The sequence below is a fragment of the Actinomadura sp. WAC 06369 genome (assembly GCF_003947565.1).
Classification (GTDB): Bacteria; Actinomycetota; Actinomycetes; order Streptosporangiales; family Streptosporangiaceae; genus Spirillospora; species Spirillospora rifamycini.
In genome coordinates, this window is the sequence record NZ_QHJN01000048.1 from 1 (window position 1) to 49,522 (window position 49,522).

The following is a 49,522-nucleotide window of genomic DNA, read 5'->3' on the forward strand; positions in this document are numbered from 1 at the left end:
GGACGAGGGGCGCGGAGGAGGGGCGCTCAGAGCACCGCGGCGTCCTTGAGCGCGAGGATCGCCTCCCAGTCGTAGCCGAGTTCCAGAAGCACCTGCTCGGAGTGCTCGGCGTGCTCGGGGGCGCGGGTCAGGTCCGGGACGCGCTCGTCGAACTGCACGGGCGCGCTCATCAGCCGGACCTCGGTGCCGTCGTGGTCGACGGGGACGGCGTAGCCGTTCGCGGCCACCTGGGGGTCGTCGGCCGTCTCCCGCATCGTGCGCAGCACCTCCCACGGGGCCTCGAAGCCCGCGAACCGGCGCCGCCAGTCGGCGAGGCCGCGGGCGGCGAACACGGACTCGAGCTCCGCGACGCACGCGTCGTAGTTCGCGGTCCGGGCCTTCGCGTCGGCGAACCGCTCGTCGTCGACGAGGTCGGGGCGGTCGACATGCCGGCACAGGCCGGGCCACCAGCGGTCCGACTCGATCATCATCAGCGCGATCCAGCGGCCGTCGGACGTCCGGTACCCGCGGGCGATCGGGTTCGCCGACCGGCCCGACTGCACGGGGAACTCGCGTTCGAGGCCCCAGCTGTAGAGGATCGCGCTCGAGTGCTGCCACAGCGCGGTGCCGAGCAGGGAGACGTCCACGAGCGCCCCCTCGCCCGTCCGCTCCCGGCGGAACAGCGCGGCGGCGATCCCGAACGCGAGGTTCATCGCCCCGGCCTTGTCGCCGAACGCGGGCGGCTGCGGCAGCGGGCGGTCGGCGTCCGGCGCGGTCAGCGCGGACGCGATCCCGCCGCGCATCCAGTACGAGGTGAAGTCGTACCCGCCCCGGTCGGCGTCCTCGCCGCGCGGGCCCTGCCCGGTGGCGCGGGCGTACACGATGCGCGGGTTGCGGGCCCGGACCGCGTCCTCGTCGAAGCCGAGCCGCTTCCTCGCGGGGCCCCGGAAGTTCGTCACGAACACGTCCGCGCGGTCGACGAGCTCCATGAGCAGCCCCCGGCCGCGCGGGTCGCGCAGGTTCAGCCCGACGCTGCGCTTGCCCCGGTTGGTCTGCGCGGTGACGATGTTGACCCCGCCGAAGGACGGGACGACGCCGGACGACGCGAGCCCGCGCTGCGGGTCGCCGGCGACCGGGTCCTCGATCTTGATGACGGACGCGCCGAAGTCGGCGAGCACGGCGGCCGCCGCGGGCGCGAACGTCCACTGCGCGACCTCCAGCACCCGGACGCCGTCGAAGACCGGCGCCTGGGGGACCGGCGCCGGGGGGCCCGCCGCCCGCTCGGCCGGGCTCATGCCGGCCGCGCCGCGGCGCGGTGCGCGGGCCGCGCGACCGGGGTGGGCGGAATGGCGTGACCGAATGGCTCTGCCCGCATGGTGGTGTCTCCTCGAAGGGGGTGGCCGCAAGCGGCGCGAGCACGGCGCCGATCGCGGCTTCGTCGGGGCGAACGAAAGTCACCGTAACCAGTAGAAGTGCATATGTCCATAGGTAGAAGCCGCTTCTCCGATAGCAATCCGCCAAGGTGATCAAGCCGCTGGCGCCCGCCGGTGGGTGGTGTCCGGACTAGCGCGTTGACCTGCCCAGGATTATGGAGAAGCTCATTCTCTTGACGCGGTAGTCGCCGCCGCTTATGGTGAGCCCACCCGACCTATCGCCCGCCCGACGCGGCGCCGAGCGCTCGCGGGTGTCTTTTCCGGCCATTTCCCGCACATTCCTCTGCAACCCGAGAACCGCGCACGAGCACTCATACGGAGGCGCCGAATCATGGGCCAACTGGACGGCAAGGTCGCGTTCATCACCGGAGCCGGCCGCGGGCAGGGACGCTCGCACGCGGTGCTGCTCGCCGAGCACGGCGCGGACGTGATCGCCGTCGACATCGGCGCCGACATCCCGACCGTCCCCTACCCGATGGCGACCCCCGACGACCTCGCCGAGACCGCCCGGCTGGTCGAGGCGGCCGGGCGGCGCTGCGTGACCGGACTCGCCGACGTCCGCGACATCCGCGCCCTGGACAAGGCGCTCGAACACGGCATGGCCGAACTCGGCGGCGTCGACATCGTCCTCGCCAACGCGGGCGTCCTGCACAGCGACCGCACCGAGACCACCCTGGAGCAGGCCGCCGCGCGGTGGGACGACGCCGTGGGCGTGATGCTCACCGGCGTGTTCAACACGCTCAAGGTCGTCCAGCGGCCGCTCGTCGACCAGGGGCGGGGCGGCGCGATCGTGATCACCGGGTCGACGGCCGGCCTCAAGGGCATGACGGACGGCTCCGGCGGCATGTCCGGCTACAACGCGGCCAAGCACGGCGTCGTCGGCCTCGCGAAGGGGTTCGCGCGGCTGCTCGGCCCGCACAACGTGCGCGTCAACGTCGTCCACCCCACGGCCGTCGACACCTACATGATCAACAACCCGCACTCGCCGATGACCTCCGCGAGCGGCGCCGCCGCCCTCGCCCGGGTGCTGCCGGTCGACCGCCTCCAGCCGATCGACGTCAGCCGCGCGATCCTGTGGCTGGTGTCGGACGCCGCGTACGCCGTGACCGGCGCGGCGCTCCCCGTCGAAGCCGGCGTGAGCCTCTGATGACCCCCCGCTCCTACGTGGACGGCGCCCGCGCCGGCTCCGGGCCGCCGCTGCGGGTCGAGAACCCCGCCGACCTGTCCGCGGTCGCCGACGTCCCCGCGGCGGAGCCCGCCGACTTCGAACGGGCCGTGCACGCCGCCCGCCGCGCCTTCGACGGCGACTGGTCCCGGACGCCCGCGGCCGAGCGCGCCGCCCTCGTCCTGCGGTTCCTGGACGCCCTCGAAGCGCGCCGCGCGCCCCTCGAGGACACGATCGTCGCCGAGACCGGCGCGCTCGCCGCGTCCGTCCGCACCCTGCACGTGAGCGGCGCGATCGCGCAGGCCCGCGACGCCGTCCGGCTGCACGCGGCGCTGCCCGCCGAGGAGCACAACCCGGTCCCGCTGGACGCGCTCGTCACCGGCGGCCGCGTCGCCGCGAGCGTCCTGGCCTGGGAGCCGCTCGGCGTCGTCGCCGCGATCCCCGCCTACAACGTGCCGCTGTTCCTCGCCCTGTGGAAGACCGTCCCGGCGCTCCTCGCGGGCAACACCGTCGTGCTGCGGCCGAGCCCGCTCGCGCCCCTCGCCGTGCTCGCGGTCGGCGAGGCCGCCCACGAGGCCGGGTTCCCGCCCGGCACGGTGAACGTGCTGGCCGAGCCGGGCAGCGCGGGCGCCGAACTGCTCACGACGATGCCGCAGGTCGACGCCGTGTCGTTCACCGGCTCGGCCGCCGTCGGCGCGGCGATCGCCGCGCAGGCGGCGCCCACCCACAAGCGCGTCATGCTCGAACTCGGCGGCAAGTCCGCCGCGATCTACCTGCCGGACGCCGTCGACCGCGCCGCCGCCGGGATCACGACCGTCATGCGGGCGATGGCGGGCCAGGGCTGCGCCCTGCAGACCCGCGTGCTCGTCCCCGAACACCTGAAGAAGCGGGTCCTGGACGACGCCGCCGACGCCGTCGCCGCGCTCCGCCTCGGCGACCCCCGCGACCCGTCCACCGAGGTCGGCCCCCTCGTCAGCGCCGCGCAGACCGCCCGCTGCGCCGAGCACGTCGCGGCCGCGCGAGCACACGGCGGACGCGTCGTCGCGGGCGGCCGGGCCCGGCCCGACCTCGGCGGCCACTTCTTCGAGCCCACGGTCGTCGACCTCGCCGACACCGCCAACCCCCTCGCCCAGGAGGAGACGTTCGGCCCGGTCGTCTCCGTGCTCGGCTACCGCGACCCCGACCACGCCGTCGCCCTCGCCAACGACACCGTCTACGGGCTGTCCGGGGCGGTGTACGGGCCCGCGGACGAGGCGCTCGCCCTCGCCCGGCGGGTCCGCGCCGGGACCGTGTTCGTCAACGGCGGCTACATCGGCGCGTTCGCGTCCTCCGGCGGCCGCCGGCACAGCGGCGACTGGCGCGAGCGCGGCCGCGAGGGCATCCGGGCCTACCAGCAGGCCAAACACGTCACGGCCGTGAGCGCCTGACCCCCCCACGGGAGAAACCAGATGCTAGACGAGATCGCCCGGCTCGACCCGATCAAGATCCGCACCCTCTTCGACACCGGCGGCGAGTACCGGCGCTCCCGGTCCGGCGGCGACTTCGCCGTCGACTTCCACGCCGGGCTGCGCCGCGCCCGCGAGACCGGGCCCGTCCACGAGGGGACGGTCGAGCAGGTGCTCGGCCTGCCGCACCCGGCGCCCGTCGCCGGACGGGCGCGGCCCGCGGCGGTCTTCTCGGTGTTCGACTACGCCACCGCGAACGCCGTGTTCCGCGACCCCGACACGTTCGGCTCCGAGGCGATGCAGAGCACGTTCGACACGTTCGGGCGCAACATCCTCGGCATGGGCGGCGCCGAGCACGCCCGCCACCGCGCGGTCGTCCAGCCGTCCTTCAACCGCAACATGATGCGGTGGTGGGCCGACCGCTGGATCGACGGCATCACCCGCACCCTGCTCGACCGGATCGAGCCGCGCGGCTCCGCCGACCTCAACCTCGAGTTCTGCGCCCTGCTGCCGCTGCTGACCATCACCGGCAGCTTCGGCGTCGGCATGGACGACACGCTGCGGCTCCGCGAGCTGATCGAGCAGATGATCGGCGCCACCGTCGAGCGGGACGACCGGATCGCCGCCGCCGCCGAGGCGGGGGACATCCTCGGGCCGGTCATCGCCGACCGCCGCACCGCGCCCCGCGACGACCTCATCAGCAGGCTGCTCAACGAGACGATCCGCGACGAGGACGGCACCCGGCGCGGCCTCACCGACGCCGAGATCCTCGCGTTCGCCCGGCTGATCCTCACCGCCGGGTCCGGGACGACCTGGCGGCAGCTCGGCATCACGCTGTGGGCGCTGCTGAACGCCCCCGACCAGCTCGACGCCGTCCGCCGCGACCGCGCGCTCGTCCGCAACGCCATCGAGGAGTCGCTGCGCTGGGAGGTCACCGACCCGACCTTCTACCGCACCGCGACCCGCGACACCGAACTCGCCGGCGTCCCCGTACCCGCGGGGTCCCGCGTCGCGCTCTGCCTCACCGCCGCCAACCACGACCCGGACCGGTGGGACGACCCCGAGCGGTTCGACGTGCACCGCCCGCTCCGCCCCCACCTGTCGTTCGCCGGCGGACCCCACGTGTGCCTCGGCATGCACCTCGCCCGCGCCGAGATGGCCGTCGCGCTCAACGCGATCCTCGACCGCCTGCCGAACCTGCGCTGGGCCCCGGACGCCGCCCGTCCCGTCCTCATGGGCCTGCACTGGCGCGGCCCGAGCGACCTCCCGGTGGTGTTCGGATGACCGACCGCGCCGACACCGACCCCACCGACACCGACCGCACTGAAGCCGCCGCCATCTGGGTCACGCCGGAGACGTGCGCGGGCACCGGCATGTGCGGCTTCTACGCGCCGGACACCTTCGGGCTGGACGACGACGGCAGAGTGACGATCCTGGACGAACGGGGCGACCCGCCGGCCGACGTCCGCAACGCCGCCGAGGCGTGCCCCACCCGCTCGATCCGTCTCCGACCGTAGGAGCCGCCATGCGAACGATCCCCAGCGAACTCGCCGAACGGTACGAGGCGGAGGGATGGTGGACGCGCGACACGATCGGCGACCTCCTCCGGCGCGGCCTCGACGCCGCGCCGGACACGGTGTTCCGCGTGCACTCGTCCGTCCGGCCCTGGTCCGGGACCTTCGCCGACGTCGAGCACCTCGCCCGCCGCCTCGCCGGCGGCCTCCGCGACCGCGGCGTCGGCCCCGGCGACGCCGTCGCGTTCCAGCTCCCGAACTGGATGGAGGCCGCCGCGGCCTTCTGGGCGTCCTCCTTCCTCGGCGCCGTCGTCGTGCCGATCGTCCACATCTACGGCCCCAAGGAGGTCGGCTACATCCTGGACGCGGTGCGGCCGAAGGCGTTCGTCACCGCCGAGCGGTTCGGCCGGATGGAGTTCGACCCCGCCGTCAGCGCGTCCGTCCCGCACGTCGGCGTCGTCGGCCGCGACTTCGACGACCTGCTCGGCGACCCGTTCCCCGGCGTCGCCCCCGTCGACCCGGCGGGCCCCGCGCTGATCACGTTCACCTCCGGCACCACCCGCGACCCCAAGGGCGTCGTGCACAGCCACCAGACCCTCGGCTGCGAGGCCCGCCAGCTCTCCGACCGCTACCCGCCCGAGATGGCCCGGCAGCTCACCTCCGCCCCCGTCGGCCACTTCATCGGCATGGTGAACGCCTTCCTCGTCCCCGTGCTGGACGGCACCCCGATCCACCTCGCCGACGCCTGGGACGCCGGCCGCGTCCTCGCGCTCATGGACAGCGACGACCTCATCGTCGGCGGCGGCGTCCCGTACTACATCACGAGCCTGCTCGACCACCCCGACTTCGCCGACCGGCACCTCCGCCGCATGAAGTACGCGGGCCTCGGCGGCGCGCCCGTCGCCACCGCCGTCACGTCCCGCCTCACCGACCTCGGCATCACCGTCTACCGCTCGTACGGCAGCACCGAGCACCCCTCCATGACCGCGTCCCTGCACACCGCGCCCCGGGACAAGCGGCTGCACACCGACGGCAAGGCCCTGCCCGGCGTCGAGCTGCGCCTCTCCGACGACGGCGAGATCCTCAGCCGCGGCCCCGACCTGTGCCTCGGCTACACCGACGAAGCCCTCACCGAGCGGGCCTTCGACGCCGACGGCTGGTACCGCACGGGCGACATCGCGGTCATGGACGACGACGGCTACATCACCATCACCGACCGCAAGTCCGACATCATCATCCGCGGCGGCGAGAACATCAGCGCCCTCGAGGTCGAGGAGGCGCTGCTCGCGCTCCCGTCCGTCGCCGAGGCCGCCGTCGTCGCCGCGCCGGACGCGCGCCTCGGCGAGCACGCGGCCGCGTTCGTCCGGCTCAAGGACGGGCCCGCCCCCACCCTCGACGACGTGCGCGGCCACCTCCACCGGACGGGCCTCGCCCGGCAGAAGTGGCCCGAGGAACTGCACGTCGTCGACGACTTCCCCCGCACCGCCAGCGGCAAGGTGCAGAAGTACGTGCTGCGGAACGAGGTCAGGGCTCGATGAGGCCGACGCGGATGGCGTAGCGCAGCAGCTCCAGCCGGTCCTTCATGCCGAGCTTCGTCAGGATGTTGGCGCGGTGCCGCTCCACCGTCTTCACGCTGATCACCAGGATGCCCGCGATCTCCTTCGAGGAGTGCCCCTCGGCGACGAGCTTCAGCACCTCCTCCTCCCGCGGCGTCAGCACGTCGTCGGACCGTCCCGTCCGGGCCCGGTCGAGGTACGTGCGGATCAGCGTGCCGACCGCGCCCGCGTACAGGAACGGCTCGCCGCGCATCGCCGCCCGGCACGCCGCGATCAGGTCCCGGTCCGCGAGCGTCTTCAGCACGTACCCGGCCGCGCCCGCCTTCAGCGCCTCGAACAGGTACTGCTCGTTGTCGTGCATGGTCAGGATGAGCACCCGCAGCCCGGGGAACGCGCGGGTCAGCTCGCGGGTCGCCTGCAGCCCCGTCATCCGCGGCATCGCCACGTCCAGGACGGCCAGGTCGGCCTCGACCCCGCCGCGCAGCAGGGCGATCGCCTCCGCGCCGTCCCCGGCCTCGGCGACGACCCGCAGGTCCGGCTCGCCGTCCAGGATCAGCCGCACCCCGCGGCGCACCAGCGCGTGGTCGTCGGCCAGCAGGATGCGGATCACGGCAGCCCCTCCGGAACGTGCCGGCGCGCCGGCACGAACAGCGTCACCCGGGTGCCGCCGCCCGGCGCCGCGTCCAGCGTCAGGGTGCCGCCGACCAGCAGCGCGCGCTCCCGCATCCCGCGGATGCCCGCGCCCTCCCGGGCGTGGCCGAGCCCCTTGCCGTCGTCCTCCACCCGCAGCAGCACCCCGCCCGGCTCGCCCGCCGGGGCCAGGCTCAGCTCGACCGCCGACGCGTCCGAGTGCCGCGCGGCGTTCGTCAGCGACTCCTGCGCGATCCGGTACAGCACCAGCTCCACGTCCGGGGCCAGCGCGGGCAGGTCCGGGTGGAGGTTCCGCTCCACGCGCAGGACGGTGTGGGCGTCGAACTGCGACACCAGCGCGGCGAGCGCGCTCGCCAGCCCCAGATCCTCCAGCACGTCCGGACGCAGCCGGCGGGCGATCCGCCGCACCTCCTCCAGGCTGTCCCGCATCGTCTCCTGCGCCACCCGCATCTCCTCCCGCAACTCCGCCGGCGCCTGACCCGTCAGCCGCTTCAGGTCCAGCAGCAGCGCCGTCAGGCTCTGACCGATCTCGTCGTGCAACTCCCGCGCGATGCGGCGCCGCTCGTCCTCCTGCGCCAGCAGCACCCGCGCGGTGCTCGTGCCCCGCTCGTCCTCCAGCCGCTCCAGCATCCGGTTGAACGCGTCGATCAGCGTCGCCACCTCGCCGCTGCCGGTCACCGCCAGCCGCTGCCCCGGACGCAGCAGGTCCACGGTCTCCATCAGCCGGATCAGCTGCCCCAGCGGAGCGAGCCCCCAGCGCAGCAGCGCCGCGTTCGCGACCAGCATCGACGCCAGCCCCGCGGCGAGCACCAGCGCCTCCGTCAGCCGGATCGGCACCGACACCGTCCACGGACCGACCATCAGCAGGACCGTCGCCACCGTCCCCACCAGGGTGTTCAACCAGAAAACACGCCAGAACAGCCGCATCCGCACCCCCTCCGCTTCCCATTGTCGGCGCCCGCGGCCCCGCCCGTCCGCCTACACCCTCCGCCGTCCGTAAATGGGTGCCGCCCCCGATGGTGACACCCGCGACGGCCGCCCAAGGTGGAAGGGAGACGGCCATGAAAGACGGCAGTGAGGAGGACATTGATGCTGCTGGACAGGACGGACCTGCCCAGGACGGGCACCTCGTTCACGTTCACCACCTCCGCCGGGCAGCGCGCCGGCGTGGTCGCGCACCGCGACGGCCGCCGCGACCTCGTCCTGCACGGCCCCGACGGGGTGGAGCGGACGATCGCCCTCACCGACATCGAATCCCGGACCGTCGCCGAACTCCTCGGCGCCTCCGCCGTCGCCGACCGCGTCCCGCACCTCGAGCTCGCGCACCTGGAAGCCGTCCACATCCCCGTGCCCGCCTCGTCGCCCTACGGCGGCCGCCGCCTCGCGGACCTCCGCACCAAGGCCAGCGTCGTCGCGATCCTCCGCGACGGCCGCACGATCGACGCGCCGTCCGGCGACGTCCGGCTGCGCCACGGGGACGCCCTCGTCGCCGTCGGCGCCGAAGCCGCGATCCGCGAGCTGCGCAGATCGCTCGACCACTGAGGGGAGGAACCTTGGCCCGCGACAGCACCGTCCCGCAGGTGCACCTGCCGCTCACCGGCTGGACCGTCCGCCTGGACGACGCGCACCTCGTGGTGAACCCGGGGGGCTCTCCGCTCACCCACCACGTGCTCGCCCAGCCGATCCTCGGCGCGCACCGCGTCCGGCTGGCCCGCCCGTTCGGCCCGTCCGCCGTCGACACGGTCACCGTCGCCTACGGGACCGCGCCCGGCACCGTCGTCCTGGCCCGGCACCGCCCGTGGCGCCCCGCCCGCCTCCACGAGGTCCGGCCGGTGATGCTCGCCGACCGGGTCTGGGTGGTCGAGCAGCCGGGGCGCTACGACGAGGTCCGGGTGGGGGACGCCGTCCGGCTGCTGTGACTCAGCGGGTCGCCCGCCCCTGGCACCGCACGCAGTACCGCGCGTACGGCAGGATCTCCAGCCGTCCCGCGGGGATGTCCTGCGCGCATCCCTCGCACCTGCCGTACGCCCCCTCGTCGACACGGCGCAGCGCCCCGTCGATCTCCGCGAGGCTCTGCCGCAGGTTCTCCGCCCGCGAGTAGTCCGCCGCCTCGACCTCCTCGAGCGGCGTCCGGTCGATCTCCTCCTCCAACGCGACGAGCTGGGCCTCGCGCTTGCGCCGCTCCTCCTCCAGCCGCCGCCGCACCTCGCGCGTCGCCGAGCCGTCCGACACCTCGTTCGTCGTCATGTGCCATTCCTTCCGATGGTGAGCGGAGCACGTCCATTCACCATCGGCGATCGGAACCCCCGGCGACATCGGTGCTGACACCCATTTCCGGCGGGCGCCGGCCCCCGGACGTCCGGGCGGTGGCGGCGACCGCCACCCGGTCGCCGCCGCCCGCGTCGCGCAGCACGGCCCGCGCGAGACCGCGCCACAGGTCCGCGGTGGCGACGACGGGCCCGACGCGGGCCGCCGCCAGGTAGCGCAGCGCGAGCGACTCCACCGCGGCGCCGGGCGCCAGGGACAGCACGGCCTCCTCCGCGGCGAGGGCCAGCAGCCCGCCGTGGACGGTGTTCGAGGAGTTGAGGCCCTCCTCGGACCGGGGCAGGACCACCGTGCCCGGCTCCCGGCGCACGCATCCCGCCCGCTCGGCCAGCGGCGCCTCCAACCGTCCCGCCGGCGCCGGAGCGTCGACGCCCAGCCGCTCCGGCAGCCGGACCGCCGGATCGGGCGCGGCCATGAACGAGGCGGCGCCGAAGCCGAGCGGCGCGCCGCCGGCGGCGAACTCGGCCTCCGCGACGAACACCGACCGTCCGGCCTTCACGACCCGGGCGACGCCGCGCACCTCGCCCGCGGCGGGCGCCGGACCGTACAGGTGGACGTCGAGCTCGATGGTGACCGGGACGCGCGGGGCCATGGTGCGCGCGGCGAGCAGCCCGGTCAGGTGGTCCGTCCACGCCGCCAGGACGGACGTCCGCAGGCGCGCGGTCCCCGGCGCGTGCAGGTGCGGCGTGACCGCCCCGGTGCCGTGCAGTTCCCCGCCGTGCGACCGCACCGCGAGGCCGAACTCCGTCAGGATCCGGCTCCGGCCCTCCCAGGCCGCCTCCGCCCGTCCCATGCGCCCTCCATGACATCATGATTCCCCCACTGGAGAATCATGTTCTCACGTGGGCGTCGGACCCGCGCACCGGCTCGGCGGCCCAGCTGGCCAGCAGCCGCAGCCCCTCCTCGGACTCGCTGCCGGGCTCGCCGCCGTAGACGACGAGCGTCAGGTTGTCGGCGGGCAGGTCCAGCGACTCGTACGTGAGGTGCAGCTCCCCGACGACCGGATGGTGGAACGGCTTCGCGCCGATGTGGTGCTGCCGCACGTCGTGGCGGGCCCAGCGGGCCCGGAAGTCGTCGCTGCGCGTGGACAGCTCGCCCACCAGCTCCGTCAGCTCCCTGTCGAAGGGGTCCCGGCCGGCCTCCGCCTGCAGCAGCGCCACGGTGTCGTCCGCCGCGCGGTCCCAGTCGCCCCAGAAGTCGCGGGAACGTGCGTCGAGGAAGATGAACCGCGCATGGTTCGGGACGGCCCCCCGCGCGGCTTCGATCATGGGCGCGTAGAGCGCGCGCCCCAGCGCGTTCGCGGCGAGGATGTCGCCCCGGCCGTTCATGACGACGGCCGGGTCCGCCATGCCGTCCAGCATCCGCCGCACCGTCGGCCGGACCCGCTGCGGCGCCGACCGCCGCCGGCGGCGCGGCCCCGGACCGGCGGCCCGGGCCAGGTCGTCCAGATGCGTGCGCTCCTCGTCGTTGAGCCGCAGCGCCCGCGCCAGGGCGTCCAGCACATGGTCGGAGACCCCGGACAGGTCCCCGCGCTCCAGCCGGGAGTAGTACTCCACGCTCACCCCGGCCAGCTGCGCGACCTCCGCCCGCCGTAGACCCGGCACCCGGCGGGCGCCGTACGAGGGCAGCCCAGCCTCCTGCGGGGTGATCCGGCCCCGCCGGGAGGTCAGGAACTCACGGACTTGGCTGCGCTGGTCCACGCCCCCAGGCTAAGCGCCCGGTTTCGCCGCAGGGGTGCCCTGCCAGTACACCTGTCAGCAGTACCTTCCCCCAGTCCGCCCCAAAGCGTTCCATTGGGAGCGACCCCGAAAGAGACAGAAGGAGCTTCACCTTGCGCGTTCACGCCTATGCTGCACCGGCCGCCGGACGGCCGCTGGCCCCGACGACCATCGAGCGGCGTGACGTCGGCCCGAACGACGTGCTCATCAAGATCGAGTACGCAGGCATCTGCCACTCCGACATCCACACCGTCAACGGCGACTGGGGCGCCCAGCCGTTCCCCGTCGTCCCCGGCCACGAGATCGTCGGCACCGTCGCCGCGACCGGCGCCGACGTCACCCGGCACACGACCGGGGACCGCGCCGGCGTCGGCTGCATGGTCGGCTCCTGCGGCGAGTGCGCCAACTGCCGCAACGGCGACGAGCAGTACTGCGTCGAAGGCATGATCCCCACCTACGCGGGCACCGACCGGGACGGCACCACCACCCAGGGCGGCTACAGCACGCACGTCGTCGTCGACGCCGACTACGTCCTCGCGGTCCCCGACGGCCTCGACCCGGCCGCCGCGGCCCCCCTCCTGTGCGCCGGCATCACCACCTACTCGCCGCTGCGCCGCCGGGGAGCCGGCCCGGGCCGCCGCGTCGCCGTCGTCGGCCTCGGCGGCCTCGGCCACATGGCCGTCAAGCTCGCCCACGCGATGGGCGCCGAGGTCACCGTCCTCTCCCAGTCGCTGAAGAAGCGCGAGGACGGCCTCCGCCTGGGCGCCGACCACTACCACGCCACCGCCGACCCCGACACCTTCAAGCAGCTCCGGAACAGGTTCGACCTCATCATCAACACCGTCAGCGCCCCCATCGACGTCGACGCCCACCTCCGGCTCCTCGCCGTCGACGGCGCCCTCGTCAACGTCGGCGCCCCCGCGAAGCGGCTGGACCTCAACGTGTTCAGCCTCCTCAACGGCCGCCGCTCCTACGCCGGATCGATGATCGGCGGCATCGCCGAGACCCAGGAGATGCTCGACTTCTGCGCCGAACACAACATCGGCGCCGACATCGAACTCATCTCCGCGGACTACATCAACCAGGCGTACGAACGCGTCCTCGCCTCGGACGTCCGCTACCGCTTCGTCATCGACGTCGCCACCCTCGGCTGACCCGAAGGTCCGGTCCCCGCCCGGGGACCGGACCTCCCGGCAGCCGGGTGCGGCCTCCTGCCGCGTCACTCCGCCGTGGAGCCGCCGCCCGCCACGATGTCGTCGGAGAGCGGCAGCACCACGGCGGCGATCTCGGCGATCGTCCCCTCCGGCACGCCCGCCTCCGCCAGCGCGGCCACCAGATGCTCGGCGACCCGGTCGAAGTGCTCCCGCTCGATCCCGAGCCCGCGGTGGACGTCCTTCATCGTCCTGCCGCCGTACACCATCGGCCCGCCGAGCGCCTGCCCGAAGAACTCGACCTGGCGCCCCTTCACCTTGTTGAGGTTCGTCCCGACGAAGAACACCGCCAGCACGTCGTCGGCGAGGATCCGCTCGTACAGCGAGTCCACGACCGCCGTCAGCCCCTCCTCGCCGCCGATCGACTCATAGATGCCCATCCGCCCTCCCAGCGTCCAGACGTCCGCGCCCCACCGTTATTGGCACCTCGCCAATAGCGCCCACACTACGACGATCACCCCACCCCCGCCAGCCCGCATTCCTCCGACGTGCCACGATCGAGCAAAGCGAGGAGGGCGGCACGGTTTGGAAGTGTTCGCAGTGTGGGCGACCGTCGGGCTCTGTGCATGGGGCGTAGTCGCCGGCCACCTATGGCTCGCGCGCCGTCACTACCCATGGCTGGTGCGCACAGCAGGACCGGGCATCCCTCAAGCCGTCGTTGTCACGCTGGCGGTCCACACGACGGGCATGCTCCTCTTCGTGGCCGTCGCAACCTCGCTCCACCATCTGGACGCGCGGTCTGTACCGACCTGGCTCGCCGCCTGCCTGTTCGTGTTGGCCGGCATGGCTTACGCACCCCTGGCAGGACTGGCTTTCCCGAACCGCAACCCCCCGTACTACGAGCACATCCGACGGCCTCTGAAAGAAGCGGGTGCAACGCCCGGACAAGAGCGCGCGGTCACTTGGGTGAGCGCACCACTGGCACTGCTCGGCACCGGAGTCCTCATGACGAGCTCGGTAATCCTGCTCGCATCATGACGCCAGCCGGCAAACCACCGACCAAGCACGATGCAAAGGCATCAAGAAACTGAGCAACAGTCACGGTGGTGTCGACCATCCGGCGGATGCCGGAGAAGGCGGTACGCGACCAGGCATCCATCACCTGGTCGGCTGCGGCGGTGAGGAGGACTCGGCCCGCCGCAGCCGCGCCGAGTTCGCCCGCCACCCATGGCGGTGACCGTGATCGCGATGGTCGTCGGCGGCACCGACATGGCACGAATGGTGACGCCGCGGCTCAAGTCCATTGGTCCGGACGACGTCAGCCCCAGGACCGATGCCCTCGTGTTCCTGGAGGCGCCGGACGGTGCGACCGCCCACCGATCATCTGAACCAAGTGATCACAACCGCGCCCGCCGCCGACACGACGGCCGCTGTGAGAGCGGCATCCTGAGCCAGTCGAAACGTGACAAGCGAGTGGCAAACGATCCGTGGAAGGGGTGCCCAAGATCGTCCTGCAGGGCTTTGACCTGGGGAAAGATTGGAGCGGGCGACGGGAATCGAACCCGCGTAGCCAGTTTGGAAGCGGCACTTGAACACTTCCCAGAGATCACGCCTGACCCACTAAACTGCAGGTCAGAGGCTGTTTCGCATGCCATCATGTCCTCGCCGATGTCGCTCGGATTTCCATGATCCAGTGACAAATGAGTGACAGATGATCTTGCTCGGGGGGCTCATGGGTTTCACACACAAACGCAAGGGACCGAACGGCGCCCGGTACCAAGCGCTCTACGACGACGCCCGAGGCATCCGCCAGACGGCCGGCACCTTCGCCACCCGCAAGGAAGCCGACCGAGCCTGGCAACGAGCCGAGACACGCATCGCCGAAGGCAAAGCAGGCGACCCCCGCCGAGCCCGCCAAACCTTCCGCACCTACGTCGAAGAGCGCTGGTTCCCGAACCACCGCATCGAGGCATCAACCCATCAGGACTACGCCTACGCCCTCGCCGCCCACGTCATGCCGTACTTCGGCGACATGAAGCTGCGGGACATCACCTCAGAGACCGTCCGCGAGTGGATCACGCACCTCAAGAAGCGGGGCGCCTCGGCCTACAGCATCAAGTACTGCAAGACGGCGATCCTCAACGCCATCTTCACCACCGCTGTCAACGACGGCATCCTCGTCTACCACCCCAGCCGCGGCGTGAAGACCGACCCCATCCCCGAAAAGCCGCGTCAGATCATCACCGCCGAGCAGTTCGCCCGCATCTACGAGGCACTCCTAACCCCGGACGCCAAGCTCCTCGTCGAGACCGACATCGAAAGCGGCCTCCGCTGGGGCGAACTCACAGAACTACGCGTCAAGGACCTCGACTTCGCCACCGGCATCCTCACCGTCAGCCGCGCAGTCGTCCAACTCGTCCGCAAGCACCACCCCGAAGGCCGCCGATTCCTGGTCAACGACCACCCCAAGGGCAAGCGCTACCGCCGCCTCAAGCTAAGCCCCCAGATCGTCGCCAAGCTCAAGGCCCACGCGGAAGCGAACAAACCTGACCCCGGACGACCTCTTCTTCAGCCGCCGCCCCAAGCCGCCCAAGCTCGAACTCGTAGACCCCGAGTCCCTCACCTTCGAAGCCTTCAACGGCCGCACCTACACCCACGGCACGATCACGGCCTACAACCTTGGCAAGTGCAAGTGCGACCACTGCCGAGCCGCTACGCCGCATACCGCGCCAAGCGCCGCGCCCAGGGCAAGGACAACCCCCGCAACCCCCGCAACCCCCGCGTGGACGACGACGACCCGCACATCCCCGCCTCCTGGTTCCGCAACCACTGCTGGCACCCGGCCCGAGAGGCAGCCGACCTTGGATGGTCACCCCGCATCCACGACCTCCGCCACGCCCACGCGTCCTGGCTCCTCGCCGGAGGCGCAGACCTCCAGGTCGTCAAGGAGCGCCTCGGCCACCGCAAGATCTCCACAACCGAGCGCTACCTCCACACCCTCCCCACCGCCGACGAAACCGCCCTGGAAGCCCTAAACAAGATCCGAGCCCCTCAGAACTTTCCAGAAGCGGCCCCGGACCTCGAAGCCCAACTGGAGGAGGCCCAAGCCAAGATCGCCAAACTCCAGGCAGTCGTAGCCGATCAGCTGGTCGCCCGCCACACAGACGAAAGGCCGAACCTGCGCTCCGTGTAGCGCCGATCGGATCCCCGGTGGCCAAGGCTCGCGTCTATCTCATGGCGGACGACGACGACCGCGAACGCATCCGTGCCATTCAGGACGAGACGACCTCCAAGGTCAAGGTCCAGCGATGGTGCGGAGCCGCTTACAACCTCGGGGGAGGCGCACCGAAGGTACTCTGCCTACTAAGCACTCGTACGACCCGAGCGGAGGCACCAGGAGCCATGCCTGCGATGACTCTCCCATTGCCGTCCGGTGACACCTGGACTCGGGCGGACTACGAGGCGCTACCCGAAGACCTTCCAGTACGCGTGAGCCTCATCCACGGAGAACTCGTCGTGAGTCCACGGCCCCGCCCGATCCACCAGCGCATCGCGCGGCGTCTGGCGACCCAGATCGAAGACGCAGCCCCCGACGCCTGGCAGGTCGACACGGACGTGGACGTGCTGTTGGACGACGACGAGACGGAGCCAGTCGAGATCGCCCCCGACATCGTCGTGTACTCGGCCGAACACGACCCATACGAACGCCCCATCCACGCGGAGTCCGTCACCCTCGTCGCCGAGGTGGTGTCACCGTCGACCAAGCGCAAGGACCGCCGGATGCAGCCGGCCCTCTACGCAGGAGCCGGGATCCGGCACTACTGGCGAGTGGAAACCGACCAGACCGCCCCCGCGTTCGCGGTCTATACCTACGAGCTGGACGACGCGACCGGGGGATACGTAGCGACCGGCGTCCACCACGACCGCATCACCGCAACGCAGCCATTCGACCTGGACATCGACCTCAAAGCCGTCCACGGACGCTGACACCAACCGAACCGACACCCGACATACAAATGGTCTCCAGAGTGGCTCCGGGCAGGCCATGCCCAGCGACTGATGCGGACGCAGGATGTTGTATCCGACCACCCAGCCCGCCCCCGTCGTCGGGGCCGCGGACAGGTCGTCGAACGGCACCGCGTCATTGAGCAGCCCACGCTGCAACGTCCGGTGGAACCGCTCGACCTTCCCGGTCGTGGGCGGTGGGCGAGGCTGGCCGATCCCGCCGCGCCGAACCACTCGCCCGCCCAAGCGTTGAAACCTTGCCCAAAACACAGCACCTAAGCCCACGGACGCCCGAGAAGATCGCCTGTCTACTCGAATTAATAGTGATGTCGACCGTCTTCACGGAAGTGAATCTCATGCTATGGCGCCTGCTCATCACCAATCGTTCTAAATGATTCGAACATTGACCTGACTCGCTTAAGGGCCATCCCTAGGGCGAGTAGAATTTGCACTGCCAGGAAAACGATGATGCAGCTAAACCAAGTATTTATGGGTTTGCTTGTATCGGCAAACATGGCGATCCCGCCAAGAAGTGCACTCAGGCCCAGCCCCAACAGCACTGCATATGAGGCGTTGGCCCTAAGTTCATCAGCGACTTGGGCGACGCTGGGCCCGGTAAGTATATTCGCGCCCTTATCTATTGCGCGCATTGTTAGGTCGAACAGTAGGACAAATACATTGAAAGTGAGACCCGTGAGGATGGCGATCGCGCTGAGCACTTCGGGTACATGTTGAACGCCGCTGCCTGTTGCATAGACAATGATCGAACAAACTGCGGGTATGCCAAGAAATTGCAGAAGCCCCCAGAAGTCCATCTTTTGACTTCCTTGGGCATCATGCTTATATAGGGTTGCATAGTGGTCCAAAATGATCGCCACTACTGAAAACTTACTTCGCCTAGCTCGCCGGCGCAGGGTCATCGACCTCATCCCTCCAAGGAGCTGGCAGGATCGTGGATAGTGCATCTGGAGTCCACGTGCCAGCATCCCACGAGGCACCGACAGGAATGCCGAGCACTCGGGCGAGGGCGACCACGCTCTCCCTCACCTCTCGGTAGAAGGTCTCGTCATCGGGCCGTGCAACCCCAGGCAGGTCGTAGATAAAACTGGGAACCTTGTCTGAGGTGATAGTCAGAGTCGTCTGCCTGTGGCCGGAATCGAATCCGATACTAAGTTCACTGAAGTCATGCCCACCTATGGTGAGGAGTCGATTACGCGCTGCATCGTCGTCTTTAAATCTAGATACGAGGTTGGTTACTATGCCGCTGATCGACTTATCCGGCGTTATCTTCATCTCAAGTCGTCCTGCGCTTCGGGATGCATCGGGGAATGCAACTGCTTCCGCGATGTCGATCGGAAGGCCGCTGCGACGAAGTGTAATAGCCTTAACGGCAGCCTTCTCCAGGTATTCTTGAAGGGCGCGCTCGTCCACAACCGCATCAAAGTCCACTATGAGGCGAAGGTTTTCTTTGACGACTTGCTTTATGGCGGTCGTAAGTAGAGTTTTGGAGCTATGGTGTCCTTGGACTTCGACAACAAGAAGTCCTCTGTCTGAGTTCCTGGGGGCCACAATAAGCCCTCGAAACTCGTTGGACTCGATATGATCCGTCGTTCGAGTAAAGACGGGTTCCGTTGAACCGGCTTCGTAAATTTTGGAGTCAATGCCGCTGCGGCCCGGTTCCATGCGGAACTTTACGGTACGTCCGAGGCCCTCAATGGCCGAGATTCGGACATGCTTACGCTTCTCTGTGCGAGGGTGAGCCTCAATGCCTTTGAGTGCTCCGAAGAGGACTGCGACAGCATCACGTTGCTCGCCCAGGTTTCCCAGTTGCAAAAGCTCAGTCGGAGACCCGAACTTGTGGATCGCAAAGGTGTACACCATGTAGCCATACTTCATACGATCTTCACCTCCAGTCTCGGGGGTCTCAGTTGGCCGCCCCGAGGTGAATCGGACATGCAGTTATAGTTGAAAAGCGAACCCTCAGTGGGCTCGGCTAGGCGGCCGAGGATGTTTGCCGAAGGTTTTACAATTTACACCTGCAATTCGTCGAGTAATACTCCTTTGGCAGATTGTACTTGGACGTGTCTCGGCGCGGATTGTGCGAGCCATCATCAGGGGATTGGGCGTGCGCTTACCAGGGGCTGCGCGCCCCCATGGACCCCTGGTGGACCGAAGTGCTCGTTCGCACGTGGCCGCTCTTGTCGGGGTGAGATCGTTCGTGTGAATGAGTACTTCGGAACGTTTGAGGCTGGTTGATCAGTTTGGGTGGCCGTTAAAGCCAAAGAATGGAAAACGAGCTCGGCAAGGCACTGCTTGGTCAATGCCCCTACTGATCTCCACGCTTCGATTGATGGCGACGAAGATTACAGTCTGGACGATGTTTTGCACGAGCCTTTCGTGTGAGTCCGGTCCCTTCTATTCCCCCCGGCGTCACTGTTACCTCTACGGTACTTGGCCTGTGTACTCTGCGAGTCTGTCATGGTGGACGATCATGGCCTCATATGGCCATCTATAAGGTCGAAGGCGTACAACCCAGGCCAAGCCGGGACTTGCTTCGCTTCCCGCCGGGCGAATTGTCCGGATTGCCTGGTATGCGTCGCGAGAGTGGTAGCGAGCGAGATGCGCCTTGCTCGCGCAGGTCAGCGAGCTGCGGTCGTGCAACTCGCGTGCAATTAAGGAGGGTGATCAAGGGGCGTGAGCGGTCACTCACGGGCAGGCGAACGGGATAGGTCAGACCCAGTAGCAGGCGTGATCGGTCTGCTTCCCAAGCTGACAGCGCGGTATGGGGCCTTCTGATCGGACGGCAACCGTAGTTGGCTCGAGAACCAGGTTGGCCCGTGGGCATATAGTCAGTAGCCCGTCCGTTGGGCTATGGGGCAGGAAGCCGGTTCGATGCCGGCCGAGGCTGTCTCGCTCGGATCTCTGGCCTTGATCTCACTTGCAGTCCTCGGCAACTGGCTCATGGACAGGATCAAGAGCAGGCAGGGTGAAGAGGGAGGTACCGCGATGGAGGATCGTGCTGAACTTCTCCAGGTGGTCGTGAGCAATCTCGCGGAAAGGTTCCTCCTGCCCGTAGCCGAGTGGACGGGCGCATGATTTTGATGGCAACGATGGCCACCAACCATTATTACAGGCGTACGTCAGGCGCCGTCCGACCTTGGCAGACGTTGCGAATGCAGGGTAATCGCTACCTCTGAAAAGCGGAGGGTCGGGTGCTGGTGCATCTGGCCCTCACACCACGATGGGTGATCGAAAGGCTTATGAGTCCTGCGCTGTCATGCCGGGCGCGTCCCTCCGGTCATGGCGCATCGCTTACATCAACAGGAAGCAACCCCTGTGGTTTCGCACCAGACGACCTTGCCGCCGCTCTGGGGGAAGTAGTAGTTCCAGCGTTCGGCGAGGGTGCTGACCAGGAGGAGGCCTCGGCCGCCCTCCGCGTCTGGTCCTGCTTCCTTGGCGACGGGGGGACGCGGGTCGCCGTCCCACACCTCGATCAGTAGGCGGGTGAGGTCTGTGGCCAACCGCAGGTGGATGGGGGAGACGTCGACGATCGCCATGTAGCCATACACCTCGACGTCGACGCCGGCGGCCTTGTAGGCGTTGGTCGTGAGCTCGCTGACCAAGAGTTGAGCGGTATTCGCGAGGTGGTCGAGTGCCCAACCGGCAAGGAGCATGGCGGTGTCACGCCGGGCGAGCCGCGGGGCGCTCGGCAGGCAGACGAACTCCGTCTCGTCGCGCAGGGGCCAGCGTGATCCGAGGTCGCCGGACATGTTGTTGCCTCCGTCTTGCTCCGGCGGAGCACTGAGTGTGACAGGCTGCTGATCACTATCCGTGTCCGCGTGACTTGAAATTGGTGACCACCAAACCCTTGGGACTGGTCGGAGCCCAGAGCATGGACCCGGCATTGATGAGGCATGTTGGGGGCACCTCTTGGCTTGACCAGGCGATACGGCCTGACGAACCTTTCAATGGATGGTCAGTGAGGGGGTGGCTGATGGCGTTGAAGAGGCGGCGTCTCGCTGAGCGGCGTCGGGCGGTCGGGTACAGCCAGGAGCGGCTTGCTGACCGGCTGGGTGTAGAGCGTTCGACCGTTGGACGATGGGAGCGCGCCGAGACCGATCCGTTGCCGTACATCCGGCCCATGCTCGCTGCCGTGCTTGGTGTCTCTCTGCAGGAGTTGGACGGCCTGCTCGGTGGCGGAGACTCAGACCAGGTGGAGCGCCCGCAGCGTCTGGAACAGGCGTTTGGTGATCCGACCGGAGCTGATCTTGTTGATGTGGCGCACCTGCGAGAACGGATTCAGACGCTCGTTGCCGAATACGATCGGACGCCTTCGGTGCTCCTTCTGACGGCGGCTGGCCAGCGTCATGGCCAGGTCACCTATCTCCGGCGTAACGCTGCGGCGCGGTTGGTGCGGCACGAGTTGGCGGTGGTCGAAGCTGAGTCCGCGACTCTTATGGGGCAACTCGTTTGGGACGTGTCGCAGCGCCGTGACCACGTGACGGCATCGCGCTACTTCGATGACGCGATTGCTGCTGCACGTTACGTCCGGGACGGCTTCGGTGAGGCTCATGCACAGCTCCGCAAGAGTTACATCGCGCTCTACGGGACGCGGACACCGAGTAACGGACTCGCGTTGGCGAAGGCGGCGGCTCGTTCAGCCGCTCCGCATAGCCGGGCGCTGGCGGGGATCGCACTGATGCACGTCGGTGAGGCGCTCGCGATGCTCCAGGACGAACGTGGCTGCGATGAGTCCCTTGCTGTCGCTCGTGAGCACTTCGCCGACGTGGACGACGATGACCCGGCCGCCGAGTACTTCACGCCGGGAGACTTCGCTCGGATGACAGGCTCTTGCCATCTCTTTCTTGGGGGGATGCGCTGCGCGGTCGATGACCTGAGATCCGCTGCCGAGGGAGAGAAGAAGGCGGATGCCATCGTCCTCGGCAACCTCAGCCTTGCCTGCCTGCGCCTGCGTCGGCTGGAAGAGGCCATGGAAGCACTTCACCGCGCTATCGGCGTGGTGGAGGAGACGCGTGGCGGTGGCGGGTTGAATCTCGTGTTCGCCGTCGGTCGGGAACTACGGCCCTGGCGGCGGGAGCCGGTGGTCGAGGAGGCTGCCGATCGGCTGTTCGCCTTGATGTCGGTGGTGTAGAGGCGTACGACTTCGATCATGGGTCTCGATCAAGCCAAGCGGGAAGCTCGCGACTACGTCTGGGATCTCCTGGAACGAGAGGAGGCCGTCCGGCGGCGTGGCGTGCACGGCCACATCCCTGACTTCGTCGGGTCGGAAGCCGCAGCGGATCGGTTGGCCGAGCTGCCTGCATGGGCGGTGGCTGAGGTCCTGAAGTCCAACCCCGATCGAGCGCAGCTACCTGTCCGGACTCGCGCCCTGGAGGGGGTCAGGCTCGTCTACATGGCTGTGCCTCGGCTTGCAGAGGAGTTGCCCTTCTACGAGCTCGACCCCGCTGACTTGGCTGTCTCTGCGTCGAAGGCGGCCACTGGGACCGTCGCCAAAGACATCGCGCCGAGGGTTGGTCTGGAGCAGATGCGGCCGATCGACATGGTGCTGTGTGGGACTGTGGCCGTTGATCGGGAGGGGAGGCGCCTCGGCAAGGGGGCGGGCTACTCCGACATCGAGTTCGCTCTGGCCCAGGAGGCCGGGCTTATCAGCGCCGACACGGTCATCGTCACGACCGTCCATCAGCTTCAGGTTGTGGACGACGTGCTGCCCGAGGACGAACACGACTTCCGCGTGGACTACATCGTCACGCCTGAGGAGACCATCGCCTGTCCCGGAGGCCATCGCCCCGAGAGGCTGATCTGGAAGAGCCTCACATCAGCGAGGATCGCGGCGATTCCAGTGCTTTCTGCTCGTGCTGGAAAATAAGGGCGTGGCATGATGAGTGCACAGAGTGGCAGGCGCTGATAGTCGACGGCTTTCCTCGTTTTTCTGGGCGATGTAGGCCGCTGTGCTGGCGTCTTCGTTGAGGGAAAGACGGGCTGCAAGATAGCTGGTAGAGCGCTACCTATTGTGGATAACTTCCGCTGGCGGGACCACAATGTTCGGCGTGGACCGGGCGCGGTCCGGGTTGGCGAGGCTGGTGGAGGTGCGGTACGTCAGCGAGCGGGGGAACGGGCAGGTCGGAGCCGTTGCAGCGGCGTCCACGGCTTGATGGTGGGAAGCGTCGAGCCAAGGAACTGAGAATTCGTGTCAGTGACGAGAAGTATCAGGAAATTCGCGAAGCGGCCGCCGATGCTGGGATGGCATGCAGTGCTTTCGTGGTCAAGACTGTTCGGACGGCGATTCGGGAGAGACGTCCGCTTGATGGAGCGCTCGTTGCTCTCCACGGGGAGTTGAGGAACGCCAGCCGACAGGTGAACGCGGTCGGTGTCAATCTCAACCAGTTGGCGCGATACGCCAATGCGCGTGGGGACATCCCGAACTCGTTGCCTGTCCGCCGGGGAAACCGGTTTGGCAGTGCTCGCTGCGGACTGCCCCTGCTGACCGGGTGCTGTCGGACGACGAGTGGGCGGAAGCCGCTGAGGAACTGATGCATCAGACCGGGATCGCGCCACGGGATGACCCGGACGCGTGCAGGTGGATCGCCGTCCGGCACGCCGATGACCACGTCCATGTTGTTGCCATGCTCGCCCGTGAAGACGGTCGAAGGCCGGACGTCACGCGGGACTACCTCAAGGTTCGGAAGGCGTGTCGGGTGTTGGAGGAGCGTTGGGGACTCCACCGGACGGCGCCGGCGGATCGGACGGCGGCGCCGAGGCCGACGAGGCCGGAGATTGAGCGCGCACGGCGGGCCGGTGGGAGGGAGCCGACGCGTTGCGCGTTGCGGCGTCGGGTGGCGGCCGTTGCGGCTTCAGCGGGTGGCGAGGAGGCGTTCTTCGCCGGGCTGCGTGAGCGTGGACTTCTGGTGAGGTTGCGCTTCAGCGTCCGGACGCCGGGGAGATCACCGGGTTCGCCGTCGCGGATCCGAGCTACACGAATGCCGCTTCGGCTCCGATCTACTTCTCCGGGGGCAAGCTCGCTGCCGAGCTCACGTTGCCGAAGCTGCGGCATCGGTGGGGCGCCGCGAGCGTGGACGTGCCGTCTGCTCGCAGGGCGGCGCGGATGCGGCGGTCCGGCGTCGGTTTCGACGAACGGAACCAGGCTTACCGGGAGGCCGCCCGAGCGGCGGCAACGGCTGCCCGGCACATGCGCCAGACCAGTGACCCGCGCGTGCGTGCCGACATCGCTGCGGCGGCGTCCGACGTTCTGCACGTGGCGGCGGACATCACGGAGAACCGTGAGCTTGCCGAAATCGCGGACGTCTACGGGCGCGCGGCGCGAGAGCCGTTCGGGCGTCCGACGGTGGCCACCCGGCCCGGCAATGGTCTGAGGGTTGCTGCACGGCTCGTCGCCGCCGTCAACATCGGTACAGGAGATCAGCGCGACCGGCGGCGAGCCTCACGGTGGAGCTGTTGTTCCTGGTCGCCAATCTGCTGGACGTCGTGGACGAGCTTGCTGCTCACCGCGAAGCGCAGGGACGAACGGTCCAGGCCCAGGCGGCGAGAAGGGCGGGCGATCGGCTTCGCGTTGTGGGGCGGGGTGCCTCGGCGGCGCAGGTGCGTCCGACGCCGCCCAACGTCGCCGAGGTGCAGGCTGCCGGACGCCTTGCAGCCGAGTCCTTCCCGGTGCCGCTGGCTGACGGGCTGCGGCATATCGCGGCGAGGCCGTCGCGCCCCATCCCTCAGCAGTCCCAGACTCGCCGTGGTCCCAAGCTGTGACCAGGCGTGGGTAGACGCGCCGCTGTGTGCGGGGTGATGGGGTAAAGATCACTGTGCAGGCACAATGACAGAGCGTAAGTAAGGTCAAAGAGCGTCAAGCAACTGCGACTGGCGCTCCGGAAGAGAGGACGAGCGATGACTGCACCTGACCCTGCCCGAGATGCAGGAAGACGAAGCCGCAAGGAGCGTGCACATGACCCATGACGGCAACCGCCGGGAATCTCTCGTCCCGGACGACGCCGCGACCGAGCAGGCCGCCGACGACCTGTGCGAGGCCGCCAGGACCCTCAACCATGTCACCGCGGAGTCGGCGGGGCTGGCCGGGCCGGCGACCGTCTACGGGGTGATGGGGGCCATCGCCACTGTCGCCTCCAAATTCGACCAGACCCTTCAGCAGCTCGACCGGTTCCTCTCGTGCGAACATCGAGAGCACCGGCTCGCTCACGATCACGGCGCCTTGGGGGAGGTGATGGACGCCTACGGTCGTGCGACTCTTCACGCCCGTCATCTGACCTCGGGGCTCAGTGAAGCAGCCCGGTAAGCCCAGGAAGCGATCAACTACATGCACGGGATCACGCCGTCGGAGGACGCTGGGCCGCCCGTATCGCGTGAGGTGGCGCCGGAGCCGGGCGCCGCACCGGGGGTGACGCGTCGGTGTCGGGGCGCGCGTCTGAAGCGGTTCCACGGGCGCGGGAAGGGGGTCTGAGCGCATGGAACTGATGAGCCGCGAGGAGCTCCTTGCCCTGCGACCACGACGAACGTCGAGACGGCGGCACGGGCGCTGGGGCTGGGACGTACGCGCGCCTACGAGCTGGCGCGGCTGGGGGAGTTCCCCTGCAAGGTGATCCGCATCGGGGTCAGTTACCGCGTGGTGACGGCTGATCTGCGGCGCCTGCTCGGTATCGAGCTGGGCTGACTACCCGTCCGATGATCGAAGGTCCGGTTCCCGTGCGGAGCCGGACCTTCGGCGTGGAGGGCGTGTGCTCCCTGGCGGTGTCGATCTTTGCCGGGAGGGGGGGCGGCTGTGATCACGGAGGGTTGGAAATGAACCAGGATGCCGCTCTGGTGTGCTCGATCCCAGTGACAAAAGGGTGACAAATGATCTGGGTAGCGTTGATCGCCAGCCCGTAGAGGGCCTCTGACCTGGGGGAACGTGGAGCGGGCGACGGGAATCGAACCCGCGTAGCCAGTTTGGAAGACTGGGGCTCTACCATTGAGCTACGCCCGCGGGGCGCCGGGAGGGCCTGGGCGGTCCTTGTGCGCCATCCGTAGCGTACAGGGTTTCGGGTGCGGTCGTGGTCGCCGGGCGGCGGGCGGGGGCGATCGGCACTAGACTTCGGGCTGCACCCGCGCTCGTGCGTCGGGGTGCGGGCTGTAGCGCAGCTTGGTAGCGCACTGGCTTTGGGTGCCAGGGGTCGTGGGTTCGAATCCCGCCAGCCCGACCATCGGTAGGTTCGTGACCTCGTGGGCATATCCCCCGGACGTACGTCCGGAGGGGGAGACATGAGGGCGGTTCAGTATCGCGAGGTGGGCGGTGCGCCCGAGGTCGTGGGCGTGGCGGATCCGGAGCCGGGGCCCGGGCAGGTGCTGCTGAAGGTGTCGGCGGCCGGGGTGTGCCACTCGGATCTCGAGGTGATGAGCTGGACGGCCGAGCAGTTGACGTTCCCGTTGCCGTTGACGCTCGGGCACGAGGGGGCCGGGACGGTCGAGGCGGTCGGCGACGGGGTGCGCGGGGTCACGATCGGGGAGTCGGTCGCGGTGTACGGCCCGTGGGGGTGCGGGGTGTGCGTGATGTGCGCGCGGGGCAAGGAGAACCTCTGCGTGCGTGCGGACGAGCTGGGGATCCTGCCGCCGGGGCTGGGGGAGCCCGGGGCGATCGCCGAGTACCTCGTGGTCGATGACGTGCGGCATCTCGTGTCGTTGGGCGATCTGGACCCGGTGACGAACGTGCCGCTGACGGACGCGGGGCTGACGCCGTACCACGCGATCAAGGGGGCGCTGCCGAGGCTGGTGCCGGGCAGTGCGGCGGTCGTGATCGGGACGGGCGGGCTCGGGCATGTGGCGATCCAGCTGCTGCGGGCGCTGACGCCCGCGACGGTGATCGCGCTGGACGTGTCGGAGGAGAAGCTGGAGCTGGCGCGGACGGTCGGGGCGCACGAGACGGTGCTGTCGGACGAGCGCGCGGCGGAGCGGGTCCGCGGGATGACGGGCGGGGCGCAGGCGGTGTTCGACTTCGTGGGGGCGCCGCCGACGGTGGCGACCGCCACGTCGGTGGCGGCCGCCGAGGCCGATGTCGTGATCGTGGGGATCGGCGGGGGCGTCGCGCAGGTGGGGTTCGGGGCGATCGCCTTCGACGCCTCGGTGCGGGCCCCCTACTGGGGGTCGCGGAGCGAGCTGATCGAGGTCCTGGAGCTGGCCAGGGCCGGGGTCGTCGACGTCCATGTGGAGACGTACTCGCTGGACGAGGCGCCGAAGGCGTACGAGCGGCTGCGCGCCGGGAAGGTGAACGGGCGGGCCGTCATCCTGCCGAACGGCTGAGCAGGGCGCGGGCGTCGGCGGTCGCGAGCTCCATCGCGTGGGGCAGGCGGTCGGCGTCGCGGCCGCCCGCGTGCGCGACGGGGCCCTTGCCGCCGGCGCCGCCGCCGACCTCGCGCGCCGCGCGGGCGAGGACGTCGCGGGCGGGCGTGCCGAGGCCGGGGCCGAGCGCCGCGACCATCGTCGCCTTGCCCTTCCGGCGGGTGCCGAGGACGACCGCGTCGGCGTGCGGGAGGAGTCTCGTGGCGACGGCGCGGAGGTCCTCGACGTCGACGATCCGGGTGATGAGGCGGCCGCCCGGGTGGTGCTCGGGGGACGCCGCGAGCGCGGTGACGAGGTCGTCGAGCCGCCGGCGCTGGAGGGCCTTGAGTTCGCGCTGCGCTTCGAGGAGGACCTCGATGCGCCGGGCGAGCCGGTCGGGGGGCGCGTCGAGGAGGTCCGCGAGCTCGGTCAGGACGTGCTGCTCGTGGTCGTAGTGCCGGAGCGCGTCGGCGCCGGTGAGCGCCTCGATGCGGCGGAGCCCGGTGCCGATCGAGGATTCGCCGACGATGCGGACGGGCCCGGCCTGCGCGCCGTGGGCGACGTGGGTGCCGCCGCAGAGCTCCCGGGACGCGTCGCCGATGTCCACGATGCGGACGGTGTCGTCGTACTTCTCGCCGAACAGGGCGGTCGCGCCGGCCGCTTCGGCCTCGGTGCGGGACGCCTCCCAGACGCGCACCTGCGGGTCGTCGAGGAGGTAGTCGTTGACGAGGGTCTGGACGGGCGTGACGTCGACGGGGGAGAAGTGCGCGAAGTCGAACCGCAGCCTGCCGGGTTCGACGCGCGAGCCGCGCTGGGCCGCGTGGTCGCCGAGGACGCGGCGCAGCATCGCGTGCAGGACGTGCGTCGCGCTGTGCGAGCGGGCCGCGGCGGTGCGGCGGTCGGCGTCGACGACCGCGTGGCCCGGGGTGTCCGGGCGCAGCTCGCCGTCCACGACGCGGACGGTGTGGACGTGCAGGCCGAGCTCGGGGCGGGTGTCCAGCACGCGGAGGGTGCCGGCGGGGGTGCGGATCTCGCCGGTGTCGCCGACCTGGCCGCCGCTTTCGGCGTAGAACGGGCTGCGGTCGAGGACCACTTCGAGTTCGTCGCCCGCGGACGCGCCGGTGCGGTCGACGAGGGACAGGACGCGCGTCTCCGCCTCGGTGGCGTCGTGGCCGACGAACTCGGTGCGGCCGTGCTCGGTGAGGACGCGGCGGTAGAGGTCGCGGCGCGCGACCGCGGTGTCCTTGGTGTCCCGGCCGGCGTCGCGGGCGCGGCGGCGGCGCTCCTCGACGAGTTCGCCGAACCTGTCCTCGTCGACGGTGAGGCCCGCGGAGCGCGCCGCGTCGAGGGTGAGGTCGATGGGGAAGCCGTAGGAGTCCTGCAGCTTGAACGCGGTCTCGCCGGAGAGCGTGCCGGACGAGCGGGAGATCGCGGTGTCGAGGAAGCGGGTGCCCTGCCGGAGCGTCTGCTCGAAGCCCTCCTCCTCGGACGCCACGACGTGCCGGATCAGCTCCGCGTGCGACGCGAGTTCCGGCCACGTCCCGCCGAGGTTGTCGACGACGCTCGCGGTGAGGGGCGGCAGCGCGTCGTCGATGCCGAGGCGGCGGGCGTGCAGGATCGCGCGGCGCATCAGCCGGCGCAGGACGTGCCCGCGCCCGTCGGGGGACGGCAGGACGCCGTCGGCGATGAGGAACGCGATGGAGCGGGCGTGCTCGGCGACGATGCGGAAGGACACGGGTTCGTCGGCGTAGTCGCGGTCCGCGCGTTCCCGGACGAGGCGGAGGGTGGGGCCGACGAGGTCGGTCTCGCACACGCCGTCCGCGCCTTGCAGGATCGCGGCGAGGCGGTCGAGGCCGAGCCCGGTGTCGATGTTCTTCGCGGGCAGTTCGCCGAGGATCGGGTAGCCCTCCTTGGCGGGTCCTTCGCCGCGGAGGTTATGCATGAAGACGAGGTTCCACAGCTCCTGGTAGCGCTCCCCGTCCACGGCGGGTCCGCCCTCGCGGCCGTAGCGGGGGCCGCGGTCGTAGTGCAGTTCCGAGGACGGGCCGCAGGGGCCGGGAATGCCCATCGACCAGTAGTTGTCCTTCATTCCGAGCCGCTGGATGCGGTCGGACGGGACGCCGATGCGGCGCCACAGCCGGACGGATTCGTCGTCGTCCAGATAGACCGTGACCCAGAGCCGGTCGGGGTCGAGACCGAAGTGCCCGGTGAGCAGCTCCCACGACCAGGAGATCGCCTCCTGCTTGAAGTAGTCGCCGAAGGAGAAATTGCCGAGCATCTCGAAGAACGTGGTGTGCCGCGCGGTGCGGCCGACGTTCTCGATGTCGGAGGTGCGGACGCATTTCTGCACGGTCATCGCCCGGGGGTGGCCGGGCGTCGACTCGCCGAGGAAGTACGGCTTGAACTGGTTCATCCCCGCGTTCGCCAGCAGCAGCGTCGGATCGGACGGGACGAGCGGGCTGGACGGGACGGCGCGGTGGTCGCGCTCGCGGAAGAAGTCGAGAAAGGTCGTGCGGATGTCAGAAGAGCGCATGGAACGGCCTCACGAGGTCGATGGGACAACGGCGCACACCGCCGAGCCGGGCCGGGCACGACTGCTCGTTCCCCAGCTCGGCGCGGCTAGCTCGCCGCCCCACCTCGTGAAAGGCCATCGGACTTCCTGACTCGCGGACGTTCTTCGCACCGTAGCGCACGGAAAGCGCGATCGGCACGTTCTTTTAACGTCTACGGTGGCGGGCGTGTACGACTATGTGGGTCCGGCCGAGTTGTTCGACAGGGCCGTTCCGGGCAGGGTCGGCGAACCGGTCGGATCGCCGGCGGACGTCGAGGGGCTGGACGACGAGCCCCGCACCTACGTCGTCGATCTGGACGGCGTCCTGCGGATCGCGCCCCGGCGCAGCGAGCACGTGTCGTGCGCGGGCGGGCGTCCGGTCCTGGCGGCGGGCGAGATCGCGTTCGGGGACGGCCGGGTGGCGGAGGTGACGAACCAGTCGACGGGCTACTGCCCGGGGCCGGAGTCGTGGCCGGCGGTCGCGGGCGCCCTCGACCGCGCGGGGATCGGCCGTCCGGACGGCTTCACGCACGTGTTCGTCTTCCGCCGCTGCCCGTCCTGCGCGGAGCTCAACGTGGTGAAGGACGGGCATTTCGTGTGCGTCTTCTGCGACGCCGACCTCCCGGCGCGCTGACCCGTCCGGCTACCCGGGGCCGTCCGCGAGGACGCGGGGGAGCGCGTCGAGGCCGGTGATGCGGACGACGCCCGCGTGGTCGGGCGCGGGGCCGTCCGAGCGGTCGAGCCAGATGCCGGTCAGCCCGGCGGCCGCGGCGCCCCGCGCGTCGGTGGCCAGGCGGTCGCCGACGTAGGCGACGGCGCCGGGCGCCAGCCCGAGCCCGGCGCAGGCGGTGTGGAAGATCTCCGCGGCGGGCTTGGCGCAGCCGGCCTCGCTGGACGCGGTGAGGTGCGGCAGCAGCTCCGCGAGCCCGGTCCGCGCGAGCTTCGCGCGCTGCTGCCGGACGTCCCCGTTCGTGATCACGCCGAGCGGCAGGCCGCGCGCCGCGAGCGCCGCCAGGGCGCCGGGGGCGTCCGGGTACGCCCGCCACGCGGCCTCGTAGCGGACGGTGTAGGCGGCGAACCACGCGTCGGCCCGCGCGTCGTCCCAGGTGCCGAGGCCCAGCTCGTCCGCCAGCGCGGTGATGCGGGCGCGGCGCTGCCCGGTGAAGTCGAGCTCGCCCGCGAGGTACCGCTCCACCGCCGCCTCGCCGAGCTCGTTCCAGCGGGGGACGAGCCACGCGGCGTCGACGTCGGGGAACGCCCCGGCGATCGCCGCCGCGGCGGAGCCGTCGTGGTCGACGAGCGTCCCGTCGAGGTCGAACAGCACCGCTTCGATGTCGCGCACGGTACGCACCCTAGACGGCCCGCCCCGAAAACCCGGGTGAATCGGCCCAAAGGCTCTGGGACCATCCGGAGCGTGGATTTCGCCGGGGATTTCGAGACGCACGTGACCGTTCACGGGGATGCCCGCGCCGTCGCGGACTGGGCGGCGGCGCGCGGCGTGAAGTTCGCCCACATCGTGCTGGAGCGCGGCCGGGTCGCGTCGCAGCCGATGCTGACGCTGACCTGTTCGGGGACCCTGGACGACGCGCGGGCCCAGGCGGCGCGCACCGCGCTCGACCTGCGGGCGGACGGCTTCGCGGCGGCCCGCGTGAAGATCGAGGCGGCGCCGTGGAACGCGGGCGTCCCCGCCGCCGACGACGAGGCCCTCGACCCCGCGCGCTACTTCGAGCACCACGTGAAGCTCCTCCTCGCCCCGGACGCCGGCGCCGCGCCGGGGCTCGCGGAGGTCGTCGGCCCGCACGCGGCGCACGTGTCGCGCAACGCCCGCCGCGTCCGGACGGACGGACGCGCGGAGCGGTTCGTCACCCAGCGCTGCCGGCGGGTCGGGGCGCGCACGGCGGGCGCCCGCCTGGACGCCCTGACCGGCGCGCTGCGGGCCCGCGGGTTCGAGATCGTCGAGGTGGAGCGCGAGTTCGTCGTGTTCGACGGCGACGAGTCCCTGGACGACGGCTGGATCGAGGAGCGGCGGTGAGCGGCTACCGCGCGGCGCCGTCGTACGACGAGCCGGTGTTCGGCACCCCGCAGGAGCGGGCCGACTGGCGCGCCGCGCGGTGGGAGGCGCTGGGGCACGTCCTGTCGGCGGTCTCGGAGTCGCCGTGGGCGGACGACCTGGTGCTGCGGGGCAGCGTGCTGCTGCGGGCCTGGTACGGGGACGCCGCGCGCGACCCCGGGGACGTCGACTTCGTGGTGCTCCCGTCCGACCTGCACGCGCGCGACTGGTGGTCCCGGGGCGTTCTGGACGGGGTCGAGCGGCTGGTGACGTACCGGACGGGTTACGAGGAGATCGAGGTGGACGGCACCGCCGCGGAGCGGTCGGAGCTCTGGCCGTACTCGGACTCGCCGGGCGTGCGGCTGTCGATGCGGTGGCGGTCGGACGCGGGGCCGCGCGGGAGGATCCAGGCCGACTTCTCGTTCGGCGAGCCGCTGCCGGCGGAGCCGGACCTCGTGCTGGTGCCGGTGCCGGGCGGGGTGGACGGGCCGCACGAGGTGCCGCTGCGCTGCGCGGCGCCCGGGCTGTCGCTGGCCTGGAAGGTGCGCTGGCTGCTCGCCGACTCCGTGCCCCAGCCCAAGGACCTGTACGACGCGTGGCTGCTCGCGGGCGACGCCCGCCTCGACACCGGCCTCGTCGACGGGCTGGAGCATTTCGACCCGGAGCAAATCAAACTCCTCCGGATCGACGCGAGGCGGTTCGCGGACGCGTGCCCGCAGGCCGACGGGCCGCCCGAGCGGTACGTCCGGGAGCTGGCGGAACGGCTCGCGTGACCGTCCGTCCGCGCCCGTCACCCGGCGCCCGTCACCCGGCGCCCGTCACCCGGCGCCCGTGAGCGGGGGAGCGGGCGCCGGGCGACCGGACGCCGGGAAGGGACGGGCCCCCGACCGGCGTCCGGGGTGGGTCGGGGGCCCGCGTGGCTCGGCCGGCGGGGGCCGGGAGGTCCCCCGCGCCTCGATCAGCCGAGACCGTTCCTCATGGCGGTGATCAGCTCACCTCCCGTGGTGTCGCCGCTCAGCTCCCAGAAGAAGGCCCCGCCGAGGCCCTCGTCCGAGGCCCAGCGCATCTTGCCGTCGATGGTGGAGGGCGTGTCGTAGCTCCACCACTGGCTGCCGCACTTGGCGTACGCGGTCCCGGCGACGGTGCCGGTCGCGGGGCAGCGGCTCTTGAGGACCTTGTAGTCCTCGATGCCCGCCTCGTAGGTGCCGGGCGCGGCGCCGGTGGCGGTGCCGCCCGGCTCGGACTGCGTGACGCCGGTCCAGCCGCGCCCGTAGAAGCCGATGCCGAGCAGCAGCTTGTCCGCGGGGACGCCCATCGCGGTGAGCTTCGCCATGGTGTCGGCGGAGTTGAAGCCCTGCTGCGGGATGCCGGGGTAGGACGTCAGCGGGGAGTGCGGCGCCGTCGGGCCCTGCGCGGCCCACGCCCCGAAGAAGTCGTAGGTCATCGGCAGGTACCAGTCGACGTACTGGGCGGCGCCCGCGTAGTCGGCCTTCTCCAGCTTGCCGCCGTCGCTGGCGTCGGCGGTGATCGCGGCCGTGACCAGGTTGCCGTCGCCGAACCGCCCGCGCAGGGCGCGCATGAGGTTCTCGAACGCCTCGGGCCCGCTGGTGTCGCAGGTGAGGCCGCAGGCGTTCGGGTACTCCCAGTCGATGTCGATGCCGTCGAAGACGTCCGCCCAGCGCGGGTCCTCGACCAGGTTGTAGCAGGACTCGGCGAACGCCTGCGGGTTCTGCGCGGCCTGGCCGAAGCCGCCCGACCAGGTCCAGCCGCCGAAGGACCAGATGACCTTGATGTGCGGGTACATCTTCTTCAGCTTGCGGAGCTGGTTGAAGCTGCCCTTGAGCTCCTGGTCCCAGGTGTCGGCGACGCCGTCCACGCTCTGGTCGGCGGTGTACGCCTTCTCGTAGTCGGCGAACGAGTCGCCGATCGTGCAGCGGCCGTTCTGGACGTTGCCGAACGCGTAGTTGATGTGGGTGAGCTTCTCGGCCGAGCCGCTCGTGTGGATGTTCTTGACGTGGTAGTTGCGCTGGTAGATGCCCCACTGCGCGAAGTAGCCGATGACCTTGTCGCCGCCGGGTCCGGGCTGGCCGCCGCCCGCGTCGGTGGTGACGGACACGGCGTTGGACGCGGCGGACACGTTCCCGGCGGCGTCGCGGGCCTTGACGGTGAACGTGTAGGCGGTCTCGGCGGTGAGGCCGGTGACGGTGGCCTCGGTGCCGGTCACCGTCTGGACCTTGGCGGAGCCGCTGTAGACGTCGTAGCCGGTGACGCCGACGTCGTCGGTGGAGGCGGTCCAGGCCAGCGCGACGGTGGTGGCGGTCTTGCCGGTGGAGCGCAGGCCGCTCGGGGCGGTCGGCGCCGCGGTGTCGCCGCCGGGCCCGCCGGAGCCGTCGCAGGCGGCGCCGTTGACGGTGCAGCCGGTGAACCAGCCGGGTCCGGTGCCGCTGAACCCGAAGGAGACGCCGGCGCCCGCCGCGACGGTGCCGTTCCAGCCCGCGTTGGTGAAGGTGTACCGGTTTCCGGAGACGGTCTTCGTCGCGTTCCAGGTGGCGCCGACGGACGTCCCGGACGGCAGGTCGCCCGTGAGCGTCCAGCCGTCGATCGCGGCGTCCGTCCCGTTGGTGATCGTGCAGCGGCCCTCGAAGCCGGTGCCCCAGTCGGAGGTCTTGGTGCAGGTGGCGGTGACGGTTCCGGCCGACGCCGCCGGGAGCGCCGTGAGGAGTCCGCCGGCCGCCGCGAGGACGGCCGCGCCCGCGAGCGCGATGGCCCGCCGTACGCCCGGTCTTGACATGATTCTCCGTTCGTTCGGCCCCCGAGCAAACAGGAATCCCCGCTCAACTCTTAGGAAACTTTCCTAAGAATTGTGGCGATGGTAACCGGGCGGATCCGGCCGTTCAAGGGCCGGATCGGGGGCCGCGCGGCCCCGCGCGGGCGGTGCGGGCGCTGGTCCGGGCGTCGGCCTGCACACGTACGTACCGGGCGCGCGGCGGAAAAAACTCAGGCCCCGCCGAACCAGCCGGGCACGTCCAGCCGCCACGGGTCGGCGGGCGTGAGGGCGCGGAGGTCGTCCTCCAGGGCGCGGACGCGCTCCGGGCCGAGCCGCCGCGCCCAGTCGGCGCGGACGCGCTCGAACGCCTCCTCGGAGCGCCGCAGGGCGTCGGCGGCCCGCGGCGTGAGCCGGACGGTCTTGCGGCGCGCGTCGCCGGGGTCGGGCACCCGCTCGACGTAGCCGATGCGCTCCAGCGACTCGATCATCTTGCCCGCGGCCTGCTTGGACACGCCGAGCCGGCGGCCCAGCTCGGCGGCCGAGGAGCCGCCGCGCATGATCGCCTGGAAGACGAACCCGTGCGTCGGGCGCAGGTCCGGGTGGCCGTGGGCGGCCAGGTCGGCGTGGACCTCGTCGATGGACGCGCGGAACGCCAGGAACATCCGCAGCGGCAGCTCGAAGCCGGGGGACTCGCTTGACATGAAAGACAACCTCGTTGACTATATAGACAACCTCATTGCCTAACTTAGGGGATGCCCCCATGACTCTCGTCCGCGATGCCGAAGCCCGCCGCACCGAGACCCCGAACGGGACGATGACCACGTTCGCCACCCCCACCCAGGGCGGCACCGCCGGGCTCGCCGTCTGGCGCGTCGACGTCCTCCCCGGGAAGACCGGCCCCCGGCACGCCTTCGACACCGAGCAGATCTGGACGTTCCTGGACGGCGCGGCCACCGTCGACGTCGGCGGCCGCACGGAGCGCGTCGGCCCCGGCGACACGCTCGTCCTGCCCGCCGACGTCGCCCGGCAGATGACCGCCGGCGCGGAGACCGGCTTCACCGCCGTCGTCGCCGCGCCCGCCGGCTGCCTCGTCTACGACCCGGACGCGCTCGTGGACGACACCAAGTGCGACATCGCGCCGCAGGGGGACGAGCGCCTCGTCCCGCCCTGGGCGCGGTGACGGCCGTCCGGCCCGTCCGGACCCGGGGCTAACCGGCGTTCAGGTAGGCCAGGACGGCCAGGACGCGCCGGTTGTCGTCCTCCGACGGGGGCAGCCCGAGCTTGCCGAAGATGCTGTTCGTGTGCTTGCTGACCGCCTTCTCGGTGACGAACATCCGCGCGGCGATCGCCGCGTTCGTCCGTCCCTCGGCCATCAGCCCGAGCACCTCGCGCTCGCGGGGGGTCAGCGCCTGCAGCGGCTCCTCGCGGGCGTGCCGGGTGAGCAGCTGGGCGACGACGTCCGGGTCGAGGGCGGTGCCGCCGTCGGCGACCCGGCGCACCGCCTCGACGAACTGCTTCACGTCCGACACCCGGTCCTTGAGCAGGTAGCCGATGCCGCCGCCGCGGTCGGACAGCAGCTCCCGCGCGTACAGCTGCTCGACGTGCTGCGACAGCACCAGCACCGGCAGGCCGGGGATCTTCCGCCGCGCGTCCAGCGCCGCCTTCAGCCCCTCGTCGGTGAACGTCGGCGGCAGCCGGACGTCCACCACCGCGACGTCCGGCCGGTGCGTCGTCAGCGCCCGCAGCAGCGACGGGCCGTTGTCGACCGCCTCGACCACCTCGAAGCCGAACGCCTCGAGGATCCTGATCAGGCCGTCCCGGAGGAGGGCGAGGTCCTCGGCGATGACAACGCGCACGGCAGCTCCATGGTCACGACGGTCGGGCCTCCGGTCGGGCTCGTCACCGCCATGGTCCCATCGAACGCGGCCAGCCGGCGCTCGATCCCGCGCAGCCCGCTGCCGCCCGCCGGGTCCGCCCCGCCCGTCCCGTCGTCCCCGACGATCACGAGCAGGCGGGCGCCGTCGTGCTCCACCTGCACCCAGGCGCGCCGCGCGGCCGAGTGCTTCACCACGTTGGCGAGGGTCTCGGCGACCGCGAAGTAGGCCGCCGACTCCACCGGGGCGTCGGCGCGGCCGGGCAGCCCGATCCGCACGTCCACCGGCAGCGGCAGGGTCAGCGCCAGCGCCGCCACCGCGCCCTCCAGCCCCCGCTCGGCCAGCACCGGCGGATGGATGCCCCGGACCAGGTCGCGCAGCTCCGTCAGCGCGGTGCCGCCCGCCTCCCGCGCCTCGGCGAGCAGCTTCGCGGCCGTCTCCGGGTCGTGCTTCAGCATCTCCTCCGCCAGCCCGATGTTCATGCTCAGCGCGACCAGCCGCGCCTGCGCGCCGTCGTGCAGGTCGCGCTCGATCCGGCGCAGCTCGGCGGCCGACGCGTCCACCGTCTCCGACCGCGTCTCGGTGAGCCGCTCCACCCGCGCGGCCAGCGCGCCCCGCGTCGGCGCGAGCAGCGACCGGCAGAACAGCGCGTGCCCCTTGAGGAAGGCCGTCCCCGCCGGGACCGACACCGCGACGAGCGCCGCGCCGAGCACGATCGTCCCGGCGAAGCCGAGCGCGCCCCAGTCGTCCAGCATCCAGAACGGGCCCCAGCCGTAGTCGATCACCTGCGCCAGCCACGGCGCGACGAGCACGCCCTCCAGCCCGTACACGGTCAGCCCGCCGCCGAGGACCCCGAGGACGAGCCCGAGCGGGGCGTTCAGCAGCGCCCACAGCAGGTCGCGCCACGTCGCCGGGTCGCCGAGCAGCCACCCCAGCCGCCGCCACGGACCGAGCCGGCCGGACGGCCGGGGCCGGTGGGGCGCCGGGATCCGCACCCCCGACCAGTCCGCCGCCCACAGCCGCTGCTGGTTCGTCACGCCGCGCAGCGCGAGCACCGCGACCGGCGTCAGGAAGACGCCCGCGCCGAGCGGGATGAGCAGGATCGACAGCACCGTCAGGATGAACAGCGGGAGCCCGACCGCGCACGCCACCACGACCTGGACCAGCCCGCGCACGAAGTTGAGGAAGGCGCGCTCGGCGAAACCTCTCCGGCGATCGGCGGGCCGCTCGTGCTCGTTCAACGTTCCTCCAGGCGTCCGAGGGTGCTCTGCGCCCATTTTCGGACCCCGCGCCGCGGACGGCAGTGGGCTCAGGCCCCCGATCCGCGCGGGGCGGGGTGGAGTTATGCCTACCCTCTCCCGGCCGATCCCCGTCCGGACGCCCGACGGGCCCGGCGTCCTTGTGCGGCGCGACTCCGACCGAGCGCGGCGGCCGGCGGCGCGGCGCCCGTCCGGGGGAGGCCGTACGGTGGGCGGGCGGCGCACCGGGAGCCGGGCACGCCGGGGTGACAAGACAAGCGGCCCGGTTCCCTGGACAATGCACTGCGACACCCAGGGGAGAAAGCGAATCGAAGTTGTGACAGCGACCACTGGCCAGACGGCCACCGAGCAGACCGTGACCGAGCAGTCCGCGGGTGCGGACGGCCCGCCGCCGATCACCCGGCGGATCGCCGACGAGATCGGCGTCCGCGAAGGACAGGTGCGGGTCGCGGTGGACCTGCTCGACGGCGGGGCGACCGTCCCGTTCATCGCCCGCTACCGCAAGGAGGCGACCGGCGCGCTCGACGACGCGCAGCTGCGGGCCCTGGAGGAGCGCCTGCGCTACCTCCGCGAGCTGGACGAACGGCGCGGCGCGATCCTGGAGTCGATCGAGTCGCAGGGCAAGCTGACCGGCGAGCTGCGCGCCCGCATCATGGCGGCCGAGTCGAAGGCGCGGCTGGAGGACATCTACCTCCCGTACAAGCCGAAGCGGCGCACCAAGGCGCAGATCGCCCGCGAGGCGGGCCTCGAACCGCTCGCCGACCTGCTGCTGGACGACCCGGACCGCGACCCGCGGGACGAGGCCGGGGCCTACGTCGACGCGGAGAAGGGCGTCGCCGACGCGGCCGCGGCGCTGGAGGGCGCCCGCGCGATCCTCGTCGAGCGCTTCGCCGAGGACGCCGACCTCATCGGCGAGCTGCGCGAGCGCATGTGGAAGCGGGGCCGGATGACCTCCCGCGTCCGGGAGGGCAAGGAGGAGGCCGGGGCCAAGTTCTCCGACTACTTCGAGTTCGCGGAGCCGCTGGAGAAGCTGCCGTCGCACCGCGTCCTCGCTCTGTTCCGCGGCGAGAAGGAGGAGGTCCTCGACCTCGACCTCGAACCGGAGGAGGAGCCGCAGGAACCGGGCGTCCGGACGTCCTACGAGGCGGAGATCGCGCGCCGGTTCGGCATCGTCGACCGGGGCCGCCCCGCCGACGGGTGGCTCGCCGACACCGTCCGCTGGGCGTGGCGCACCCGCATCCTGGTGCACCTCGGCATCGACCTGCGCACCCGGCTGCGGCAGGAGGCCGAGGACGAGGCCGTCCGGGTGTTCGCCGCGAACCTGCGCGACCTGCTGCTCGCCGCGCCCGCCGGGTCCCGCGCGACGATGGGCCTCGACCCGGGCCTGCGCACCGGCGTGAAGGTCGCCGTCGTGGACGCCACCGGGAAGGTCACCGCGACCGACACGATCTACCCGCACGAGCCGCGCCGCAAGTGGGACGAGTCGATCGAGACGCTCGCCAAGCTGGCCCGCGAGCACGACGTCGACCTGGTGTCGATCGGCAACGGGACGGCGTCCCGCGAGACCGACAAGCTCGCCGCCGACCTGATCGCCCGGCACCCCGACCTCAAGCTCACCAAGATCATGGTGTCCGAGGCGGGCGCGTCGGTGTACTCGGCGTCGGAGTACGCGGGCCGCGAGCTGCCCGGGATGGACGTGTCGCTGCGCGGCGCCGTCTCGATCGCCCGGCGGCTGCAGGACCCGCTCGCCGAGCTCGTCAAGATCGACCCGAAGTCGATCGGCGTCGGCCAGTACCAGCACGACGTGTCCGAGGTGAAGCTGTCGCGCTCCCTCGACGCCGTCGTCGAGGACTGCGTGAACGCCGTCGGCGTCGACGTCAACACCGCGTCCGCGCCGCTGCTGACCCGGGTGTCCGGCATCGGCGAGGGCCTCGCGGAGAACATCGTCGCGCACCGCGACGCCAACGGCCCGTTCCGCGGCCGCGACGGGCTCAAGGGCGTGCCGCGGCTCGGCCCGAAGGCGTTCGAGCAGTGCGCGGGCTTCCTGCGCATCCGCGGCGGCGACGACCCGCTCGACGCGTCGTCGGTCCACCCCGAGTCGTACCCGGTGGTGCACCGCATCCTCGGCGCGGCGGGCGGCGACATCAACGGGCTCATCGGCAACACGGCCGTGCTGCGCGGCCTGCGCCCGGACGAGTTCGTCGACGAGACGTTCGGCCTGCCGACCGTCACCGACATCATCGCCGAGCTGGAGAAGCCGGGCCGCGACCCGCGCCCCGCGTTCAAGACGGCCGCGTTCAAGGAGGGCGTCGACAAGCTCTCCGACCTCGAGCCGGGCATGATCCTCGAGGGCGTCGTGACGAACGTCGCGGCGTTCGGCGCGTTCGTGGACGTCGGCGTGCACCAGGACGGGCTCGTCCACATCTCCGCGATGTCCGACAAGTTCGTGTCCGACCCGCGCGACGTCGCCAAGCCCGGCGACATCGTCCGGGTCAAGGTGCTGGACGTCGACCTGCAGCGCAAGCGGATCTCGCTGACGCTGCGGCTGGACGACGAGCCGGGCCGCGAGCAGGGCGGCCGGCGCGGCGACTCCCGCGACCGGCGGCAGGGCCGCGGCGGACCCGGCGGCGGCCAGGGCGGTCAGGGCGGTCAGGGCGGCGGCCAGAACGGCGGCGGACGCGGCCAGAACGCGCGCGGCGGCCGCGGCGGCCAGGGCGGCGGCGGGCGCGGCGGCCAGGGCGGACGCGGCCAGGGCGGCGGCCGCGGGGGCCAGGGCGGCTCCTCCGGCGGCGGCGCGATGGCCGACGCGCTGCGCCGCGCGGGCCTCGACAAGGGCCTTCCCGGCGACGGCCGCAAGGGCGGCAAGCGCCGCTAGGACGCCTTCGCGGAGCCGCAGCCGACGCACGGCGGGCCGCCGTCCCCTCGCACACCGGGCGGGACGGCGGCCCGTTCCGTCACCCGGCCCCGAACAGGGCGTGCCGGCGGCGGGTCAGCGGCGGCGGTTCCGGTCGCCGTTCTGCCCGCGGTGCCCTTCCTCGGGCGCCTCGGGCGGGCGCGGCGGCGGCACGTCCGCGCTCCAGCGGCCGGACGGCCCCCGCCCGAGCGGGTCCTGCGCGAACGGGCCGGGCCGCGGCGGCTCCCGCAGCCACGGCGGCTCGCCGCCGCGCTCCTCGCCGTACCCCTCGCCGTACTCCTCGAAGGCGGGCGCGCCCAGCACGGGCTCGGCGGCACCGGGACCGGGACCGCCGAAGCCGCGCCCCGCGAAGCCCCGGTCGCCGAGCGCCGGACCGCCCGCGGACGTCGCGCCGAACGGGTCGCGCGCGGCCGCCTCGCGCTCGCGGGCCGCCTCCCGCGCCGCGTCCGCGACCGGCCGGTGCCGGGGGAACTGCAGGACGGCGACGGCGGCGAGGGCGAGCGCCGCGATCCGCATCGCCGACCGGTCCGCTTCGTCCGGCCACGGCTGCCCGTACACGAACGTGCCCATGATGAGCAGGTACGACTTCGCGCACACGGTCATGACGGTCGACACGATCGCCACCCGGCAGCGCTGGAACGCCGCGACCATGATCCCGAACCCGATCGCCGCGGCCAGCACCGTCAGGTACGGCCACGGCGTGGCGAGGATCCCGAGGTCGGCGCGGTGCGCGTGGTCGCTCCACCCCTTGATCGCGATCTCCGCGGTGCCGACGGGGAGGCCGGACGCGACGCCGTAGGCGATCCCGGTGACCGGCCGCGCGTGCCGTCCGTCCGGCCGGTGGTCGCCGACGACGAGGATCAGCAGCGGCACCAGGACCGACGGCGCGAGCACCAGGCCGAGCTTCCAGGCCGGTGCGTCCGCCGAGCTGATCGGATCGTCGCCGACCACGGACGCCGCCAGCAGCAGGATCGCCGCGCCGGTCAGCACGAGGCTCAGCCACTCGCGCGCGGTGAGCCGCTCGCCGAAGAACGCCAGCGCGATGACCAGCAGCGGGACGATGCCCGACATGAAGATCGGCACCGCCGTCGGCAGGGACAGCTTGCTGAGGGCCACGATCTGCAGGCTCAGCCCGCCGAGGACGAGGCCCAGGCCGATCAGGAACACCCAGTTGCCCAGGATCGTCCAGATCATGTGCAGGATGCGGTTGCCCCGGAGGACCGCCATCCGGTCCGCCGCCAGCTTGAAGACGGCGAACCCGAGGTAGTAGAGGGCGGTGGCGCTGAAGGCCGCGATTATCCCGTTCATCCCGGATGAGTATGAAGGTTCCGGGTGCCGGATGTCACTGCCTGTGTGGCCGTGTTAACACGGAATCGACATTCCGCCCGTCCCGACGTGCACGTATGCTCACCGTGCCCCGCGTGTCACCGCCGCGCCCCGTCCCCGACGGCCGCTGTTCGGCACGCGTCCGCGCGCGCGACACCGCGGCACGGCACCCTCCCGGGAGGCCGGCCCCGGCACCGGAGACGGGCGCGTCCCCGGGTTTCTCCGCCGTTGTGGACCTCCGATGTCCGCAGACGACGCCCGTACCCCATAGACTTGCGCGCGAAGGCGCGGAGCCGTATTCGGCGTGCCCGCGCCGCCCTGAGACACTGCCGGGCTGAGGAATGACGCGCAGCCGGACCGGTCGGCCGGGATCGACCCGGCCGGGATCCACCGGGTCCGTGCGCGGGATGGCCGAGGGCTCGCAGGCAAGAAGGACAGAGACGCGTCGAACGCCGCGGCCGAGACAGCGCCCGATCAAGGAGACCAACCCCAGTGAAGACCGATGTCGAGGAGCTGACCCCCACCCGGGTCAAGCTCACCGTCGAGGTTCCGTTCGACGAGCTCAAGCCGAACCTCGACAAGGCGTACAAGGAGATCTCGCAGCAGGTCGCGATCAAGGGCTTCCGACGCGGAAAGGTCCCCGCCCCGCTGATCGACAAGTACGTCGGCCGGGGTGCGGTCCTGCAGGAGGCGGTCAACGACGCCCTGCCCGGTCTGTACGGCAAGGCCGTCGAGGAGAGCGAGCTCTTCGTGCTCGGCCAGCCCGAGGTCGAGGTGACCGAGCTCGACGACGGCAACCAGTTCGCGTTCACCGCCGAGGTGGACATCCGGCCGAAGTTCGAGGTGCCCGACTACGACGGCCTCGAGGTCGTCGTGGACGACGCCGAGGTGACCGACGAGCAGGTCGACGAGACGATCGACAACCTGCGCGAGCGGTTCGCCTCCCTCACCACCGCCGACCGGCCGATCGAGGAGGGCGACTTCGCCACCATCGACCTGGTCGCCAAGATCGACGGCGAGGAGGTCGCGGACGCCTCCACGACCGGCTACTCCTACGAGGTCGGCAGCAAGTCGGCCGTCGAGGGCCTCGACGACGCGCTCGTCGGCCTGTCGGCCGGCGAGGAGAAGACCTTCACCGGCGCGCTGGCCGGCGGCGAGCACGCCGGCGAGGAGGCGGAGATCACCGCCACCGTGCAGAGCGTCAAGGTCAAGAACCTGCCCGAGCTGGACGAGGAGTTCGCGCAGCTCGCGAGCGAGTTCGACACCGTCGAGGAGCTGCGCGAGGACGTCCGCAAGCGGCTCGAGCGGCAGGTGCGGATGCAGCAGCTGTCCGAGGCCCGGGACAAGGCCCTCGAGGCGCTGCTGGAGAAGGTCGACATCCCGCTGCCGGACGCCGTGGTGGACGAGGAGATCGGCCGCCGCAACCAGCAGCTCGAGCAGCAGCTGCAGATGGCCGGGATGTCCAAGGAGGACTACCTCGCCGACCAGGAGAAGTCGGAGGAGGAGTTCGAGACCGAGGTCGCCGACGCGGCCCGGCTCGCCGTCAAGGGCGGCTTCGTCCTCGACCAGCTCGCCGTCCAGGAGGAGCTGAACGTCGAGAACGAGGAGCTCAGCGAGTACGTCGTCACGCAGGCCATGCAGATGGGCGTGCAGCCGCAGCAGCTCGCCCAGTACCTCACCGAGAACAACCAGCTCCCGGCGATCGTCTCGGAGGTGCTGCGCAGCAAGGCGCTGAACCTCGTCGTCGAGCACGTCAGCGTCAAGGACGAGTCCGGCAACGTGATCGACGTCGAGGCCGTGCAGCGCGAGCTGAACGGTGAGACGGGCGAGACCGTCGAGGCCGACGAGGACGCCGACGACACCGCCGGCGCCGACGAGACCGCCGAGGGCTCGGAGGCCGCCGCGGAGACGGCGGAGGCCGCCGAGGACAAGCCCGCGGACGCCGAGGCGTCCGAGGGCGCCGCCGAGGGCAAGAAGGACGCCTGAGGCGCTCTCCGAGCCGCTCGACCGCCGCGGCGCCGCCGCCCGGCCCCCGCGGGCCGCGCGGCGGGCGTCCGCGGCCCGCGAGGCGCACGCACGCCCCGTACCCGATGACCGGGTACGGGGCGTGCCGCATTCCGGTAGATCGCCGCATACCCGGCGCCGACCGGGTACGCCCCTGGCGAAAAGGCGGGCCCCCGGGCTTAAGGGGGCCGCTGAGCGCGTTAATGTCCAATCATCCGAACCGATTTAAAGGACCGGAGGAACACCCGGTGAGCATGCCTCCGACTTTCGACGAGTCGTCGCGGATCCAGGCGCGGGTCGCCGAGGCGCCCCTGTTGCCTCTGGGCGACCAGCTCTTCCAGCGGCTGCTGCGCGAGCGCATCGTCTTCCTCGGCCAGCAGGTCGACGACGACATCGCCAACCGCATCTGCGCCGAGCTGCTGCTGCTGTCGGCCGAGGACGGCCGCCGCGACATCACGCTCTACATCAACTCGCCAGGTGGCTCCGTCACCGCCGGCATGGCGATCTACGACATCATGCAGTACGTCCCCAACGACGTCGTCACGGTCGGCATGGGCCTGGCCGCGTCGATGGGCCAGTTCCTGCTGTGCGCCGGCGCGCGGGGCAAGCGCTACGCGCTCCCGCACGCGCGGATCATGATGCACCAGCCGTCCGGCGGCATCGGCGGCACGGCCTCGGACATCAAGATCCAGGCCGAGCAGATGCTGTACGTGAAGAAGACGCTCGCCGAGAAGATCGCCGAGCACACCGGCCAGTCCCTCGAGCAGATCGAGCGCGACTCCGACCGCGACCGCTGGTTCACCGCCGACGAGGCCAAGGACTACGGGTTCGTCGACCACGTGGTGCTCAGCGCCAGCCAGGTGCCCTCCGAGGGCCCCGTCTCCTGACGACCCCACTGACGATTCGGAGGCAACAGTGAGCGATCTGACGCGACCCGGCATCGGCGACCTGGTCCGCCCGGGGGTTCCCGCGGCGGGCGGATCCCCGCTGCCGGTGGACAACCGCTACATCATTCCGTCCTTCGTGGAGCGGACCACGTACGGGGTCAAGGAGATGAACCCGTACAACAAGCTCTTCGAGGAGCGGATCATCTTCCTCGGGGTGCAGATCGACGACGCGTCCGCCAACGACGTGATGGCCCAGCTGATCACGCTGGAGTCGATCGACCCCGACCGCGACATCAGCATCTACATCAACTCGCCCGGCGGCTCGTTCACGGCCATGACGGCGATCTACGACACGATGCAGTTCGTCAAGCCCGACATCCAGACGGTCTGCATCGGCCAGGCGGCCTCGGCCGCGGCCGTCCTGCTCGCCGCCGGCACGCCCGGCAAGCGCGCCGCGCTGCCCAACTCGCGGATCCTGATCCACCAGCCCGCGACCGAGGGCACCTACGGCCAGTCCAGCGACATCGAGATCCAGGCCCGCGAGATCATGCGGATCCGGGAGCTGCTCGAGTCGATCCTGGCCGAGCACAGCGGGAAGAGCATCGAGGAGGTGCGCCGCGACATCGAGCGCGACAAGATCCTCACCGCCGAGGAGGCCAAGACCTACGGCCTCATCGACGACGTCTTTGCGAGCAGGAAGCGCAAAGCCGAGGTAGTGTCGTCCTGAGGCGACACGAGGACGAGGGAGTCCCCCAGCCCGGTCGTCATACTTCCGGGCGAGGGGCTTTCGAAGCCCGTCGGAGGCGGTAACGTCGAGTCCAACGTCGAGAGCCTTCGGGACGCAACCGAGCCGCACCGCATCTGAACCAGAGAGCGGCCCCACGAAAAGGAGACAGTTGGGTGGCACGCATCGGCGACGGTGGTGATCTGCTCAAGTGCTCTTTCTGCGGAAAGAGTCAGAAACAGGTCAAGAAGCTCATCGCGGGTCCGGGCGTGTACATCTGCGACGAGTGCATCGATCTCTGCAACGAGATCATCGAGGAGGAGCTCACCGAGACCTCCGACCTCAAGTGGGACAACCTGCCCAAGCCGCGGGAGATCTACGAGTTCCTGGACTCCTACGTCATCGGGCAGGAGACGGCGAAGAAGGCCATGGCCGTGGCCGTCTACAACCACTACAAGAGGATCCAGTCGGGTGACACCGGCAGGGACGATGCGGTCGAGCTGGGCAAGTCGAACATCCTGCTCCTGGGACCGACCGGCTCCGGCAAGACGCTGCTCGCGCAGACGCTCGCCAGACTCCTCAACGTGCCGTTCGCGATCGCGGACGCGACGGCCCTGACGGAGGCCGGCTACGTCGGCGAGGATGTCGAGAACATCCTCCTCAAACTGATCCAGGCGGCCGACTACGACGTCAAGAAGGCCGAGACCGGGATCATCTACATCGACGAGGTCGACAAGGTCGCCCGCAAGAGCGAGAACCCGTCGATCACCCGGGACGTCTCCGGTGAGGGCGTCCAGCAGGCCCTGCTGAAGATCCTGGAGGGCACCACCGCGAGCGTCCCGCCGCAGGGCGGCCGCAAGCACCCCCACCAGGAGTTCATCCAGATCGACACCACGAACGTGCTGTTCATCTGCGGCGGCGCGTTCGCCGGGCTCGAGAAGATCGTCGAGGCCCGGGTCGGCAAGCAGGGCATGGGCTTCGGCGCCCAGATCCGGTCCAAGGCCGACTTCGAGGAGTCGTCGGCCGTGCTCGGCGACGTGATGCCCGAGGACCTGCTGAAGTTCGGGATGATCCCGGAGTTCGTCGGCCGGCTCCCGATCATCACCAACGTCCACAACCTGGACCGCGAGGCGCTGATCAACATCCTCACCGAGCCGAAGAACGCCCTGGTGCGCCAGTACCACCGGCTGTTCGAGCTCGACGGCGTCGACCTCGAGTTCACCGACGACGCGCTGGAGGCCATCGCCGACCAGGCGATCCTGCGCGGCACCGGCGCCCGCGGCCTGCGGGCGATCATGGAAGAGGTGCTGATGTCGGTGATGTACGAGGTGCCCAGCCGCGAGGACGTCGAGCGCGTCGTGATCACCGCCGAGGCGGTGCTGGAGCACGTCAACCCCACCCTGGTGCCCCGCGAGCGCAAGAAGCGGGAGCCGCGCGAGAAATCCGCGTAGCACGCGCGAACGGCGACGCCCCCGGACGAACCCGTCCGGGGGCGTCGCCGTGTGTGCGCGGGGCCGTCCGCCGGGGCCGTCCGCCGGGGCCGTCCGCCGGGGCCGTCCGCCGGGGTCAGCGCCGCCCGGACTCGCCGAGGCCCGCCTCCCGCGCCAGGACGATCGCCTGCGCGCGGTCCGCGACGTGCAGCTTCATGAAGATGTTCGACACGTGGTTGCGGACCGTCTTCGGGCTGAGGAACAGCGTCCCCGCGATCTCGGTGTTGCTGCGGCCCTGCGCGATCAGCGCCAGCACCTCGCGCTCCCGCTCGGTCAGCTCCGGGAACGCCGACCGCCGCGGGTCCGGCATGTCGGTGAAGAACGTCAGCACCCGCCGCGCGATCTCCGGCCCGTAGATCGCCTCCCCGGCGGCGACCGCCCGCACCGCCCGCGCGATCTCCTCGGCGCCCGACTCCTTCAGCAGGTAGCCGCGGGCGCCCGCCCGCATCGCCGCGAACACCGAGTCGTCGTCGCGGAACATCGTCAGCACCAGCACCCCGATGCCCGGATTCGTCCGGGTGATCGTCCGCGTCGCCTCGATGCCGTTCCCGCCCGGCATGGACAGGTCCATCACCACGACGTCCGGCCGGAGCTCCGCCGCGATCCGCACCGCGTCCGGCCCGTTCCCGGCCTCCGCCACGACCTCGACGCCGAGCGCCTGCAGCAGCCCCTTGAGCCCCTGCCGGAACACCGGATGGTCGTCGGTGATGAGGACCCGGATCGTCTCCCCGCTCATGGCCTCGCCTTCGCCCGGCGGGCTCACGCCCGCCCGTCCGCAGGCCGATGGTATCCGGCGCCCAGCGGCAGCCGGGCCGCGACGACGGTGCCGCCGCCGTTCCGTGACGTGATCGTGCACCCGCCGCCGACCTCGGCGGCCCACTCGCGCATGGCGTCCAGTCCCCGCGCCGCGGCGCGGCGCCCGCCGCCGCCCGCCGGCGGCAGCCCGGGGCCGGTGTCGGCCACCGTCACGTGCAGGTCCGCGTCCCGGCCGATCAGCACCATGGCGGTGCTCTCCGGCGCGTGCAGCCGCACGTTCGTCAGCGCCTCCCGGACGATCCGGTACGCCGCGACCTCGACCGCCGCGGGCAGCTCGCCCGGCGGCCCGTCGCAGCGCACCTCGACCCGCTTGCAGCAGCCCGCGGCGAACGACTCGATCGCCGCGATCAGGCCCAGGTCGTCCAGCGCGGGCGGGCGCAGCCCGTGGGCCAGCTCCCGCACCTGCCCGACCGCGCACGCCAGCCGGTCCCGGACGTCCGCGAGCAGCGGGTCCGTGCGCTCCGGCTCGCACGCGAGCGTGATGCGGGCGGCGTCCAGCGACATCGCGAGGCTCGCCAGCGTCGGGCCCAGCCCGTCGTGCAGGTCGTGCCGCAGCCGCCGCCGCTCCTCCTCGCGCCCGGCCAGGATCCGCTCCCGGGAGCGCTGCAGGTCCGCGGCGATGCGGTGGAGGTGCGGGATGGTCGCGGCGTGCGCCGTCACGGCCCCCGCGGCGAACGCGCCGGCCAGCACGGCGGCCCGTGCCAGTACCGCTCGCATCCCGTACCTCTCCCTCCGCGCCCGCGGTCACGGGCACCGCCCTCCAGAGTGACCCGGGACGCGACCCGGTGTCAGGTGACCTGTGTCCCGAACCGGGCGGGAAAGCCCTTTCCGGGGTGCCGGTCAGCTCTCGACGTCCGCCCGGAGGTCCCGCATGACCCGCTGCAGGCCCTCGACCTTGTACTCCGGCGGCTCCGCCCGGTCCTGCCCGGCGACCTTCACGCCGAGCGGCAGCACCACCGCGAACGTCGTCCTCGTGGCCCAGGCGCAGATCGAGGAGTGCGCGTAGGACGACGACCGCACGGTCGTGGTCACGCGTCCGCAGAAGGCTTCGCCGTCGCCGCCCGCGTCGTCGATCTCCCAGATCCGCACGGAGACGTCGGCCTCGCCCAGGCTGAGCGAGTTGCGCAGGTGGAAGTCGAGCTTGGACACCAGCCCGTCCCGCTGCTCGTAGCCGCCGGTGTAGCCGATGAGCAGGAACCCGAGGTCGCCGTCCCGGTACACCCCGCGGACCCAGTCGCCGTCCGCCGGGGCGATGGTGCTGCGGATCACCCGCTGCATCTCCTCGTAGGCATCGTCGTACTTGCCGGTGGCGAGGATGTCGAGGGTCATCCCGCCCGCCGAACGCGGCGTGGTGATCTTGTGGTCGGTGCTCAGGACGTAGTAGCCGGCCCCGCCGACGACCAGCAGCACCAGCGCGAACCCGCCGGCCAGCAACCCGATCAGCACCCCCTTCCCCCGCCTCCGCCGCGGCGGCGCCCCGAACGCCCCCGGCCCACCGGGCGGCCCGGGCGCCGCTCCGGGCGAGCCGGGTGCGCCGGGCGCGCCGGGCGCGGCGCCGTACGGGCCGGGAGCGCCGTACGACC

The 49,522-nt window shown here is 71.0% G+C and carries 47 protein-coding genes, 2 tRNA genes and 2 pseudogenes; 29 read left to right on the plus strand and 22 right to left on the minus strand.

Features of this window, described 5'->3' with window-relative positions:
• Positions 1–26: 26 nt before the first annotated feature.
• Complete coding sequence (locus tag DMH08_RS15330; protein ID WP_125614960.1) at positions 27–1,274, minus strand: CaiB/BaiF CoA transferase family protein; 1,248 nt, start codon at positions 1,272–1,274, stop codon at positions 27–29.
• 469 nt (positions 1,275–1,743) lie between these two features.
• Between DMH08_RS15330 and DMH08_RS15335 the strand changes: the two genes are divergently transcribed.
• Genes DMH08_RS15335 through DMH08_RS15355 form a run of 5 tightly spaced genes read left to right on the plus strand, consistent with a single transcriptional unit; the run spans position 1,744 to position 7,074 of the window.
• Entirely contained in the window at positions 1,744–2,559 is an 816-nt protein-coding gene (locus DMH08_RS15335; RefSeq protein ID WP_026404316.1) for a mycofactocin-coupled SDR family oxidoreductase, read from the plus strand.
• Entirely contained in the window at positions 2,559–4,004 is a 1,446-nt protein-coding gene (locus tag DMH08_RS15340) for an aldehyde dehydrogenase family protein (RefSeq protein WP_051301173.1), read from the plus strand. Before DMH08_RS15335 ends, DMH08_RS15340 begins: the two co-directional genes overlap by 1 nt.
• A gap of 21 nt (positions 4,005–4,025) precedes the next feature.
• Positions 4,026–5,306: a cytochrome P450 gene (locus DMH08_RS15345; protein ID WP_125614963.1), complete on the plus strand. Its 1,281-nt coding sequence runs from the start codon at positions 4,026–4,028 to the stop codon at positions 5,304–5,306.
• Complete coding sequence (locus DMH08_RS15350) at positions 5,303–5,539, plus strand: ferredoxin (protein WP_125614966.1); 237 nt, start codon at positions 5,303–5,305, stop codon at positions 5,537–5,539. Before DMH08_RS15345 ends, DMH08_RS15350 begins: the two co-directional genes overlap by 4 nt.
• An 8-nt stretch (positions 5,540–5,547) precedes the next feature.
• Positions 5,548–7,074, plus strand: a complete 1,527-nt coding sequence (locus DMH08_RS15355; RefSeq protein WP_125614969.1) for an AMP-binding protein — start codon at positions 5,548–5,550, stop codon at positions 7,072–7,074.
• Here the strand turns inward: DMH08_RS15355 and DMH08_RS15360 are convergent.
• The gene (locus tag DMH08_RS15360; RefSeq protein ID WP_026404320.1) at positions 7,061–7,702 is read right to left on the minus strand and encodes a response regulator; all 642 of its coding nucleotides are present in this window, start codon (positions 7,700–7,702) and stop codon (positions 7,061–7,063) included. The genes DMH08_RS15355 and DMH08_RS15360 overlap by 14 nt on opposite strands.
• A complete protein-coding gene (locus DMH08_RS15365; RefSeq protein WP_026404321.1) occupies positions 7,699–8,670 on the minus strand; it encodes a HAMP domain-containing sensor histidine kinase in 972 nt (323 codons plus the stop codon). The genes DMH08_RS15360 and DMH08_RS15365 overlap by 4 nt, the downstream gene beginning before the upstream one ends.
• 162 nt (positions 8,671–8,832) lie before the next feature.
• On the opposite strand from DMH08_RS15365, the gene DMH08_RS15370 reads away from it, so the two are divergent.
• Together DMH08_RS15370 and DMH08_RS15375 are read left to right on the plus strand one after the other, a co-directional pair.
• Complete coding sequence (locus DMH08_RS15370) at positions 8,833–9,285, plus strand: cation:proton antiporter regulatory subunit (RefSeq protein ID WP_034519853.1); 453 nt, start codon at positions 8,833–8,835, stop codon at positions 9,283–9,285.
• Between the two features lie 11 nt (positions 9,286–9,296).
• Positions 9,297–9,662 (plus strand): hypothetical protein, encoded by a 366-nt coding sequence (locus DMH08_RS15375; RefSeq protein WP_026404322.1) that lies wholly within the window; start codon positions 9,297–9,299, stop codon positions 9,660–9,662.
• Position 9,663: 1 nt separating this feature from the next.
• On the opposite strand, the gene DMH08_RS15380 is transcribed toward DMH08_RS15375, so the two are convergent.
• The 3 genes from DMH08_RS15380 to DMH08_RS15390 are packed head-to-tail and all read right to left on the minus strand — an operon-like array spanning position 9,664 to position 11,768.
• Positions 9,664–9,990, minus strand: a complete 327-nt coding sequence (locus DMH08_RS15380; RefSeq protein WP_051301175.1) for a TraR/DksA family transcriptional regulator — start codon at positions 9,988–9,990, stop codon at positions 9,664–9,666.
• 37 nt (positions 9,991–10,027) lie between these two features.
• Positions 10,028–10,861, minus strand: a complete 834-nt coding sequence (locus DMH08_RS15385) for a hotdog domain-containing protein (protein WP_125614971.1) — start codon at positions 10,859–10,861, stop codon at positions 10,028–10,030.
• Positions 10,862–10,898: 37 nt separating this feature from the next.
• Positions 10,899–11,768: a helix-turn-helix domain-containing protein gene (locus DMH08_RS15390; protein WP_125614974.1), complete on the minus strand. Its 870-nt coding sequence runs from the start codon at positions 11,766–11,768 to the stop codon at positions 10,899–10,901.
• Positions 11,769–11,899: 131 nt separating this feature from the next.
• On the opposite strand from DMH08_RS15390, the gene DMH08_RS15395 reads away from it, so the two are divergent.
• Positions 11,900–12,940, plus strand: coding sequence for an NAD(P)-dependent alcohol dehydrogenase (locus DMH08_RS15395; protein ID WP_125614978.1), 1,041 nt, complete (start codon positions 11,900–11,902; stop codon positions 12,938–12,940).
• Between the two features lie 65 nt (positions 12,941–13,005).
• Here DMH08_RS15395 and DMH08_RS15400 read toward each other — a convergent pair whose 3' ends face one another.
• Complete coding sequence (locus DMH08_RS15400) at positions 13,006–13,377, minus strand: group I truncated hemoglobin (RefSeq protein WP_125614981.1); 372 nt, start codon at positions 13,375–13,377, stop codon at positions 13,006–13,008.
• 241 nt (positions 13,378–13,618) lie between these two features.
• On the opposite strand from DMH08_RS15400, the gene DMH08_RS15405 reads away from it, so the two are divergent.
• From DMH08_RS15405 to DMH08_RS15415, 3 genes are all read left to right on the plus strand, one after another.
• Positions 13,619–13,975 (plus strand): hypothetical protein, encoded by a 357-nt coding sequence (locus DMH08_RS15405; RefSeq protein ID WP_158642313.1) that lies wholly within the window; start codon positions 13,619–13,621, stop codon positions 13,973–13,975.
• Between the two features lie 673 nt (positions 13,976–14,648).
• Positions 14,649–16,130 carry a tyrosine-type recombinase/integrase gene (locus DMH08_RS15410; RefSeq protein ID WP_233617610.1) on the plus strand — a complete coding sequence of 494 codons (1,482 nt, stop codon included), beginning with the start codon at positions 14,649–14,651 and terminating at the stop codon, positions 16,128–16,130.
• 41 nt (positions 16,131–16,171) lie between these two features.
• Positions 16,172–16,924, plus strand: a complete 753-nt coding sequence (locus tag DMH08_RS15415) for a Uma2 family endonuclease (protein ID WP_125614987.1) — start codon at positions 16,172–16,174, stop codon at positions 16,922–16,924.
• Between the two features lie 60 nt (positions 16,925–16,984).
• Here DMH08_RS15415 and DMH08_RS42795 read toward each other — a convergent pair.
• The 3 genes and pseudogenes from DMH08_RS42795 to DMH08_RS15430 form a co-directional block, all read right to left on the minus strand.
• A pseudogene (locus tag DMH08_RS42795) lies at positions 16,985–17,227 on the minus strand (integrase core domain-containing protein); the annotation flags it as partial.
• Between the two features lie 74 nt (positions 17,228–17,301).
• The gene (locus DMH08_RS15425) at positions 17,302–17,820 is read right to left on the minus strand and encodes a hypothetical protein (RefSeq protein WP_125614990.1); all 519 of its coding nucleotides are present in this window, start codon (positions 17,818–17,820) and stop codon (positions 17,302–17,304) included.
• A 19-nt stretch (positions 17,821–17,839) separates the two neighbouring features.
• Positions 17,840–18,838, minus strand: a complete 999-nt coding sequence (locus DMH08_RS15430) for a hypothetical protein (protein WP_125614993.1) — start codon at positions 18,836–18,838, stop codon at positions 17,840–17,842.
• A gap of 975 nt (positions 18,839–19,813) precedes the next feature.
• Here DMH08_RS15430 and DMH08_RS15435 point away from each other — a divergent pair.
• The gene (locus tag DMH08_RS15435; protein ID WP_125614996.1) at positions 19,814–20,038 is read left to right on the plus strand and encodes a hypothetical protein; all 225 of its coding nucleotides are present in this window, start codon (positions 19,814–19,816) and stop codon (positions 20,036–20,038) included.
• Between the two features lie 221 nt (positions 20,039–20,259).
• On the opposite strand, the gene DMH08_RS15440 is transcribed toward DMH08_RS15435, so the two are convergent.
• Positions 20,260–20,712 (minus strand): ATP-binding protein, encoded by a 453-nt coding sequence (locus DMH08_RS15440; protein WP_158642315.1) that lies wholly within the window; start codon positions 20,710–20,712, stop codon positions 20,260–20,262.
• A 224-nt stretch (positions 20,713–20,936) separates the two neighbouring features.
• On the opposite strand from DMH08_RS15440, the gene DMH08_RS15445 reads away from it, so the two are divergent.
• The 6 genes and pseudogenes from DMH08_RS15445 (at position 20,937) to DMH08_RS15465 (ending at position 25,262) form a co-directional block, all read left to right on the plus strand.
• A complete protein-coding gene (locus tag DMH08_RS15445) occupies positions 20,937–22,094 on the plus strand; it encodes a helix-turn-helix transcriptional regulator (RefSeq protein WP_125615002.1) in 1,158 nt (385 codons plus the stop codon).
• An 18-nt stretch (positions 22,095–22,112) separates the two neighbouring features.
• Positions 22,113–22,829: a 5-formyltetrahydrofolate cyclo-ligase gene (locus DMH08_RS15450; RefSeq protein ID WP_125615005.1), complete on the plus strand. Its 717-nt coding sequence runs from the start codon at positions 22,113–22,115 to the stop codon at positions 22,827–22,829.
• 263 nt (positions 22,830–23,092) lie between these two features.
• Positions 23,093–23,371 (plus strand): annotated as a pseudogene (locus DMH08_RS42800) (plasmid mobilization protein); the annotation flags it as partial.
• Positions 23,356–24,333, plus strand: a complete 978-nt coding sequence (locus DMH08_RS42805; protein WP_442778641.1) for a relaxase/mobilization nuclease domain-containing protein — start codon at positions 23,356–23,358, stop codon at positions 24,331–24,333. The pseudogene DMH08_RS42800 and the gene DMH08_RS42805, both read left to right, overlap by 16 nt.
• Positions 24,334–24,406: 73 nt before the next feature.
• Entirely contained in the window at positions 24,407–24,721 is a 315-nt protein-coding gene (locus DMH08_RS15460; RefSeq protein WP_125615011.1) for a hypothetical protein, read from the plus strand.
• A gap of 160 nt (positions 24,722–24,881) precedes the next feature.
• Positions 24,882–25,262, plus strand: coding sequence for a hypothetical protein (locus tag DMH08_RS15465; RefSeq protein ID WP_125615014.1), 381 nt, complete (start codon positions 24,882–24,884; stop codon positions 25,260–25,262).
• Positions 25,263–25,875: 613 nt separating this feature from the next.
• On the opposite strand, the gene DMH08_RS15475 is transcribed toward DMH08_RS15465, so the two are convergent.
• Positions 25,876–25,949 (minus strand) — tRNA-Gly (locus DMH08_RS15475).
• Between the two features lie 140 nt (positions 25,950–26,089).
• Between DMH08_RS15475 and DMH08_RS15480 the strand changes: the two genes are divergently transcribed.
• Positions 26,090–26,166: transfer RNA gene (locus tag DMH08_RS15480), tRNA-Pro, on the plus strand.
• Between the two features lie 58 nt (positions 26,167–26,224).
• The gene (locus DMH08_RS15485) at positions 26,225–27,259 is read left to right on the plus strand and encodes an NAD(P)-dependent alcohol dehydrogenase (protein ID WP_026404328.1); all 1,035 of its coding nucleotides are present in this window, start codon (positions 26,225–26,227) and stop codon (positions 27,257–27,259) included.
• On the opposite strand, the gene alaS is transcribed toward DMH08_RS15485, so the two are convergent.
• Positions 27,240–29,810, minus strand: a complete 2,571-nt coding sequence (alaS, locus tag DMH08_RS15490; RefSeq protein WP_125615017.1) for an alanine--tRNA ligase — start codon at positions 29,808–29,810, stop codon at positions 27,240–27,242. The two genes, DMH08_RS15485 and alaS, sit on opposite strands and share 20 nt — an antisense overlap.
• Positions 29,811–30,015: 205 nt before the next feature.
• Between alaS and DMH08_RS15495 the strand changes: the two genes are divergently transcribed.
• Positions 30,016–30,462 carry a hypothetical protein gene (locus DMH08_RS15495; protein WP_233617611.1) on the plus strand — a complete coding sequence of 149 codons (447 nt, stop codon included), beginning with the start codon at positions 30,016–30,018 and terminating at the stop codon, positions 30,460–30,462.
• Positions 30,463–30,471: 9 nt separating this feature from the next.
• Here DMH08_RS15495 and DMH08_RS15500 read toward each other — a convergent pair whose 3' ends face one another.
• Complete coding sequence (locus tag DMH08_RS15500; RefSeq protein WP_199747806.1) at positions 30,472–31,170, minus strand: HAD family hydrolase; 699 nt, start codon at positions 31,168–31,170, stop codon at positions 30,472–30,474.
• A 72-nt stretch (positions 31,171–31,242) separates the two neighbouring features.
• Here DMH08_RS15500 and DMH08_RS15505 point away from each other — a divergent pair, with 72 nt between their 5' ends.
• Positions 31,243–31,860, plus strand: coding sequence for a hypothetical protein (locus tag DMH08_RS15505; RefSeq protein ID WP_125615023.1), 618 nt, complete (start codon positions 31,243–31,245; stop codon positions 31,858–31,860).
• Positions 31,857–32,651 (plus strand): nucleotidyl transferase AbiEii/AbiGii toxin family protein, encoded by a 795-nt coding sequence (locus DMH08_RS15510; protein WP_158642317.1) that lies wholly within the window; start codon positions 31,857–31,859, stop codon positions 32,649–32,651. Before DMH08_RS15505 ends, DMH08_RS15510 begins: the two co-directional genes overlap by 4 nt.
• A 185-nt stretch (positions 32,652–32,836) precedes the next feature.
• On the opposite strand, the gene DMH08_RS41610 is transcribed toward DMH08_RS15510, so the two are convergent.
• Positions 32,837–34,669 (minus strand): glycoside hydrolase family 18 chitinase, encoded by a 1,833-nt coding sequence (locus DMH08_RS41610; protein WP_051301178.1) that lies wholly within the window; start codon positions 34,667–34,669, stop codon positions 32,837–32,839.
• A 206-nt stretch (positions 34,670–34,875) separates the two neighbouring features.
• Complete coding sequence (locus DMH08_RS15520; RefSeq protein ID WP_026404334.1) at positions 34,876–35,346, minus strand: MarR family winged helix-turn-helix transcriptional regulator; 471 nt, start codon at positions 35,344–35,346, stop codon at positions 34,876–34,878.
• 59 nt (positions 35,347–35,405) lie between these two features.
• Here DMH08_RS15520 and DMH08_RS15525 point away from each other — a divergent pair, with 59 nt between their 5' ends.
• Positions 35,406–35,825 (plus strand): cupin domain-containing protein, encoded by a 420-nt coding sequence (locus DMH08_RS15525; RefSeq protein ID WP_125615031.1) that lies wholly within the window; start codon positions 35,406–35,408, stop codon positions 35,823–35,825.
• A gap of 28 nt (positions 35,826–35,853) precedes the next feature.
• On the opposite strand, the gene DMH08_RS15530 is transcribed toward DMH08_RS15525, so the two are convergent.
• Together DMH08_RS15530 and DMH08_RS15535 are read right to left on the minus strand one after the other, a co-directional pair.
• Positions 35,854–36,501, minus strand: a complete 648-nt coding sequence (locus DMH08_RS15530; protein WP_026404336.1) for a LuxR C-terminal-related transcriptional regulator — start codon at positions 36,499–36,501, stop codon at positions 35,854–35,856.
• A complete protein-coding gene (locus tag DMH08_RS15535) occupies positions 36,453–37,760 on the minus strand; it encodes a sensor histidine kinase (protein WP_233617612.1) in 1,308 nt (435 codons plus the stop codon). Before DMH08_RS15535 ends, DMH08_RS15530 begins: the two co-directional genes overlap by 49 nt.
• 373 nt (positions 37,761–38,133) lie before the next feature.
• Here DMH08_RS15535 and DMH08_RS15540 point away from each other — a divergent pair, with 373 nt between their 5' ends.
• Positions 38,134–40,653 carry a Tex family protein gene (locus DMH08_RS15540; RefSeq protein WP_233617614.1) on the plus strand — a complete coding sequence of 840 codons (2,520 nt, stop codon included), beginning with the start codon at positions 38,134–38,136 and terminating at the stop codon, positions 40,651–40,653.
• Positions 40,654–40,767: 114 nt separating this feature from the next.
• Here DMH08_RS15540 and DMH08_RS15545 read toward each other — a convergent pair whose 3' ends face one another.
• A complete protein-coding gene (locus DMH08_RS15545) occupies positions 40,768–42,000 on the minus strand; it encodes a hypothetical protein (RefSeq protein WP_199747807.1) in 1,233 nt (410 codons plus the stop codon).
• A 510-nt stretch (positions 42,001–42,510) separates the two neighbouring features.
• Between DMH08_RS15545 and tig the strand changes: the two genes are divergently transcribed.
• The 4 genes from tig to clpX all read left to right on the plus strand — a co-directional run bounded on the left by tig (position 42,511) and on the right by clpX (position 47,084).
• Entirely contained in the window at positions 42,511–44,004 is a 1,494-nt protein-coding gene (tig, locus tag DMH08_RS15550) for a trigger factor (RefSeq protein WP_125615040.1), read from the plus strand.
• A 272-nt stretch (positions 44,005–44,276) separates the two neighbouring features.
• Positions 44,277–44,909 carry a ClpP family protease gene (locus DMH08_RS15555; protein ID WP_034519902.1) on the plus strand — a complete coding sequence of 211 codons (633 nt, stop codon included), beginning with the start codon at positions 44,277–44,279 and terminating at the stop codon, positions 44,907–44,909.
• Between the two features lie 61 nt (positions 44,910–44,970).
• Entirely contained in the window at positions 44,971–45,636 is a 666-nt protein-coding gene (locus DMH08_RS15560; RefSeq protein WP_233617615.1) for an ATP-dependent Clp protease proteolytic subunit, read from the plus strand.
• 173 nt (positions 45,637–45,809) lie between these two features.
• Positions 45,810–47,084, plus strand: a complete 1,275-nt coding sequence (gene clpX, locus DMH08_RS15565) for an ATP-dependent Clp protease ATP-binding subunit ClpX (RefSeq protein WP_026404341.1) — start codon at positions 45,810–45,812, stop codon at positions 47,082–47,084.
• 115 nt (positions 47,085–47,199) lie between these two features.
• On the opposite strand, the gene DMH08_RS15570 is transcribed toward clpX, so the two are convergent.
• The 3 genes from DMH08_RS15570 to DMH08_RS15580 form a co-directional block, all read right to left on the minus strand.
• Positions 47,200–47,859: a response regulator transcription factor gene (locus DMH08_RS15570; RefSeq protein WP_034519906.1), complete on the minus strand. Its 660-nt coding sequence runs from the start codon at positions 47,857–47,859 to the stop codon at positions 47,200–47,202.
• Positions 47,860–47,882: 23 nt separating this feature from the next.
• Entirely contained in the window at positions 47,883–48,656 is a 774-nt protein-coding gene (locus DMH08_RS15575; RefSeq protein WP_125615043.1) for a sensor histidine kinase, read from the minus strand.
• 123 nt (positions 48,657–48,779) lie between these two features.
• Positions 48,780–49,522: hypothetical protein (locus tag DMH08_RS15580; RefSeq protein WP_442778640.1), on the minus strand; the 743-nt coding region annotated here is incomplete at its 5' end.

Coding starts and splice junctions, on each gene's coding strand:
- DMH08_RS15430 (WP_125614993.1), bottom strand. CDS start 18,838: ATGAAGTATGGCTACATGGTGTACACCTTTGCGATCCACAAGTTCGGG.
- DMH08_RS15410 (WP_233617610.1), top strand. CDS start 14,649: ATGATCTTGCTCGGGGGGCTCATGGGTTTCACACACAAACGCAAGGGA.
- DMH08_RS15575 (WP_125615043.1), bottom strand. CDS start 48,656: ATGCGAGCGGTACTGGCACGGGCCGCCGTGCTGGCCGGCGCGTTCGCC.
- DMH08_RS15345 (WP_125614963.1), top strand. CDS start 4,026: ATGCTAGACGAGATCGCCCGGCTCGACCCGATCAAGATCCGCACCCTC.
- DMH08_RS15355 (WP_125614969.1), top strand. CDS start 5,548: ATGCGAACGATCCCCAGCGAACTCGCCGAACGGTACGAGGCGGAGGGA.
- DMH08_RS15520 (WP_026404334.1), bottom strand. CDS start 35,346: ATGTCAAGCGAGTCCCCCGGCTTCGAGCTGCCGCTGCGGATGTTCCTG.
- DMH08_RS41610 (WP_051301178.1), bottom strand. CDS start 34,669: ATGTCAAGACCGGGCGTACGGCGGGCCATCGCGCTCGCGGGCGCGGCC.
- DMH08_RS15370 (WP_034519853.1), top strand. CDS start 8,833: ATGCTGCTGGACAGGACGGACCTGCCCAGGACGGGCACCTCGTTCACG.
- DMH08_RS15450 (WP_125615005.1), top strand. CDS start 22,113: ATGGGTCTCGATCAAGCCAAGCGGGAAGCTCGCGACTACGTCTGGGAT.
- DMH08_RS15465 (WP_125615014.1), top strand. CDS start 24,882: ATGCAGGAAGACGAAGCCGCAAGGAGCGTGCACATGACCCATGACGGC.
- DMH08_RS15440 (WP_158642315.1), bottom strand. CDS start 20,712: ATGTCCGGCGACCTCGGATCACGCTGGCCCCTGCGCGACGAGACGGAG.
- DMH08_RS15445 (WP_125615002.1), top strand. CDS start 20,937: ATGGCGTTGAAGAGGCGGCGTCTCGCTGAGCGGCGTCGGGCGGTCGGG.
- DMH08_RS15380 (WP_051301175.1), bottom strand. CDS start 9,990: ATGACGACGAACGAGGTGTCGGACGGCTCGGCGACGCGCGAGGTGCGG.
- DMH08_RS15365 (WP_026404321.1), bottom strand. CDS start 8,670: ATGCGGCTGTTCTGGCGTGTTTTCTGGTTGAACACCCTGGTGGGGACG.
- DMH08_RS15545 (WP_199747807.1), bottom strand. CDS start 42,000: ATGAACGGGATAATCGCGGCCTTCAGCGCCACCGCCCTCTACTACCTC.
- DMH08_RS15335 (WP_026404316.1), top strand. CDS start 1,744: ATGGGCCAACTGGACGGCAAGGTCGCGTTCATCACCGGAGCCGGCCGC.
- DMH08_RS15485 (WP_026404328.1), top strand. CDS start 26,225: ATGAGGGCGGTTCAGTATCGCGAGGTGGGCGGTGCGCCCGAGGTCGTG.
- DMH08_RS15415 (WP_125614987.1), top strand. CDS start 16,172: ATGGCGGACGACGACGACCGCGAACGCATCCGTGCCATTCAGGACGAG.
- DMH08_RS15435 (WP_125614996.1), top strand. CDS start 19,814: ATGGGGCAGGAAGCCGGTTCGATGCCGGCCGAGGCTGTCTCGCTCGGA.
- DMH08_RS15330 (WP_125614960.1), bottom strand. CDS start 1,274: ATGAGCCCGGCCGAGCGGGCGGCGGGCCCCCCGGCGCCGGTCCCCCAG.
- DMH08_RS15385 (WP_125614971.1), bottom strand. CDS start 10,861: ATGGGACGGGCGGAGGCGGCCTGGGAGGGCCGGAGCCGGATCCTGACG.
- DMH08_RS15525 (WP_125615031.1), top strand. CDS start 35,406: ATGACTCTCGTCCGCGATGCCGAAGCCCGCCGCACCGAGACCCCGAAC.
- DMH08_RS15350 (WP_125614966.1), top strand. CDS start 5,303: ATGACCGACCGCGCCGACACCGACCCCACCGACACCGACCGCACTGAA.
- DMH08_RS15340 (WP_051301173.1), top strand. CDS start 2,559: ATGACCCCCCGCTCCTACGTGGACGGCGCCCGCGCCGGCTCCGGGCCG.
- alaS (WP_125615017.1), bottom strand. CDS start 29,810: ATGCGCTCTTCTGACATCCGCACGACCTTTCTCGACTTCTTCCGCGAG.
- DMH08_RS15400 (WP_125614981.1), bottom strand. CDS start 13,377: ATGGGCATCTATGAGTCGATCGGCGGCGAGGAGGGGCTGACGGCGGTC.
- DMH08_RS15570 (WP_034519906.1), bottom strand. CDS start 47,859: ATGAGCGGGGAGACGATCCGGGTCCTCATCACCGACGACCATCCGGTG.
- DMH08_RS15555 (WP_034519902.1), top strand. CDS start 44,277: ATGCCTCCGACTTTCGACGAGTCGTCGCGGATCCAGGCGCGGGTCGCC.